Origin of the sequence: Pedobacter ginsengiterrae, assembly GCF_039537385.1 — a bacterium.
Lineage (GTDB): Bacteria > Bacteroidota > Bacteroidia > Sphingobacteriales > Sphingobacteriaceae > Pedobacter > Pedobacter ginsengiterrae.
The window spans coordinates 292,617-350,287 of the sequence record NZ_BAABAK010000004.1 but is presented as its reverse complement, the minus strand read 5'-3'; the positions used below and the strand labels follow the sequence as shown (position 1 = coordinate 350,287).

General features: G+C 36.3%; 57 protein-coding genes (2 of these 57 cut by a window edge). 28 read left to right on the top strand and 29 right to left on the bottom strand.

Annotation, left to right across the window (positions count from 1 at the left end; translation table 11 throughout):
* The 4 genes from ABD692_RS06335 to ABD692_RS06320 all read left to right on the top strand — a co-directional run.
* On the top strand, positions 1 to 384 hold the final stretch of the coding sequence (locus ABD692_RS06335; RefSeq protein ID WP_344765889.1) for a 2-isopropylmalate synthase. It extends 1,122 nt beyond the left edge of the window; 384 of the gene's 1,506 nt are visible here — the last part of the coding sequence; its start codon lies off the left edge, out of view; its stop codon occupies positions 382 to 384.
* Positions 385 to 575: 191 nt separating this feature from the next.
* Positions 576 to 746 (top strand): hypothetical protein, encoded by a 171-nt coding sequence (locus ABD692_RS06330; protein WP_344765888.1) that lies wholly within the window; start codon positions 576 to 578, stop codon positions 744 to 746.
* A 24-nt stretch (positions 747 to 770) separates the two neighbouring features.
* The gene (ilvA, locus tag ABD692_RS06325) at positions 771 to 2,021 is read left to right on the top strand and encodes a threonine ammonia-lyase IlvA (protein ID WP_344765887.1); all 1,251 of its coding nucleotides are present in this window, start codon (positions 771 to 773) and stop codon (positions 2,019 to 2,021) included.
* Positions 2,022 to 2,147: 126 nt separating this feature from the next.
* Positions 2,148 to 2,495 (top strand): cupin domain-containing protein, encoded by a 348-nt coding sequence (locus ABD692_RS06320; protein ID WP_344765886.1) that lies wholly within the window; start codon positions 2,148 to 2,150, stop codon positions 2,493 to 2,495.
* 57 nt (positions 2,496 to 2,552) lie between these two features.
* Here the strand turns inward: ABD692_RS06320 and ABD692_RS06315 are convergent, their stop codons facing one another.
* Positions 2,553 to 3,113, bottom strand: a complete 561-nt coding sequence (locus ABD692_RS06315; protein WP_344765885.1) for a DUF4230 domain-containing protein — start codon at positions 3,111 to 3,113, stop codon at positions 2,553 to 2,555.
* A gap of 138 nt (positions 3,114 to 3,251) precedes the next feature.
* Between ABD692_RS06315 and ABD692_RS06310 the strand changes: the two genes are divergently transcribed.
* Entirely contained in the window at positions 3,252 to 3,662 is a 411-nt protein-coding gene (locus ABD692_RS06310; protein WP_316763541.1) for a hypothetical protein, read from the top strand.
* Between the two features lie 10 nt (positions 3,663 to 3,672).
* Here ABD692_RS06310 and ABD692_RS06305 read toward each other — a convergent pair whose 3' ends face one another.
* From ABD692_RS06305 to hemC, 16 genes are all read right to left on the bottom strand, one after another.
* The gene (locus ABD692_RS06305; RefSeq protein WP_344765884.1) at positions 3,673 to 4,665 is read right to left on the bottom strand and encodes an ABC transporter ATP-binding protein; all 993 of its coding nucleotides are present in this window, start codon (positions 4,663 to 4,665) and stop codon (positions 3,673 to 3,675) included.
* Between the two features lie 120 nt (positions 4,666 to 4,785).
* On the bottom strand, positions 4,786 to 5,601 hold the full coding sequence (locus tag ABD692_RS06300; protein WP_344765883.1) for an outer membrane beta-barrel protein: 816 nt from the start codon (positions 5,599 to 5,601) through the stop codon (positions 4,786 to 4,788).
* A gap of 94 nt (positions 5,602 to 5,695) precedes the next feature.
* The gene (locus ABD692_RS06295; protein ID WP_344765882.1) at positions 5,696 to 6,451 is read right to left on the bottom strand and encodes a hypothetical protein; all 756 of its coding nucleotides are present in this window, start codon (positions 6,449 to 6,451) and stop codon (positions 5,696 to 5,698) included.
* The gene (locus tag ABD692_RS06290; protein ID WP_025146912.1) at positions 6,432 to 7,001 is read right to left on the bottom strand and encodes an RNA polymerase sigma factor; all 570 of its coding nucleotides are present in this window, start codon (positions 6,999 to 7,001) and stop codon (positions 6,432 to 6,434) included. The genes ABD692_RS06295 and ABD692_RS06290 overlap by 20 nt, the downstream gene beginning before the upstream one ends.
* A 683-nt stretch (positions 7,002 to 7,684) precedes the next feature.
* Positions 7,685 to 8,833, bottom strand: a complete 1,149-nt coding sequence (locus ABD692_RS06285) for a hypothetical protein (RefSeq protein WP_316763563.1) — start codon at positions 8,831 to 8,833, stop codon at positions 7,685 to 7,687.
* Positions 8,834 to 8,989: 156 nt separating this feature from the next.
* Complete coding sequence (locus tag ABD692_RS06280) at positions 8,990 to 9,559, bottom strand: hypothetical protein (protein ID WP_316763565.1); 570 nt, start codon at positions 9,557 to 9,559, stop codon at positions 8,990 to 8,992.
* A gap of 50 nt (positions 9,560 to 9,609) precedes the next feature.
* Entirely contained in the window at positions 9,610 to 10,170 is a 561-nt protein-coding gene (locus ABD692_RS06275) for a CopD family protein (protein ID WP_316763568.1), read from the bottom strand.
* 507 nt (positions 10,171 to 10,677) lie between these two features.
* Positions 10,678 to 10,905: a hypothetical protein gene (locus tag ABD692_RS06270; RefSeq protein WP_344765881.1), complete on the bottom strand. Its 228-nt coding sequence runs from the start codon at positions 10,903 to 10,905 to the stop codon at positions 10,678 to 10,680.
* 2 nt (positions 10,906 to 10,907) lie between these two features.
* On the bottom strand, positions 10,908 to 11,141 hold the full coding sequence (locus ABD692_RS06265) for a hypothetical protein (RefSeq protein WP_316763575.1): 234 nt from the start codon (positions 11,139 to 11,141) through the stop codon (positions 10,908 to 10,910).
* A gap of 44 nt (positions 11,142 to 11,185) precedes the next feature.
* The gene (gene hemE / locus ABD692_RS06260; RefSeq protein WP_344765880.1) at positions 11,186 to 12,211 is read right to left on the bottom strand and encodes a uroporphyrinogen decarboxylase; all 1,026 of its coding nucleotides are present in this window, start codon (positions 12,209 to 12,211) and stop codon (positions 11,186 to 11,188) included.
* Between the two features lie 150 nt (positions 12,212 to 12,361).
* The gene (locus tag ABD692_RS06255; protein WP_344765879.1) at positions 12,362 to 12,877 is read right to left on the bottom strand and encodes a hypothetical protein; all 516 of its coding nucleotides are present in this window, start codon (positions 12,875 to 12,877) and stop codon (positions 12,362 to 12,364) included.
* A complete protein-coding gene (locus tag ABD692_RS06250; RefSeq protein WP_109926856.1) occupies positions 12,877 to 13,581 on the bottom strand; it encodes a response regulator transcription factor in 705 nt (234 codons plus the stop codon). Before ABD692_RS06250 ends, ABD692_RS06255 begins: the two co-directional genes overlap by 1 nt.
* Before the next feature lie 8 nt (positions 13,582 to 13,589).
* Entirely contained in the window at positions 13,590 to 14,456 is an 867-nt protein-coding gene (locus tag ABD692_RS06245) for a sensor histidine kinase (protein WP_344765878.1), read from the bottom strand.
* A 791-nt stretch (positions 14,457 to 15,247) separates the two neighbouring features.
* Complete coding sequence (gene hemL, locus ABD692_RS06240) at positions 15,248 to 16,618, bottom strand: glutamate-1-semialdehyde 2,1-aminomutase (protein ID WP_344765877.1); 1,371 nt, start codon at positions 16,616 to 16,618, stop codon at positions 15,248 to 15,250.
* Between the two features lie 96 nt (positions 16,619 to 16,714).
* The gene (gene hemB / locus ABD692_RS06235) at positions 16,715 to 17,683 is read right to left on the bottom strand and encodes a porphobilinogen synthase (RefSeq protein ID WP_344765876.1); all 969 of its coding nucleotides are present in this window, start codon (positions 17,681 to 17,683) and stop codon (positions 16,715 to 16,717) included.
* 506 nt (positions 17,684 to 18,189) lie between these two features.
* Positions 18,190 to 19,770, bottom strand: a complete 1,581-nt coding sequence (hemC, locus tag ABD692_RS06230) for a hydroxymethylbilane synthase (protein WP_344765875.1) — start codon at positions 19,768 to 19,770, stop codon at positions 18,190 to 18,192.
* A gap of 599 nt (positions 19,771 to 20,369) precedes the next feature.
* Between hemC and ABD692_RS06225 the strand changes: the two genes are divergently transcribed.
* On the top strand, positions 20,370 to 20,555 hold the full coding sequence (locus tag ABD692_RS06225; RefSeq protein WP_344765874.1) for a hypothetical protein: 186 nt from the start codon (positions 20,370 to 20,372) through the stop codon (positions 20,553 to 20,555).
* A gap of 311 nt (positions 20,556 to 20,866) precedes the next feature.
* Here the strand turns inward: ABD692_RS06225 and hemA are convergent, their stop codons facing one another.
* Positions 20,867 to 22,093: a glutamyl-tRNA reductase gene (hemA, locus tag ABD692_RS06220; protein WP_344765873.1), complete on the bottom strand. Its 1,227-nt coding sequence runs from the start codon at positions 22,091 to 22,093 to the stop codon at positions 20,867 to 20,869.
* Positions 22,094 to 22,196: 103 nt separating this feature from the next.
* Between hemA and ABD692_RS06215 the strand changes: the two genes are divergently transcribed.
* Positions 22,197 to 22,610 (top strand): DoxX family protein, encoded by a 414-nt coding sequence (locus ABD692_RS06215; protein ID WP_344765872.1) that lies wholly within the window; start codon positions 22,197 to 22,199, stop codon positions 22,608 to 22,610.
* Between the two features lie 209 nt (positions 22,611 to 22,819).
* On the opposite strand, the gene ABD692_RS06210 is transcribed toward ABD692_RS06215, so the two are convergent.
* Positions 22,820 to 23,047, bottom strand: coding sequence for a YtxH domain-containing protein (locus ABD692_RS06210; RefSeq protein WP_344765871.1), 228 nt, complete (start codon positions 23,045 to 23,047; stop codon positions 22,820 to 22,822).
* Between the two features lie 143 nt (positions 23,048 to 23,190).
* Here ABD692_RS06210 and ABD692_RS06205 point away from each other — a divergent pair, with 143 nt between their 5' ends.
* The 3 genes from ABD692_RS06205 (at position 23,191) to pruA (ending at position 27,194) form a co-directional block, all read left to right on the top strand.
* On the top strand, positions 23,191 to 24,015 hold the full coding sequence (locus ABD692_RS06205; protein WP_344765870.1) for an alpha/beta hydrolase family protein: 825 nt from the start codon (positions 23,191 to 23,193) through the stop codon (positions 24,013 to 24,015).
* 250 nt (positions 24,016 to 24,265) lie between these two features.
* Complete coding sequence (locus ABD692_RS06200; RefSeq protein ID WP_316763617.1) at positions 24,266 to 25,405, top strand: sterol desaturase family protein; 1,140 nt, start codon at positions 24,266 to 24,268, stop codon at positions 25,403 to 25,405.
* Between the two features lie 154 nt (positions 25,406 to 25,559).
* A complete protein-coding gene (pruA, locus tag ABD692_RS06195; RefSeq protein WP_316763620.1) occupies positions 25,560 to 27,194 on the top strand; it encodes an L-glutamate gamma-semialdehyde dehydrogenase in 1,635 nt (544 codons plus the stop codon).
* Between the two features lie 268 nt (positions 27,195 to 27,462).
* Here pruA and ABD692_RS06190 read toward each other — a convergent pair whose 3' ends face one another.
* On the bottom strand, positions 27,463 to 28,224 hold the full coding sequence (locus tag ABD692_RS06190) for a response regulator transcription factor (RefSeq protein ID WP_344765869.1): 762 nt from the start codon (positions 28,222 to 28,224) through the stop codon (positions 27,463 to 27,465).
* Positions 28,225 to 28,357: 133 nt separating this feature from the next.
* Between ABD692_RS06190 and ABD692_RS06185 the strand changes: the two genes are divergently transcribed.
* The 3 genes from ABD692_RS06185 (at position 28,358) to ABD692_RS06175 (ending at position 29,889) form a co-directional block, all read left to right on the top strand.
* Positions 28,358 to 28,558 carry a hypothetical protein gene (locus ABD692_RS06185; RefSeq protein ID WP_344765868.1) on the top strand — a complete coding sequence of 67 codons (201 nt, stop codon included), beginning with the start codon at positions 28,358 to 28,360 and terminating at the stop codon, positions 28,556 to 28,558.
* 5 nt (positions 28,559 to 28,563) lie between these two features.
* A complete protein-coding gene (locus tag ABD692_RS06180) occupies positions 28,564 to 29,283 on the top strand; it encodes a DUF3667 domain-containing protein (RefSeq protein ID WP_344765867.1) in 720 nt (239 codons plus the stop codon).
* Positions 29,284 to 29,613: 330 nt separating this feature from the next.
* Positions 29,614 to 29,889 (top strand): hypothetical protein, encoded by a 276-nt coding sequence (locus ABD692_RS06175; protein ID WP_316764465.1) that lies wholly within the window; start codon positions 29,614 to 29,616, stop codon positions 29,887 to 29,889.
* 46 nt (positions 29,890 to 29,935) lie between these two features.
* On the opposite strand, the gene can is transcribed toward ABD692_RS06175, so the two are convergent.
* From can to ABD692_RS06160, 3 genes are all read right to left on the bottom strand, one after another.
* Positions 29,936 to 30,592, bottom strand: a complete 657-nt coding sequence (gene can, locus ABD692_RS06170; RefSeq protein WP_344765866.1) for a carbonate dehydratase — start codon at positions 30,590 to 30,592, stop codon at positions 29,936 to 29,938.
* Positions 30,593 to 30,596: 4 nt separating this feature from the next.
* A complete protein-coding gene (locus ABD692_RS06165; protein WP_316764470.1) occupies positions 30,597 to 32,201 on the bottom strand; it encodes a SulP family inorganic anion transporter in 1,605 nt (534 codons plus the stop codon).
* 157 nt (positions 32,202 to 32,358) lie between these two features.
* The gene (locus tag ABD692_RS06160; RefSeq protein ID WP_316764473.1) at positions 32,359 to 32,703 is read right to left on the bottom strand and encodes a hypothetical protein; all 345 of its coding nucleotides are present in this window, start codon (positions 32,701 to 32,703) and stop codon (positions 32,359 to 32,361) included.
* A 384-nt stretch (positions 32,704 to 33,087) separates the two neighbouring features.
* Here ABD692_RS06160 and ABD692_RS06155 point away from each other — a divergent pair, with 384 nt between their 5' ends.
* From ABD692_RS06155 to ABD692_RS06105, 11 genes are all read left to right on the top strand, one after another.
* Positions 33,088 to 34,629: an acyl-CoA carboxylase subunit beta gene (locus tag ABD692_RS06155; RefSeq protein WP_344765865.1), complete on the top strand. Its 1,542-nt coding sequence runs from the start codon at positions 33,088 to 33,090 to the stop codon at positions 34,627 to 34,629.
* A gap of 76 nt (positions 34,630 to 34,705) precedes the next feature.
* Entirely contained in the window at positions 34,706 to 35,863 is a 1,158-nt protein-coding gene (locus tag ABD692_RS06150) for an MFS transporter (protein WP_344765864.1), read from the top strand.
* Positions 35,864 to 35,865: 2 nt separating this feature from the next.
* Positions 35,866 to 36,282, top strand: coding sequence for a GNAT family N-acetyltransferase (locus tag ABD692_RS06145; RefSeq protein WP_316764481.1), 417 nt, complete (start codon positions 35,866 to 35,868; stop codon positions 36,280 to 36,282).
* A gap of 118 nt (positions 36,283 to 36,400) precedes the next feature.
* Positions 36,401 to 37,516, top strand: a complete 1,116-nt coding sequence (locus ABD692_RS06140; RefSeq protein ID WP_344765863.1) for a M42 family metallopeptidase — start codon at positions 36,401 to 36,403, stop codon at positions 37,514 to 37,516.
* Positions 37,517 to 37,597: 81 nt separating this feature from the next.
* Positions 37,598 to 38,014, top strand: a complete 417-nt coding sequence (locus ABD692_RS06135) for a DUF1801 domain-containing protein (RefSeq protein WP_344765862.1) — start codon at positions 37,598 to 37,600, stop codon at positions 38,012 to 38,014.
* A 239-nt stretch (positions 38,015 to 38,253) separates the two neighbouring features.
* On the top strand, positions 38,254 to 40,671 hold the full coding sequence (locus tag ABD692_RS06130; protein WP_344765860.1) for an alpha/beta hydrolase family protein: 2,418 nt from the start codon (positions 38,254 to 38,256) through the stop codon (positions 40,669 to 40,671).
* A 159-nt stretch (positions 40,672 to 40,830) separates the two neighbouring features.
* Complete coding sequence (locus ABD692_RS06125; protein WP_344765858.1) at positions 40,831 to 41,712, top strand: DnaJ C-terminal domain-containing protein; 882 nt, start codon at positions 40,831 to 40,833, stop codon at positions 41,710 to 41,712.
* A gap of 149 nt (positions 41,713 to 41,861) precedes the next feature.
* The gene (locus ABD692_RS06120) at positions 41,862 to 43,436 is read left to right on the top strand and encodes a helicase HerA-like domain-containing protein (RefSeq protein ID WP_344765856.1); all 1,575 of its coding nucleotides are present in this window, start codon (positions 41,862 to 41,864) and stop codon (positions 43,434 to 43,436) included.
* Between the two features lie 9 nt (positions 43,437 to 43,445).
* Positions 43,446 to 44,102 (top strand): hypothetical protein, encoded by a 657-nt coding sequence (locus ABD692_RS06115; RefSeq protein ID WP_344765854.1) that lies wholly within the window; start codon positions 43,446 to 43,448, stop codon positions 44,100 to 44,102.
* Positions 44,103 to 44,159: 57 nt separating this feature from the next.
* Entirely contained in the window at positions 44,160 to 45,059 is a 900-nt protein-coding gene (locus ABD692_RS06110; RefSeq protein WP_316764499.1) for a nucleotidyltransferase family protein, read from the top strand.
* Positions 45,050 to 46,126, top strand: a complete 1,077-nt coding sequence (locus ABD692_RS06105; RefSeq protein WP_344765853.1) for a phosphotransferase enzyme family protein — start codon at positions 45,050 to 45,052, stop codon at positions 46,124 to 46,126. The genes ABD692_RS06110 and ABD692_RS06105 overlap by 10 nt, the downstream gene beginning before the upstream one ends.
* 653 nt (positions 46,127 to 46,779) lie before the next feature.
* On the opposite strand, the gene dnaK is transcribed toward ABD692_RS06105, so the two are convergent.
* A complete protein-coding gene (gene dnaK / locus ABD692_RS06100; RefSeq protein WP_316764507.1) occupies positions 46,780 to 48,684 on the bottom strand; it encodes a molecular chaperone DnaK in 1,905 nt (634 codons plus the stop codon).
* A gap of 848 nt (positions 48,685 to 49,532) precedes the next feature.
* On the opposite strand from dnaK, the gene ABD692_RS06095 reads away from it, so the two are divergent.
* Complete coding sequence (locus ABD692_RS06095; RefSeq protein WP_344765851.1) at positions 49,533 to 49,895, top strand: DUF1304 domain-containing protein; 363 nt, start codon at positions 49,533 to 49,535, stop codon at positions 49,893 to 49,895.
* A gap of 9 nt (positions 49,896 to 49,904) precedes the next feature.
* Positions 49,905 to 50,480 (top strand): murein L,D-transpeptidase catalytic domain-containing protein, encoded by a 576-nt coding sequence (locus tag ABD692_RS06090; protein WP_344765850.1) that lies wholly within the window; start codon positions 49,905 to 49,907, stop codon positions 50,478 to 50,480.
* A gap of 144 nt (positions 50,481 to 50,624) precedes the next feature.
* Here the strand turns inward: ABD692_RS06090 and ABD692_RS06085 are convergent, their stop codons facing one another.
* Positions 50,625 to 51,827: a class I SAM-dependent methyltransferase gene (locus ABD692_RS06085; RefSeq protein WP_344765849.1), complete on the bottom strand. Its 1,203-nt coding sequence runs from the start codon at positions 51,825 to 51,827 to the stop codon at positions 50,625 to 50,627.
* A 283-nt stretch (positions 51,828 to 52,110) separates the two neighbouring features.
* On the opposite strand from ABD692_RS06085, the gene ABD692_RS06080 reads away from it, so the two are divergent.
* A complete protein-coding gene (locus ABD692_RS06080) occupies positions 52,111 to 53,847 on the top strand; it encodes a GMC family oxidoreductase (protein ID WP_316764518.1) in 1,737 nt (578 codons plus the stop codon).
* A 5-nt stretch (positions 53,848 to 53,852) separates the two neighbouring features.
* A complete protein-coding gene (locus ABD692_RS06075; protein ID WP_344765846.1) occupies positions 53,853 to 54,488 on the top strand; it encodes a gluconate 2-dehydrogenase subunit 3 family protein in 636 nt (211 codons plus the stop codon).
* Between the two features lie 49 nt (positions 54,489 to 54,537).
* Here the strand turns inward: ABD692_RS06075 and ABD692_RS06070 are convergent, their stop codons facing one another.
* The 4 genes from ABD692_RS06070 to rpsD all read right to left on the bottom strand — a co-directional run.
* Positions 54,538 to 55,383: a glycoside hydrolase domain-containing protein gene (locus ABD692_RS06070; RefSeq protein WP_344765844.1), complete on the bottom strand. Its 846-nt coding sequence runs from the start codon at positions 55,381 to 55,383 to the stop codon at positions 54,538 to 54,540.
* Between the two features lie 90 nt (positions 55,384 to 55,473).
* Positions 55,474 to 56,007, bottom strand: coding sequence for a 50S ribosomal protein L17 (gene rplQ, locus ABD692_RS06065; protein WP_344765842.1), 534 nt, complete (start codon positions 56,005 to 56,007; stop codon positions 55,474 to 55,476).
* A 133-nt stretch (positions 56,008 to 56,140) separates the two neighbouring features.
* Positions 56,141 to 57,133 carry a DNA-directed RNA polymerase subunit alpha gene (locus ABD692_RS06060; protein ID WP_056097531.1) on the bottom strand — a complete coding sequence of 331 codons (993 nt, stop codon included), beginning with the start codon at positions 57,131 to 57,133 and terminating at the stop codon, positions 56,141 to 56,143.
* Between the two features lie 85 nt (positions 57,134 to 57,218).
* Positions 57,219 to 57,671, bottom strand: partial view of a 30S ribosomal protein S4 gene (gene rpsD / locus ABD692_RS06055; RefSeq protein WP_109929312.1) — the 3' portion only. The gene runs 156 nt beyond the window's last position; only the last 453 of its 609 coding nucleotides appear in the window; its start codon lies off the right edge, out of view; the stop codon is at positions 57,219 to 57,221.

Here is a 57,671-nt window from a genome sequence, read left to right as displayed (position 1 = left end):
GATTTACTTTTCTTGATGAGTGATGGCGAAATTGAATCATACAAGAACGGCTATAAATTAAACTTACTTCAGGTAGTTTGCGGCGACCAGGCTAAACCTACGGCTAATATTAAATTACAATACGAAGGTGTAGAGAAAGAAGCTAAAGCTGAAGGAAATGGCCCAGTTGATGCAACGATTAATGCAATTGTAAGTATTATAGATAAAGATATCACACTTAAAGAATTTACTATCCAGGCTATGCATGGCGGTAGCGATGATGTGAGTAAGGTAAATATGAAAGTGGATTATGAGGGTAAATCTTTTGTGGGTTTTGGTTTCAGCACTGATATTGTGAAAGCATCGGCAAATGCATATTTAGATGCGATTAATAAGTTTTTGTAAGAAAGGTTAAAGCAGAAAGATCAAAGCTGAAAGTAAAAAGGGAATCGTCATTGCGAGGTACGAAGCAATCTTAAAGCGAAAGAAAATAATATTGAGTTGTAAGATTGCTTCGTCCCTCGCAATGACGGCCCAAACTCAAACCTGACAGTAGCGGAAATACTTTGTTTGACGCGACCTTAAAATATTCTGTCATGCTGAGGAACGAAGCATCTGCAACCGATGAAAAAGATGCTTCGTTCCTCAGCATGACAGAAGCTAAAAAAGATTGCAATCCCCAACAATGTTGGGGAGGACTGCAATACCGAAAAGCACTGAACATGCTTTTCAAAAAAAATAAGTATGAGTCAAATCTTGATACTTGATTCTTACAACTTTATACTGAACAAATGAATGATACAATAAAAAATACTTTCGATTTTGAAAGCGCATTTAAAACCTTACAAGGTGTAGTGAAACGTACTCCTCTTGAATTTAATGCTGGATTATCGTTAAAATACAATGCAAATATCTACCTAAAAAGGGAAGATTTACAAATTGTACGTTCCTATAAATTACGTGGTGCTTATAATAAAATAAGTGCTTTAAATGCAGATGCTTTAAAAAACGGAATTGTATGTGCCAGCGCTGGCAATCACGCTCAAGGCGTCGCTTATTCTTGCAAAAAGTTAGGCATTAAAGGTGTAATATTTATGCCCGAAATTACGCCTAAGCAAAAAATCAAACAGGTAAATATGTTTGGTGGCGACAATATCGAAATTGTTTTAGTGGGCGATACATTTGATGATTGTTTAAAGGAGGCTCTAGTTTATTGTGAAGAAAAATCTTCGACCTTTATCCCTCCTTTTGATGATGAAAAGGTAATTGAAGGACAAGCTACGGTTGCGATGGAAATTTTTCAGGATCTACCTGATTTAGATGCCATAATTGTACCTGTTGGGGGTGGTGGTTTAGCTTCTGGCGTAAGTGCTTATTTGCAAACCGTAAAACCTGAAGTTAAAATTTTCGGTGTAGAGCCAATGGGTGCGCCATCGTTAAGCGAAGCCCTTAAAAACGGTGGACCAATAACTGTTGAAAACATCGAACGTTTTGTGGATGGTGCGGCCGTAAAAAGAATGGGCTGGATCACTTACCAATATTGTAAGGAATTGCTCAGCTCGACTTATTTGATTCCTGAAGGCCAAATTTGTACTACTATTTTGAAGCTTTATAACGAAGATGCAATTGTTGTAGAACCTGCCGGAGCTTTGTCGGTAGCGGCACTAGAACAAGTAAAGGATCAAATTGTAGGAAAGAATATCGTTTGCGTGATCAGTGGTGGCAATAACGATATCGAACGCATGCAGGAAATCAAAGAGAAATCATTGCTTTTTGAAGGCTTGAAACATTATTTCATCGTTCGTTTCCCACAAAGACCAGGTGCTTTAAAATTATTTGTTAACGAGGTTTTAGGCCCGCATGATGATATTACCCGCTTCGAGTTTATCAAAAAAACGAATAAAGAAAATGGCCCAGCTTTGGTTGGTATTGAGTTAACTGATAAAGATGATTATGCCAGTTTATTGCAACGAATGAAGGATTTTAAATTCGAGATTATAGAACTGAATCAGGATCAAACTTTGTTTGAGTATTTGGTATAAGGTTTAACCGAAAAGAACCCTAAGTTTTTCGCAGAGAAAGCAAAGAACATTTTATAAAATTGTCATTCTGAGCCTGTCGAAGAACAACGTTTCGACAAGCTCAATTGGACAAAATCCAATAAGAAAATGAACTTCAAAGATCTAACAAACAAAACATTAATAACTGACAAAGACATCGATTGGGATGATTTGGGTGCAGGCGTGAAACGTAAAGTAATGCCTTTTGATGATAACCTGATGCTGGTTAAAGTTGCCTTTGAAAAAGATGCAATTGGCACAATTCATAATCATCCACATTTGCAGCTAAGTTATGTGGCGAAAGGGAGTTTTGAAGTTACCATGGGCGATGATAAGAAAATCCTAAATGAAGGAGATGTTTTCTTTGCTCCAACGATGATATTTCACGGTGTAGTTTGCCTGGAGGCTGGAATACTGGTTGATATTTTTAATCCACACCGTGAAGATTTTTTATAATATTGGTTACTGCTTAAACTTAGCTGTGCTAAGATTTAAAATGATAAAAGAAATAATCTAATCAAAAGTCAGCTTTACATTTTTATATCCTAAACCCTCAATTATTGGCTTAAGCACATTTAATGCATTGGTTTTTGTTTGCACTAAGATATCAGATTTTTTAACTTCGGCAGCAACATGTTTTTCTGCAGCCTTGTAAGCTTCATCAACTAATCCCGCTTCGCGGAAAAAAGCCATTTTGGTATCGTAAACTTTAGAGTTTTTGTGGTCAATTTTTACATAACAAATCTCTGGCTGTGGTAAATTTACTACAGCTGTATCCGCATCAATTTCAATATTATCTTTAGTTATTTTAGTAAGATCGATACAGCCAACAGCTTCTGCTTTTACAATGAGTAAAACGCTTGCTTCAGGCAAAAAATCCGTTTTGTTTTTATGTTCCAATACATCGCTAATTTGGTAGCGAACCAGCTCTAATTTACCAATAGCCTCGATTTTTTCTACCAAAAGCTGATGTTTACTTTCAACTGAAGTATTAATGCTAAACTTTTTCGAAATAAAAAAGTATCCCGCAACCAATAAAATTAACCAGGGTAAAACTCTAAAAATTACGCTCATTTTTAAAAGATATGAATTCAAATTTCAATGTCGTGTTCTATTTGATAAACAATTATTAATCCATAATGTGTGATTCAGAATTTTTGGCAGTTGTTTTGTAATACGCAAAGCAACACACACAAATAAACACTAATCAATATGAAAAAGCTAACTATTTTAATGCTTTGCATTGTCACACTAGGTTTGGCATCTTGCAAAAAGGACACGATTGTTCAAAACACACCGAACATTACACTGTATAAAACTATTCAGCCAAATCAGTGGACTTCGGGAAGTGATGCAAATGGCCTTTTTTACTATGTAGATATCACCGACAACAGAATCGAACAATATGAAGATGATGGTATAATCTTGTCATTTGCCCGTTTTAACGACGATGGTTATGATGCATTACCATTTACTTACGGAACCGACTCTTACAGCTACAGTTCTTTTCCAGGTAGAATAAGGGTATATCTTCAATTTAATAACAATAGAAACACTTTACCAGTTAGACCTACGGCTAGTATTGGTGCAAGAATTGTTTTGGTTGCCTCTTCTGCAGATTAAAAGACTTACATTAAAACTCTAAAAAACGACTAATGTTCAACTGAACGTGGTCGTTTTTTTTATGCTCGCCCCTATTCAATTGCAACGCCCGAACAGTAACACCGTTTCTTTCAAGCAACAGTTCATCATAAAAACCTTTGTAATAAACGTCTTTAACTTCAAAACGTCTGCTACTCCAATTGCTATTAATTTCTGCCCATTCCGGATAGAAAACAACTGATCCTGCAAAAGTTTTCAAACCCAGTTTTTCTGCGTCGCCGCGAGATAAAACCACTGCATTTCCTAAAATCTGGGCCGTATAAATATGTTTTGGTTGCTGATAAATTTCAGATGGTTTACCAGTTTGTAAAAGTTCACCATTCCGTAAAATAAGAAGCTGATCAGCAAGAAACAAACCATCAGCAGGATCGTGAGAAACCAAAATTACCGTAACTCCAGTTTCTGCAGCAACCCGCTTAATATCTGCACGTAATTGGTTCTTTAATAAAGCATCCACCTGACTAAAAGGTTCGTCAAGCAATAAAACTTTAGTATCGGCAACCATCGCTTTGGCAATTGCAACACGTTGTTGTTCTCCACCACTCAGTTCAATTATCTTTTTATTTTGTAATGGAAGTATCCGCAAATGTTCCATTATAGCCAGGGTTTTTTCGGCTTTGGTTTTTAAATCAGTATTAGATAGCTGTGAGGCAATATTATCGTAAACCTTAGCATAAATATTGAGCGAGAAATCCTGCGTAACCATTTTCATCTGCTTATGCCCAGGAATCAGCTGTTCATCTGGCCCCTTAATTCGCTCTTCCTCAAAAAATATTTCACCATTATCGGTTTTTAATAAACCATAAATAGATTTTAATAAAGTTGATTTACCGCTACCGCTTTCGCCAATAATCGCTACTACATCCCCCCGATTAATATCGAAAGTAATATTTTTAATTCCTCCAGCTTGCTCAGCCTGGTATTGTTTCGTTAAGTTTTTTACACTGATTATATTATCGCTCACGGAGTAAATATAAAGCTTAAAGCAGAAAGACTAAAGTCTAAATCGAAATTGTTGTTATACAAAAAAATCCTGTTCCGCCTAACCGAAACAGGATTTAACTTATTTGTGTGTTGTTATATTTTAATTTAAGCCAAAGGTTACCCCGAAACTCATATTTTTCAATCCAGCTTGTTGTGTAGTCGTAAACATATCGTTGAAATAATATTTAGTAAACAACCCTAAGCCTCCGTAACCAATTCTAACCGTACCACCATAACGTACCGATTGGAAATGGTAGCTATCGTACTGTTTTTCTTTGCCACGCTCATCGCTAACTTGTTTTATTTTACCGTTTAATAAGAAACCTACTTCAGGACCTAAAACCACGTAGAATCTTTTACCTTTAGAACTCTGATTGGTGCGGAATTCGAAGTTTAAAGGAATATGCACATAACTGCTCGAGAAACGATTTTTAGAGAACTGAACAGGCTGTTCGGTGTAAACAAACTCACTTGAATTTTTGGCAATAGTAATATCTTTTCTAAGGCGAATTAATGTCCAATCGAAACCACCCCCTACATAAACCTTAAAGTTAGAGTTAAAACGGTAACCGAATTGCAAAACATCGAAAGAGAATGTACTTGTTTTACCACCTTTGTAATCTAAAAATTCATTATTTGGAGATAAATTAAAACTTCCGTTATCAATTAATCTGGAGAAACCTAAATCAACTCGGGTAAAAGTAACTCCACCTACAAAGCGACCTTTTTTTGAATTATCTGTTGAATCGCCAATTTTAGTAATAAGATTGCCACCGCCAATGGTTAAGTTATATTTAGCTTTTTTCTTGGTAACTACTGAGTCTTTAACTACTGTATCTTGTTGTGCAAAAGCACTTGGAGCAAAAGCACTGGCAAGTCCACCTACCATAAGTGCTGTAAAAATTAGACGTTTCATATTTTGTGTGTGTTTATATTTTAAAGTGAATGAATTATTAAATGATAGATTTAAACATCCGATCTTAAAATCCTTAAATCTTAATCAATCCTGGTTATTTTTTCTTTTTGCCGAATTTAAACGGGCCAATATTTATTGATGAGAGAGAAGAATCATCATCATCCGTACGGAATTGGATAAACTTATCTTTCCTTTTATCAACTTTGTTAACAATTAAGTTTACAACATCTCCAACATTTCTAATTCCTTTACTTTCCGCTTGATTGTTTTCACTATCAACAACATCCGATTTAATAACTGAAGCTGTTGAAGCATAAACTGTTTCAGAATTAGCCTTGGAAACAGCAGCATCAATTTTTTCTTTAATATCCTGTTTTGGCTCTTCAACCTTCGCAATCATAATTTCCTGTTTTTGCATTTCAGGTGCGGTAACCACTTTCTGTTTTTCTACAGGCTTAACCTCTTTTTTTACCATGGTTTTAGCCAAAGTAGTAACTGGTTTAGCATTTACAATAGGCAAGATTTGTTCTACCTTTTCAACTGGCGTTACAATCGAAACCGCCGAATCCTGAGTTGGTTGTTTCGTTATAACTGGTGTTTCAACTTTCGGCGTAACATTATTAGCGTATTGCTTTGGCTTAACATCCTGTTGTTGGTAAATCAAAAAGCCAACTGTTGCAACAAGTAAAACCGCCGCTGCCGACAACCAGTAAATTGGAATAATCCTTTTTTTCTTTGGCTCAATTTCACTTTCAATACTGCTCCATAAATCTCTCGATGGCGTAATTTCGGCATCTTCAAAAGCATTTTTAAATAACTTATCAAAATCCTTATCCTGTATAGGTTGCATAACCAAATCCCTCCATTTTTATAATTTCTTCTTTTAATATTGCTCTCGCTCTTGATAATTGCGATTTGCTTGCTCCTTCCGAGATCCCCAAAGTTTCTCCTATCTCTTTGTGTGAGTAGCCTTCTATTACATACATATTGAAAACCATTCGGTAACCATCTGCCAATTTTTGTATCACTTTCATCAAATCCTGCATACCCAGTGTACCAAAATCAAACCCTGTCGAAGGTTGCTCATAAGCCTCATCAATTTCTACCACATTTAAGCTGCGTAAATTTTTACGGTAACTTTCAATTGCAGTATTTACCATTACTCTTCTAATCCAGCCCTCAAAAGATCCATCTCCACGGTATTCCTTAATCTTTTGGAAAATCTTGATGTATCCCATTTGCAATACATCCTCGGCCTCCATTCTGTCTTTTGCGTAGCGCATACAAACGGCCAACATTTTCGAGGCAGTTTGCTTATAAAGCAGCTCCTGCATCTTTCGGTCGCCAGCTTTGCAGCCTTCCATCAAATCGTTTATCGTATAGCTTCGCGTCAATTTCATTGTGTGTTTGTATATAGAAGATGGCAGATTACAAACATTGGTTGCATGAGGAGTAAGAAAAAGTTAAATAAAAGTTAAAATTCATTTTTACACACTGATTATCAGTAAGATAAATATTAAATAAATTTCAAGAAAGATATAGATTTTTGATTTGGAAAGCAATGGCAGGAGATTTTTTGAGGCGTTAGTCCCGCTATCCGTTCCAATCTTTTTTAACTTCTGCCATCCTGAGGCACGAAGCATCTGTTTCATCGGCTGCAGCTGCTTCGTGCCTCAGCATGACAGTATATTTAGGGTTGCTGCATCAAAAAGTATTTGCACTGCTATCGGGTTTAGAAACGCCAGGAGTGCTCAACACAAAGCAGCAAAGCGGAGAATTTGGCTAAAGCCGAAAAGTATATTTATAGTTCCGTTGGCTAAAGCCAACGGCAATGAATAGCTATTTTAAAACGATTTACATTTCCTTGCCGTCTGCTTCAGCAAACGGTATTCTAATGCAATTATTTTTTTCCATCCAGCAAAGCCCAGGCAGAAAATCTTCGTTAATCTTATATCCAGCCTAACAAATTTTTGGGGATGCATTAACCAAGCCAAATTACTAACTTCGATACAAAAATTTTCAGCTGGCAATTTTGTCTCTTTTGTTGTCAAAAGAAAAAAGCCCGTCTGGCTAAGACAAAAATTTATTTCTTTGCCTTAAACAATCTAAAATCCTGTTTATAAGTTAAAAAAAACGAATGATTAAACTGTAGCTGTTTATCCGTATTATCCAGATCAATATGCGGTTCAAAGCGAACATCAAGATACAAATGCGGAATTAATTCTTTTTGGTAAGCATAACGCAACGAAACAATATTTCTACCGCTTTGCTTTAAACCGTTGGTGTATAAATTACTCGAAACCGATTCGTACAAAGGCATTCCTTTAATCGAAATAAAGTTATTTCCTTTCCAGTAAGAAGCCACCAGACTTCCCCATTTACTTTCAACTCCTGCATTTAACCACATGCCAAAACCGCCTTGAAAAGCACGACGTTTATCAGGAGATAAATCTTTGTAAACAGCAATATAATTATCGGTATAAACCTGTTTTATATTAGTATTTATCTCCTTGTGTAATTTCAAACCAGCTGCGCCGTTAAAAACCGTACTAATCGGAATCTCTTTTAAAATATCAATTTGTCCACCTTGGTGGAAAGCTAAAAACTGTGCAGGGAAACTAAACTTCCAGCCGTTGTTTTCTGCAATCGTGGTTTCTGTAGATAAACCACCGACAATTTCTTCTTTTGCAGCCTCGCCCTTATCAATCATTTTCTGCCAGGCAATCCAGGCATCTAAATTAAATTTCTTACGCTCCACTAATAACTGCGTGCCATATTCAATAGGGTTCGTTATTGTTCTCTCAAAATCGTAAAGAGGCTCAATATATTTATGTTGAATCCCTCCCTCTAAACTCCCAAAAATCAAGGTTAAATTACGCTTGTGGTATTTTAAGTTAAACAAAGGCTTAGCATCAGTAATTCCGTTTCTACCGAAATCTTTGCGGATAAAAGCACCAGCCGTTATCGCCAAATTAGGATGCGCATAATACACAATTTGGGGTTGTAACTGCGTTCCGTACAAAGTATAACCGTCATGGAAATCATTTGTGTATTCGTAATTACGAACGTAATTAAGGTTATAGAAGCTAAAATGTACCTCGTTGGTTAAGCTACTATCTGGACGGATTCTGTTTTCTAAAGCCGATTGATTAAACTGTGCCGAAGCAATATAAGTTGTGAAAAGAAAAGATATAAAGAGTAAGGTTTTTTTCAAACCTGTGGTTGTAAACATGAGCTTGGATTTTATCGCCCAAATTTAGGATAGTTTTTTGGTAAAGTATAAAGTAGCAGGTATCAAGTATTAAGAACCAGGTGCAAGTTGACGAAAAGCAAACAAAATTTCTCCTTGAAAAGGAAATTGCCTAAATTTTGTTATTAACAAATAAGATCAACTTATCCAGCTATAAATTAATTTAAACTTTGCCCATTTTCCATTTTTTTTACGGTAGAGAAAAGTTTCTCCGCTAGCACATCCTAACCCACACGATATTTCAGTATAAAATAAGCAATATTGATAATTCTTTATAAATATAGGGCTTGAAAAAATGTGAATATCTTTACCGACATACCTATAAAAATAATCCCATCCATTATATAATCTCAAATATTCCTTTTTAAGAATGCGGTTAAGAGAATCCTTACTTATACAATTCATCTGCGTACTAATTAAATTTCGCCAAGATTTTAATTCCGGTTCTTGAATTTGTTTTTTTATATAAGACAATTCTTTTGTATCAAAAAAACTAGTATCTGAATCTTCTAAGCCATGGCGATAAAATTGTGGTTCATTGATTAGCACGGATCTTTTGGATTTCAGCTTTTCTGCATAAATGTCGTTGATGAAAATTTTTGCTTGTTGTTGATATATTGAATCAGGATCAACTGAAATGGTTTTCGCTTCTACCCTGTTAATTTTTAAAATTAGACTTAACAAGGCAAAAAAGTATAGTTTTAGCATCTTCTTTATTCTGAAGATGCTAAAACTAAGAACGTTCCACAAAATAAAATTTATTTCTTATTCTTTAACCGATAATTCTTATAAAGCTTCACCGCAATCATTATTGCCAATGCAATACCCATTATACCAATTAAGCCGTAAACCCAGTTAATGGCATTCTTTAAAATCACTACAAATACAATCGCAATCATAAAAATAGTAGCCAGCTCACGCCATAAACGCAATTGAAAACTTGTCATCTTGAATTGACCATTTTTAAGCTGTTTTACAATGTTTTGGCAAATGAAATGATAAATCAACAAACCTACTACAAAGCCAAGTTTAACATGCATCCAATCTGCCTGCAATAAACCTGGGCGCAAAGTAAGCATAGAAATGCCAGCCAAAACTGAAATAACCATTGCAGGTGTCGCAATAATTTTCCATAATGTAGCCTCCATTTTAGTAAACTGAGTTAGTAGGATACTTTTTTCGGGTTCTGGTTTTTCGTTGGCCTCCGTGTGGTAAATAAACAGACTTAAAATATAAAATAAACCCGCCATCCAACTAATTACAAATACGATGTGTACCGCAAGAAAGTAGTAATAATATGGCTGTAGGGTTTCTATCATGATTTGATTTTATTCAAAATATAGGTGCTTATCCAATTAGGTATATTCAAGATTTAAAATTCCATTCTTTATATTCCCAATATAATTATTTTTGGAACCAGAATTATCCCAAAGATAAGTTTCATCAACTTCTTTTAACATATCTATAAGTAAATCCATTGTAAGAAAATAGCATTTCTCAACCTTTTTACCATCAACCAAAATGACCACCTTTATTTACCCTATCCTTTACCCGTTCTAGATTCATCACAGGTGTTTCTGTTCCAACAAAATATAAATAAACCTTATAATTATTCTGACGAGCGAATTCGATGAGTGCTAACTTAGATGGATGAGAAAAAACTGTTTCAAAAGAAAATGATTTTCTAGACTCAATTAATTTGTGGCGAATAAAATCAGCAACTATTGCAAAATGATAAGAGTTATATTCGATGTCATCAAATTCTCCTTTTACGATAACATTTTCTTTTACAACGAGATTCCAACTTTCGAATTTGAAACCTGCTTTTAATATAATCCATTTGAAATGCTGAATTGCTCAAATTCGGTATGTGAACAGATAATATCAAACTCTGATAGATTTAAAAAATTGTTTTTCTTAAAATCTGATTCAAGATTATCTGCATTTACAAAAAGCTTGGTTGAAAAATAAATTGGCTTAATTGAATTATAAAGTGTTGTTTTACCAGAACCATTTGGCCCAGCGAAAACTCTCAATTTAGGCTTGATAGCCATTATTAAAACAGTTTAATTCTTTTTTTACCTACTCTTTTTTTAGTGAAGTTCCCAGAAGAAATCTTTACGATTTCGCCGTTATTGAAAGTTCTATAAACCCCATCAGCTTTCACTTCAGTTCTACCTAAATCCATAGCATCAACTACGCGAAGAACCTCATCCATCGTTTTATTTATGGCGTTAATTACCTGTTTAATTGGCAATCTATCTTCGTCACGTAATGATTTGACTGTCATGGCTCGTAAATTATTTACGCTAATATAAGCAAAATGAGTTGAAATTAATACCTAAACTCCTTCACCACATCAATTGCATATTTCACGTTATCAAAAGGAATATCAGGCATAATACCATGACCTAAATTGAAGATAAATCCCTCCCTTCCACGCATACGCTCAAACAGTTTATGAATTTGCGCTTTAATCACCGATTGATCCGCATATAAAATATGGGGATCTAAATTTCCCTGCACAGCAATACCTTTTGGCAAAGCATTTTTTATGTTTAACAAATCGGCATTCCAATCTACAGAAATTACATCAGGTTTAGCTTCTGCCATAATTGGCGCAAAAACCGAACTTCCTTTACAAAAAGAAATTACAGGAATATCTTTTCTATTTAAGTTCGAGATAATTTCCTGGATATAACGGTGTGAAAATTCCTGATAATCATTCCAAGATAATGCAAGCGCCCAGCTATCGAAAATTTGAACAGCATTAACACCAGCAGCAATTTGAAGATTCAAATAATCAGCCGTTACTCTAGCAATTTTAGCTAAAAGCTTATGCGCCAATTCTGGTTGGTTGTGTATAAAAAGCTTCGTTAATTTAAAATCCTTAGAAGAACCACCCTCAATTAAGTAACTCATTACCGTAAAAGGTGCACCAGCGAAGCCGATCAAAGGAATACGACCATTTAAACGCTGTTGAATCACTTTAATCGCATCAGCAACGTATTGTAGTTCATCCAAACAATCAACATTTAAGTTTTCAATATCTTGTGCATTACGCACAGGATTTGCAAACTTCGGTCCAACGCCTTGAGTAAAGCTCAAATCGCCACCCATAGCCTCACCTGTTACTAAAATATCGCAGAATAAAATCGCCGCATCAATATCCAACAAATCAACAGGAAGCATCGTTACATCTGCAGCAATTTCTGGAGTTTTACACATCTCTAAAAAAGAGTATTTGTTTTTAATCTCCCAATATTGTGGCATAAAACGACCAGCCTGACGCATCATCCAAACTGGAGGACGTTCTGTTTGTTTTGAAAATGCAGCGTCTAAAAATAAATTATTCTTCATGATTTGTATTTCAGGTATTAAGAACCAAAAAAAGGCTTAACAGCTTAATGCTTAAAAATTTTAATTGCGCAAAGGTATAAATAAAAAAAAAACGAAGTACCTTTTTATTCCTAAACTGGTGCTTCGTTATTCAAAATGACAATATTAGTATTATAATTTGCCTATTTCCTTTTCTATTTTCACAATAATATCTTTCGAACGTGATGATTCTGCAAGTTCCTTGGCCAACTTTGTGTATGCTTCTGCCTTTTCTTTATCTTTTTTTCGCAAAGCGAGATTAGCCAGGTGTATTAATACATAAGCTTTCTCATTCTTTCCGCCAACAGGAAAACGACTGGCTAACTGAAAGTGATATTCAGCCTTTTCGTAATCTTCCTCTTTTAAGGCCAGGTTGCCTTGCATAAATTCATAATAGCCTCTTCGGTTTTTCGATAGTCTTTCTGCATTCGGAACTTCCGCTAGCATCAACTTCGCCTTATCAAACTCATTATTTTTAAAATATTTTGAGGCCATTAAAACAGAACTATGCCTGAAATGACTCCAAATAATAAATAAAAATAAAAACCCCGTAACCGCCGCCAGCTGGTATTGATTGTAATAAACACAAACCAACGCAGCAAGCACAAAAACGGCCATCAACACATACCTACCGAGACTATTGTACATTAATGAATATCAGTAAATTTATAGCCTACACCACGAATCGAGTGGAAATAAACAGGATTTTTCTGATCTGGCTCGAAATACTTACGGAACGTTAAAATGAAGTTATCAATCGTTCTGGTCGATGGATAAACATCATAATTCCAAACCGTTTCTAAAATCTGCTCACGAGAAACCGCATCGTTTTTACGCTCAATTAAAAGCTTCAACAACATCGTTTCTTTTTTCGTTAATGGCGTAATCGTACCATCGTCGTGTTTCAATTCGAAAGAGTTAAAATAGATCGTTTTATCGCCAATTTTGTAAGAGTTTAGCTCTTTTAAATCATCCGATTTTAAACTGCGTTTTACCAAAATACCAACACGAAGAATTAATTCCTCTAAGTTGAAAGGTTTAACTAAATAATCATCAGCACCTTTTTTCAAACCCAAAACACGATCTTCTGACGTGTTTTTAGCAGTTAAAAACATAATCGGAACTTCTGCATTCTCTAAACGGATTGTTTCACAAACTTGGAAACCATCCATTTCAGGCAACATTACATCTAAAATAATTAGATTAAAGCGTTCTTCTTTAAATATTTTAAGAGCGGTTTTGCCATCTTTAACGGCGTGAACTTTATAACCCTCAAGTTCCAGGTTTAATTTGATAGCATCTAACAAGTGATCCTCGTCTTCTACCAATAGAATTCTTAATTTTTGTGACATAATTGAGATTAACTAAATGTTACTTCAAAAATACTTCCTTGAGGCAAATTGTCTTTTACTGTAATATCTGCATCATGGTATTGTAAAACCTCTTTCACAATAAACAAGCCTAAACCTGTTCCTTTCGCTTTCCTGACATTCTCGTTACCAACTCGGTAAAACTTATCAAATATCAACATTTTTTCGGCATCTGAAATACCTGGTCCTTTATCAATCACACTCAGTTGAATATGCCCGTCAACTTGGCCTAAAAGCACATTTATCTCATCACAAGGACTTGAATACTTAACCGCATTTTCAATCAAATTCGTCACAACTGACGATAAGGCAAACTTGTCACCCATTAACTGCAAATTTGGCTGAATTTGCGCATTGATCAGTTGCTCGTTTCCGCAAGAGTGAACCTGCAACCGATCCGTAATTTTATAAACCAGTTCCGAAAAATTAAATTCCTCTTTCGGAAAAGTGTAAGAACGATTTTCAATCTTGGTTGCTAACAACATATTTTCAACCAAATCATCCAAACGCTCAATATCTTTTAACGAATTATTTAAAAGCGAAACCTGTCGGGCCTTATCTAAATCTCTTTTAACAATGGTTTGGATAGAAAGTTTTATCGCAGCCAAAGGCGATTTCAACTCATGGGTAATCGACATCAAAAAATTCTGCTGTTGCTCTCTTAGTTTATCTTCGCGTTTTAATGATTGATGGAGAAAATAACCGCCAATACAAAGCAGAAACAAAAACACCGAGCCCTCCCCCATAATCATCGTCATGCGACTCGGCTGCAAACGCACCACCAAAGTACCCCAAGAAATGAGCTGAATCAATGCGTAAAGTAATAGTGCGTAAAATATGATAATGGATTTCTTCATCTGTCTTTACCAGGATTTTTATGATTTAAGGATTTTAAGATATTATTCCTTAGATGCTAAATTATATTATTTATCGTCATGGTTCGTGTCCTCACGAAACATTTTTTTTCATACTCAGCGTAGTCGAAGCATCTGTTTCATAGCTTGCAGATGCTTCGTACCTCAGCATGACAGCATATTCGAGGTTGCTGCATAAAAAAGGCATGTCCATTATTGCCATGGCTCGTGTCCTCACGAAACGTTTTTTTTCATACTCAGCGTTGAAGTATGGAAAGCAATTTTTGCTCATTTGGTTATTTCATTCGCCATGGTTCGTGTCCTCACGAAACAATTTTTTCATACTCAGCGTAGTCGAAGCATCTGTTTCATAGCTTGCAGATGCTTCGCACCTCAGCATGACAGCATATTCGAGGTTGCTGCATAAAAAAGTATTTCCACTTCAATCGGGTTTAGCGAACTTTCGTTTGTGCATCAAACTTAAATCCTCCCCTCGCCCCTCCAAAGGGAGATACCCCTCAAAGTATCTTCACACTCTCGTCATTGCGAGGTACGAAGCAATCCTAAAACTATCGCTACGAATTTAAATCCCTCGGTTTAAGATTGCTTCGTACCTCGCAATGACGACATATTGACCTTACATTTCCTTATATGGTTAAAAAAGTCTTCCCAATCTCCCGAATCGCCATGGTTCGTGTCCTCACGAACCAATTTTTTCGTTTACTTATATTCTTATATGGTTAAAAAAGTCTTTCCACTCTGTGAAAACCTCGGTCCCTTCTGTGGTCAAAAACCTATTTCTTAAACACCAAATCAAGCGCCTCAAAAATCGCTCTCTTCGCTTTCTCCAATTCTATCTTCGTATGTGCTGAAGATACGAAACCAACCTCATATCCCGATGGACCTAAATAAATCCCACGGTTCAATAATTCTCGGTGCATTACCTTGAATTTCTCCATGCTACCCGCATCAATATCATCAGCCGATTGAATTTTATCCTTATCCGTAAAAGCGAACCAGAAAATAGAACCGACCGTAAACACTTTAAATTTATAATTTCTAGCAGTTGCAAAACGCTGAATACTAGCTACGAAATCCTGAGTTTTATTATTTAAGTCCTTATAAAAGCTAGATTTATTTAGCTCTGTTAGGGTTGCGATTCCCGCAGCCATCGCCACTGGATTGCCAGACAAAGTACCTGCCTGATAAACGCCGCCATCAGGTGAAATATGTGCCATAATTTCGGCTCTCGCACCGTACATGCCCACAGGTAAACCACCACCGATAATTTTTCCGTAAGTAACGATATCAGGCGTGATGCCATAAAACGCAGCAGCGCCCTCAAAACCAACACGGAAACCAGTAATCACTTCATCAAAAATTAAAAGCGAATTATTCTCCTTACAAATTTTGCTTAAGAAGTGAATGTATTCTTCATCCTGCAAAATTAAGCCATTGTTAGCAGGAATACCCTCAATGATTACCGCGGCAATTTGGTCTTTAAATTGTGTAAAAGCTTGTTCAATTGCAGCCTTGTCGTTTAAAGGAATTACAATGGTTTCTTCAGCAAAAGATTTTGGAACACCAGCTGAAGAAGTTTCGCCAAAAGTAACCAGACCTGAGCCCGCCTTAACCAAAAGCGAATCACTGTGACCATGGTAACAACCCTCGAATTTCAAAATTTTATCTCTTCCCGTAAAACCTCTTGCCAAGCGAATCGCCGACATAACCGCTTCTGTACCAGAACTTGTGAATCGGATTTTCTCAACAAAACGATTGTTCTTGATAATTAATTCTGCCAGTTCATTTTCCAAAGCTGTTGGCGCACCGAAACTCATTCCGTTTTGCATCACCTCAGTCACTTTCTCGCGTATTTTCGGGTTATTATGCCCTAAAATCAGCGGACCCCAACTTGCGCAGAAATCAATAAACTGGTTTCCATCAGCATCCCAAATGTAACAGCCATCGCCTTTTTCGATAAAAAGTGGTGTACCATAAACAGATTTGAAAGCCCTAACAGGCGAGTTTACCCCACCAGGGAAATACGTTTTCGATTTCTCATATAACTCCGCAGATTTTACCCTCGAAATATCAGGTTTACTTCCTGTATTTACTGGAATATCGGCCTCGTTGCCTGAAAACATTTTCTTTAATGAATCTAACATTTTTATTAAGCTTAAAACTGAAAGACTAAAGCTGAAAGTGGATATAAAGCGTTTTAAAGTGGCTTTGATCTTTCGGCTTTAAGCTTTCAGCTCAAATTACATCCAATCGTTATTTAAAATATCTTTAATATGGTAAGTGGTAATAATGCTTGCTCCCGCTCTTGCAAAGGCATGCATAGTTTCCATAACTACTTTTTGTTCGTCAATCCAGCCCCGTTCTGCAGCAGCCTTAACCATCGAATATTCTCCAGAAACATTGTAAACCGCAATTGGTAAGTTGGTGTCTTGTTTCAAACGCTGGATAATATCCAGATAAGCCAAACCAGGTTTAACCATCAAAACATCTGCACCCTCTTGTTCATCCAACTGCGCTTCACGTAAAGCTTCCAAAGGATTTCTAAAATCCATTTGATATGCTTTTCTATCGCCTTTACTTGGCGCACAATCTGCTGCTTCTCTAAACGGACCGTAATAAGCCGATGCAAATTTTGTGGCATGACTCATAATGGCCGCATTTACAAAACCATTTTCATCTAAAAGATTACGCATCGCCTTAATTCTGCCATCCATCATATCCGATGGTGCAAACATATCAGCACCTGCTTGCGCATGTGTTAAAGCCATTTTCGCAATCACATCAACTGTTTTATCATTTTGAACATAATCGTTCTCCATAATTCCGCAGTGACCGTGACTCGTATAAGAACAAACGCAAACGTCAGTAATTACATATAAATCTTCGCCGAATTGTTTTTTCAATTCACGAACCGCCGTTGGCACTAACGAATGGTCGTGATAAGCAGATTTCGCATCAGCCGATTTTTCATCGCCAACACCAAAAAGCATGATTTTATTCAGGCCCTTTTTCATTCCAGCTTCCACATCCTTAACCAAAGTGTCAACCGAATAGTGGTTTACACCAGGCATGGCATCAATTGCATGTGTAACATTCGTTCCCGGCACCACAAAATAAGGGTACACAAACATATCTTTCGATAGTCGGGTTTCGGCTACCATCTCTCTAACCAACGGGTTTTTCCTTAATCTTCGCGGACGATGTAACATTTTATTTGTATCAAGTATTTATTATCAAGTATCAAGACTTGATCTTGTATTATTATTATTTCGAGCAGTTAATTTTTAACGGTCCTCATTGCGAGGTACGAAGTAATCCAACAACAATCGCTATTCAAAACCCATCGAATTAAGATTGCTTCGTACCTCGCAATGACGAAATGGCCAGGCTGCTCGCACTAAGCTTTAGTTTTTTCGCTTTAAAGCCTTTACCTAATCTCTATCCTTCTAACGTCATGGTTCGTGTCCTCACGAAACATTTTTATTTTTAAAGCCCTTCCAAACATGAAAAGCAATTTACTTCGATAATTACAGTTCCGCTTTTCTTTTCAATCTTTTTTAAAACCTGTCATGCTGAGGCACGAAGCATCTGCTTCATCGGTTGCAGATGCTTCGTACCTCGCAATGACGATGTGGTCTTGCTTTTCGCTTTATTCTTTTGTCTTTCAGCTTTCTGCTCCTAAACCCTCCACCTTAAACCTTTAAACCCTCAACCCCTACCTAATCTCTATCCCAAAAACTGCTTCCGATAATCCGATTTCATCAGGCGAATATGGCAAAACATATTTTACGCCCATTTCGTCAAATTTCTTCCCTGTAGAATTACCGATCGCAATCACTTGCTGACCAGGTTCTAATAAATTATCAGCGAAATAAGCATCAACATTCGATGGACTGGTAAAAATCAGTACATCGGCATAACTTTGGTCTATATTTTCTTCAATTACCGTTTCGTAAATTGGTAAGTCGATGATTTTCGCATCCGCTGGCAAAGATTTTTGAATCGACTGTAAAGAATCCTGTGCTCTTGGAAACAATACATTCTTGCCAGAAACCAATTTCGCAAAATCTTCTGCAACCTCGCTAATATCGCCGCTTGTACCAACAAAATCAGCGAAATGCCCAAACTTACGCAGAGCATCTTCAGAGCCTCTACCTACTACGCCAAATTGTGTTTTCTTGGGTAACTGGGGTTTTAAATTGAAGAAATACTCTACACTATTTCGGCTACTGAAGAAAATCCAGTCAATATTTTTTAATATAAACTGATCTAAAACAGTAACGATTGGAAAAGTACGAATTAACGAACGTCCTTCTATTTCTATATTATTACTCTCTAAAGCTTTACGGAAATAACTATGTTCACCAATTTCACGGGAGATGAAAACCTTGGCAGGTTTCTTTCTTTCCTTGTCAAATTTAGCTACAATTTTTTCGGCTAAACCCTCTGTCGTTTCCGAACGTAGAAACAAACGCTCAGGAAAATCATCGGCAGTTTCTGCTTTTGAAGTCCACACTTCGAATTGGCCGTCTTCTTTTTTGCAGTAACAACCTAAAGGCATGTGGCAACCGCCCTCAAAAATATTCAATACTTTACGTTCTACGCCAACTTCTTCAGCTGTTGCTGGGTCGTGGAGTTTTTGTAAAGCATCAAAAAGTTCATGGTCATTTTCTCTGATTTGAATGGCCAAAGCACCTTGTGCAGGCGCTGGAACAAATTCAGTTGGTTCTAATTCCTCTATATGAAATTCGCTTACATCTAAACCTAAACGCTTAATGCCTGCTTTCGCCAGCATGATAGCATCATAATTTTCATCGCGAAGTTTTTGAATGCGGGTTGGAACGTTTCCACGTAAATCTTCAATTTCTAAATCAGAGCGCAAACCTAAAAGCTGCGCTTTTCTTCTGTTTGAAGAAGTACCTACCATCGCCCCTTTTTTTAAAGAAAGCTTCTGCGAAACATCAACGCAATCTTTTAAAATCAAAAGATATTCTGTTGCTTCTTCACGTGTAGGAATTGCAGCGATAGTTAACCCAGCCGGATGATTAGTTGGTAAATCTTTCAGGCAATGAACCGCCAAATCGATTGTTCCAGCTAAAAGCTCTTCTTCCAATTCTTTGGTAAAAAAGCCTTTTCCCTCTAATTTATCTAAACATAAATTCAGGATTTTATCCCCCTGCGTTTTAATAATTTTAATTTCTGCTTCAATTCCGATAGCCGCCAATTCACTTTGAATGTGATTAGCCTGCCATAATGCAAGTTCGCTACCGCGTGTTCCGATGGTTAATTTCTTCACTATAAACTTTTAATGTGCCGCAAATTTAAGGTAAATAGTGCTTATACCATAAATTGTTTAAAAATGAGACAGTGAGGTTACATAATTGATTAAAGCGATCTGCTTTAATCAATTGATATTTAACTTTGAGGGGAATTCCCCTCCATTGGAGGGGTGCCCGCAGGGCGGGGTGGTTATTGAGCGAAAAGCACAGTATTTACGTCAATAACCTGAATCCAATGAAAACACATTTTGCTTGTAGCAACTCTAAATAGCCTGTCATGCTGAGCGTAGTCGAAGCATCTCCAACCGATGAAACAGATTCTTCCTACCTCAGAATTAATTATGCCATTAAGAAATTAAGAAAAATTAAGCCTGGAAAGTAATGACTCAAAACCTTAAGATTGCTTCTTACCTCGCAATGACGACAATAAAAAACAGTTATAGGCTTAGCGATCTGCTTTAATCCATTGATATTTAAACTTTGAGGGGAATTCCCCTCCTTTGGAGGGGTGTCCGCAGGGCGGGGTGGTTATTGAGCTAAAAGCACAGTATTTACGTCAATAAACCTGACTGCAATGAAAGCCCTTTTTGCTTGTAGCAACCCCAAATAGCCTGTCATGCTGAGCATAGTCGAAGCATCTCCAACTGATGAAACAGATCTTTCATACCTCAGAATTAATCTAACCATTAAGAAATTAAGAAAAATTAAGCCTGGAAAAGTAATGACTCAAAACCTTAAGATTGCTTCTTACCCCGCAATGACGATAATAAAAAACAGTTATAGGCTTAGCGATCTGCTTTAATCCATCGATATTTAAACTTTGAGGGGAATTCCCCTCCTTTGGAGGGGTGCCCGCAGGGCGGGGTGGTTATTGAACTAAAAGCACGGCGTTTAAGTCAATAAACCTAACTGCAGCGAAAATCTCTTTTGCATTTAGCAACCCTAAATAGCCTGTCATGCTGAGCGTAGTCGAAGCATCTGCAACCGATGGAACAGATTCTTTAAACTCAGAATTAATTTAACCATTAAGAAAAATTAAGCCTGGGAAAGTAATGGCTCAAAGCCTTAAGATTGCTTCGCATCTCGAAATGACGACAATAAAAAACGGTTGAATTAAGATTGATTAACTAAAATTTCTTTAGCCATAATCATTGGAACAGAAATACATTTTTTCTCCATGTAGTTCATTACACGCTCTAAAACTTCACGAGAAGCCTCGTCCATCTGACTAATTTCATCGGCAAACACACCATTAAGTGCTGTGTTTTTAATTTCTTTAATCTTACGGGGAACATCTTGCATAGCTAATTCGATGCGGCGCTGTTTTAAAACTGTAAAAAACTCGGTAATGTTATTGCTAATAATATCTTCGGCATGAACCAATTCATTGTAACGCTCCTGAATGTTTTTGCGGGCAACCTCTTTTAAAGATTCAACCTCAATGTAATGAACAGGATTGTTGTGAATAACCGCTGGGGCAACATCATTTGGAATCGCCAAATCTACAATTACCTTTTTACCCGTATCGCCGTTAAGCAATTTGGCATAAAGTTCTTCGTTAATAATAGCCTCGGTAGAACCAGTACAAGTAATAATTACATCAAAACCTTCAGTAAAAGTTTCTAATGCGCTTAAATGATAGGCATTACCATTTAACTCTTCAGCCAAAGTTTCGGCCTTAGAAAGCGTACGATTGAAAACTGAAAAATTAGAGTACTTATGCTTGTTCAGGTATTTTGCAATATTCTGGTTGGTTTCACCAGCGCCAATAATTAATACGCGTGAATTGCCACACATATTTAATTCTTTTAGCTTACGATAAGCCAACGAAACAACAGAAACTGGATTCTTTGAAATATTGGTGTGCGTGTAAACCTCTTTTGCCGTTTTCACTACCCGCTCCATAATCATACGCATATAATCGCCTGTAAAACCTGCATCACGGCAGTTTTCGTAAGCTTTACGTATTTGAGCAAGAATTTCTTTTTCGCCAACAACCAAACTTTCTAAAGAACAAGAAGTTCTAAGCAAGTGATTAAAAGCCTCTTCATTTTCGTAAACGGTAACATTTTCAAGGAAACGCTCCATAAACTCAGGAGGCAAGCCCATATCTAAAACCGTTAGAAATTTAGTGATGAATTCTTTATCGGTTTTTTCTTTGGTAAGGAAAACGAACTCTACACGGTTACAGGTACCAAGGTAGAAAATTTCGCTAACAGGAAGTTCCGTTTGAATATTCTTCAACCTGCTATCTAAACTCTGGTCACAAATAACTAATTTCCCTAAAGATTTCAGGTCGATGTGGTGATGCGTAAAAGCTATTACTTTTAAATATTCCAAGTGCTCCGTTGTTAACTATTATCGGGATACAAAAGTAACACGGTTAACGCATGTCACCGTCATTAATCTGTAATTTACATCAATTTAGAACGGTTTTAAATAAATGCAAAACACTGACAATCCTTCCCTAACTTTTAAAATCGTTCTGTGCATTTATGCCTTATTCTACATTTCAGCAGGCTTTAACCATTTTCTATCAACCCAAGGTTATTACGCAGTTATGCCCGAATGGTTGCCCGCCCACAAATTTTTAATTTACTTATCGGGCATTTCTGAAATTACTTTTGGCATTATGCTGCTTTTTAAGAGAACGCGAAAACTTGCCGCATGGCTAATTATCCTGATGCTTTTAGCCTTTATGCCCGCCCATATTTACATGATTCAGAAAGCACCATTTATGCTAAAATCAATTGAAATTACACCATTAATCGCCTGGATTCGGATCCCTTTTCAAGCATTTTTCATCTGGTGGGCCTGGATTTACACTACTAGTTATAAGAAGCCTGTCGAAATATGAAAAGCAAAGGCAGTGGTTTTGTTTAATGTTAGTCCCGCTTTTCGTTTCAATCTTTTTACCCCAAATCCCCTCTCGGAGGCTTGGTAAAAAGGATTTTCACTGCAATTGGATTTAGAACCCCGAAGTTTCTGTAAAAAACAATGCAAGAGCGCAAAAAAAACGGGTAAGATTTAAACCTTACCCGTTTCCAATTTATAAACCCCAAAAGTTTATTTTTTATCCCCATCATTTGATGTTAAATCTTCCCATTTTTCCTCAGCCTCTTCTTTCAAGTCCTCAGCTTTGTCTTTGGTATCTTCCCAAAGATCTTCAGCTTTGTCTTTTATTTCATCAAAGGCATCACCAGCTTTTTCTGTAAATTCATTCAATTTCCCTTTTAAATTATCGAAAAATCCATTTTCTGATTCCTGATTTGGGGTTTGGTTTTCTGTAGCCATATGCGTTTTTTAAGCAGAATAAATCAAACCACATACCAATAAAAAAAAAGAATAAATAAATTCACTTCAAAAACACAAGCAGATCAACCCGAACAACAAATTCTTGTTTTGTAGGTTTATATTTTATACCAATACCTTAAATTATGATTAAACAAAATGATTTTAGCCTAAGCGGCGCTGATGGAAAATTAATTATTGGCGATATTACATTTGATGATAAAAACCCAAATACGCCAATTGTACTTTTTGTTCATGGGTTTAAAGGCTTTAAAGATTGGGGCGCACATAATTTAGTTGCCCGCCACTTTGCAGCCAACGGTTATCGCTACATAAAATTCAATTTCACATACAGTGGTGTACCCGCAAGCAATCCAAAAGACGTGACCGACTTAGATGGTTTTGCAAATAATACCGTTTCGAAAGAGCTTTTTGATTTGAATGAAGTTTTGAATTACATAGAAAAAGCATACGGTAAAGAAACCCCAGTAAACCTAATTGGCCATAGTCGCGGTGGCGGCTTAAGCATTATAGAAGCGGCCAACGATTTAAGAATTAACAAATTGATTTCCTGGAGCGCCATTACCGATTTTAGCTCTTTATGGAAAAAGGACCAGGAAGCAGAATGGTTAAAAACAGGAAAAATCTATGTAACCAATGCCCGCACAAAAGAGCAAATGCCCTTAAATAAAACCTTGCTCGAAGATTTTCAAGAAAATGCTGATACACTTAACATCATTGATGCTGCAAAACGCATCAACATTCCCTGGTTAATTGTACAGGGCGATGATGATGTAAATGTTCCTTTCGAAAATGCACAAAAACTTGCAGATGCAAATCCATCCAGTAGATTAGTTAAAATCGAAGGCGCAAATCATGTGTATGGAGCCAGTCATCCCTACGAAAGTGAAACCTTACCGCCACTATTGTTTAAAGTTTGCGAGAAATGTCTGGTGTTTTTAAAAGAGTAGCAGAGAATGAATTAATAAAAAGAATTCCAAACGAGGCTGTGTTATATAGAAATATCAGTCTCGTTTTATTTTTTAGGCGCCTTGAAAGGCTTTAAATTTCAAAATAAAGAAAAGAAACCTTCCATATATTTTTGCAAATGAAGGAATTACAAATTGTTGAATGTGAGTGCTAAAAAATCATTTATTGTTTTTGATGTAAGACATCATTCCAAATTTTTGCTATACTTGTTCTCAAACAAAACATACATTAATGTCTCCAAATAAACGTTTAGTAATCGGCCAAGGACAAATTAGTGGCTACATCTCCATCTTTTTAGCGGCTTTAGCCCTGCTTGGAATTCTCTGCTTTCACTATCCAGAAAAATTAACCACCCCAGAATTTAGAGAAATTTACACCAAAGACAGTATGGAAGTGCTCATGCTTGGTGGCGTAATTGCTTCCTTCTTTTTTGCTGCTTTAAGTGTGGTACTAAGCAAAAAACTGAAATGGGGTTGGCCAGGTTTTTTACTTGCAGCCTTAGCTGTAATTTTAGGCGCACTAAGTGTCGAAGGCAGAGATGTTGTAAAATCGAACTGGCATTTTGGTCTAGACTGGATGATATTGGATTTACTTTTAATGGTTGCTATTTTTGTTCCGCTCGAATTGTTTTTTCCGAAAAATAACGAGCAAACCAAATTCCATGAAGAGTGGCGAACCGATTTAACTTACTTTGTAATTAGTCATTTGTTTATTCAGTTTTTTGGTATTGTAACGCAAAAACCTGCTGTATTGTTTTTCGGCTGGATGGGTCTAGATCAACTGCACATCTGGGTACAAGGCTTGCCTTTTATTGTTGCGTTATTCTTGGCTTTTTTCGCTACCGACTTATTTCAATATTGGGCGCACCGCTTTTTCCACACTAGAGTTTCTTTATGGCGTTTTCACTCTATACACCATTCTACACAAAATATGGACTGGCTGGCAGGAAGCCGAACGCATTTTATTGATATCTTCTTTACCCGAGCAATGACATTTATTCCATTGTATATTTTAGGTTTTTCATCTACAGTATTTAATGTTTATATCATTTTCATTGCCATTCATGCCGTATTAATTCATGCCAATACGAGGATAAATTTTGGCCCATTGAAATACATTTTTACCACCCCTCAATACCACCATTGGCACCATTGCGAAGACCCTAAATATTATGGGCATAACTTTGCATCGATATTCCCTTTTATTGATATGATATTTGGAACATATTACCTACCAGGCAAAGATTGGCCAGCTGGGACTGGCGTTCATGAAGCAGAATACCCAAAAGGCTTTGTGAAACAAACCATTTATCCTTTTACGAAAAGCCCTTTTGATACGGATTTGAATATGGAGGAACGCAGTGATCGGTAGATTAACTTATGGAGCATACTAACTGTCATCCCGATGAGATAAATAGACTCTGAAGATAAAAATCAATCAAACGTTTGCCCCATTTTCTTTACAGAATAATAGAATTGCCTTCGTGCAAAAGCCTTATCTTTGCGCAACTCATAAAAAATACACTATGCTTAAAGGATTTTTTAACGTACCAACTCCGGTAAACGAACCTATATTAAATTACGGTCCAGGCAGTAAAGAGCGTGCTCTTCTAAAAGAAGCCCTTGCTGAAGCTCGCTCGCACCAACAAGACATCCCGATGTATATTGGAGGCAAACAAGTACATACCACTAAAAAGGGTAAAGTTGTTCCACCACACGATCATCAACATATATTAGCGCAATATAGTATTGGCGACAAAACCCATGTTGCGCAAGCTATTGATGCCGCTTTAGCTGCGAAAGAAGATTGGGAAAACCTTTCTTGGGAGCATAGAGCAGCAATCTTTTTAAAGGCAGCTGATTTAATTGCAGGTAAATACCGTTATAAATTAAACGCGGCCACCATGCTTGGCCAAAGCAAAAATGCTTATCAGGCAGAAATAGATGCGGCTTGCGAATTAATTGATTTCTTGCGTTTTAACGTAAGTTACATGAGTGATATTTACAAACAACAACCTCCTGTTTCGCCTCGTGGAAACTGGAACCGTGTAGAGCAACGCCCCTTAGAAGGTTTCGTATTCGCACTTACCCCCTTCAACTTCACAGCTATTGCTGCTAACTTACCTGCTTCGGCAGCGATGATGGGTAATGTTGTAGTATGGAAAGCAGCAGATACACAAGTTTATGCAGCCAATCTGTTAATGGAAATTTTTCGCGAAGCGGGTTTACCTGATGGTGTAATCAACCTGGTTTATGCTGATGGACCAGAAACTGGCGAGGTAATTTTCAATCACCCTGATTTTGCTGGTATTCACTTTACAGGTTCTACAAAAGTATTTCAGGAAATCTGGAAAACAATAGGCACTAACATCCACAAGTATAAATCGTACCCTCGTATTGTGGGCGAAACTGGCGGTAAAGATTTTATTTTAGTACACCCTTCGGCCCAGGTTGATATTGCAAACACGGCAATTGTTCGTGGTGCTTTCGAATATCAGGGACAAAAATGTTCGGCTGCGAGTCGTGTTTACATTGCCGAAAGCTTATGGCCAGAAATTAAAAAACAAATGTTACGCGATTTAGCAACATTTAAAATGGGCGGGACGGAAGATTTCAGCAATTTTATTAATGCCGTGATCGATGAGCGCTCATTCGATAAATTAGCTAAATATATCGACCAGGCGAAGAAAGATAAAGGTGTAGAAATTATTGCTGGTGGTAACTACGATAAGAGCAAAGGTTATTTTGTTGAGCCAACTGTTTTAGTGGTTGATGACCCGAAATATACAACCATGTGCGAAGAATTATTCGGCCCTGTATTGACCGTTTATGTTTATGCTGATCAGGATTTTGATTCGATTTTAAAGGTTATTGATACCACTTCACCATATGCATTAACAGGCGCTTTAATTGCACAAGATCGTTATGCGATTGATAAAGCAAGTCATGCATTACGCAATTCAGCTGGTAACTTCTACATTAACGATAAATGTACAGGTGCAGTTGTTGGTCAGCAACCATTTGGCGGCGCCAGAGGTTCGGGTACGAACGATAAAGCGGGTTCGATGATTAACTTATTACGTTGGGTTTCTCCACGTACCATTAAAGAGGTTTTCGAATCGCCAACTGATTATCGTTATCCTTTCTTAGCTGAAGATTGATATTTCGATCTGTGAAGCCACAGACCACGAATAGTATAAAAACCTCTGAGCAATCAGGGGTTTTTCTTTTTTACAGAAATTTGGAAAGCAAAAACAGCATAAAGATTAAGGTTAGTCGGGCTTTACACTTTATCTTTTTAGCCTTATTCTTCGACTCCGCTCAGAATGACAGGCTAAAAAGTATATCGTTTTAATCTCGTTTAAATGGCAAAGTATGTGCAACTATTTGGGGTTGCAAAGCGTAAATTCGTATCACTAATGGTTCTTTCTAAATTATTTTGTTGTTAACAGCGTAAGAAAGTGCTTCTACAATATTACCTACATTAAAGCTATCGAAAATTCTTCTTCGATAGTATTTTACGGTATCTGGCGCAACAAATATCTTATCAGCAATCTGGTTGATTGTTAAACCCTGGGCGTATAAACGTAAAACCTCTAATTCTCTTTCGTTGAGTTTTGGCTTTAGCACCTTACCCCAAATTCCGTTCTCCAGATTAAGTTTCCAAACCTCATCCGATCCCTGCTTATCGATAATGGCATTACCCGCATTTTGATTATTCGAAATCGCAACTAAACACATGGCTTTCCAGATTCTTCCGTCGTCAGTAAGAAAAAGAGGCGTAAGTTTATGATTAATTAAAACAGGTTTTCCATCCTTTTTAATCAGGTTGAAATCATAAGTAATGCTATAATTCTTTCTTTGCGATTCAGGTAATTTTGCAAAGAAATCAAACCCCGTTTCATTAATTAAAGTCAGTAATTTTAAATCACTTTCGGGCACGTTATTAAAATAAAATTCGTAACCCAATTCCAAAACTTCCTGCGCAGTATAACCACTTAAAAATAATGGGTTAGGCGAAACATATTCGAATTTCATTTGCGCATAATCGATTACATACACACTTTGATAGGTTAAACGGGCAAAAGCTTTAACCACTTCCAGATAATCAGTTAACTGTAGATTATTATCTGGCGTTAACTGATTGATTTTATTTTTGGTAAGTAAACTTGTATTAACAGTTGTTTTCATTTAGCAAACTAAAATAGCAAAATTACACTAAAGTGTAGCGCCAATAAAATTTAGATCGGTTAAGTTCGCTGATCATTTACTAAACCAAAAAAACACTCTTAAGCTTAGTTTAAAGGCGTTAACCAAAAACAAAATGAAACTTAAAGGCCTTATCATTTCAGCAGGCATAATATGCACCATTCTGGTATGTGCAATTATGTACATCGTATTTATGAAAGGCAAATACGCTTTTGCCTTTTTACAAATTATAATTGCCCTGGTAATCATTTTTCTACCAACACTTAATAACTTTGAACAAGTTAGCATAGCGTTAAACTCATTTAATCTTAATTAACTTTGATGATACTTACTTGTACTAACTGTAGCAATGATTTTGCTGGTAAATATTGCAACAACTGTGCTCAGCCAGCACAATTAAAAAGAATCGACGGGCATTATATCCTTCACGAAATCGAACACATCCTGCATTTTGATAAGGGCATTTTATACACCATAAAAGCGTTACTGATCAGGCCAGGCAAAAGCATAAAAAGATTTATTTCCGATGATCGGAGCCGACTGGTAAAACCTGTTATCTTTATCATTATCACTTCCTTAATTTACACAACAATTAATCACTTTTTCCACATAGAGGATGGTTATATCAGTGTTCACGAAGTCAAAAGCAAGGCAATAACAAGCATTTTTGGCTGGATTCAAAGTCATTATGGCTATGCAAATATTATTATGGGGGTGTTTATTGCCGCCTGGCTAAAGTTGTTTTTCAGAAAGTATGACTATAATTTTTTCGAAATCTTAATTCTATTGTGCTTTGTTATCGGCGTAGCCATGTTAATTTTAGCACTTTTTGCACTAATTCAAGGTGTTACAAAAATTGGCCTAATGCAATATTCTGGCATGCTTTCATTTGGTTACATTAGCTGGGCAATTGGTCAGTTTTTCGATCAAAGAAAAATATCAAGCTATGTAAAAGCGCTTTTCGCATATGTATTAGGCATGCTTACCTCAATGATTACCGCATTACTAATAGGTTACCTTATTGATACGATATTTACGTAGTAATTTATTTTTTTAAGGCAAAAACCAGTACGAACATTAATCGGATTATAATAAATCTTTAGCCCTATTTTTCGACTGCACTCGAAAAGACAACTGAAAAAATGTTGTTTCAATCCCGTTTATGTAATAAAGTCTCTGCAACTATTTAGGGCTGCATGATGTAGAAAGCACATTCTTTAAACCTAAACCCGACAGCCGCGACAGCCCGAGTTTTTACCAGGGCTATACCAAATGACGGGACTTCAGCATCTTTAGTGCCTGAAGCATTTATTTCCAAATCCTTTAAAACTATAGTCATTTCCAACTGTTCTATAGCTAAATTATAATATCATGGAAAACGAGAAAAATAACAATGAGAACTTAAAAGATAAAAATGCAGACAATTCAGCCGACAAAACCAATATGCCCGATCAGTTGGTTCCTCGCCATCATAGCGATGAAAACCATGAAAAGAACAAAGTAAAATCGGATGCTGGAAACCTCGGAAGGAACTTTGGAAGAGGTGATTTTGGATCAGAGGAAGCTCGTGAAGATGCCGAAAAAGGTAACAAGGGCCACGCAGGCAATATGCCAAATTCGGAGCAAAAACAAAGCCCCGATCAATAAAGACCAGGGCTTAACAAACAACTAAAAACTACATCTAAAGAGATGTTTAGCCAACCTTAAACGCAGGTGCAACGTCATCTAGACAGGTACAGGTAACCTTCATATCTTTAATTATCCCTGTTTTTAAGCTATAAACCCAGGCATGTACGGCTAATTCCTGGCCATTGGCCCATGCAGCTTGTACAATTGAGGTATTCATAATATTTCCAGCGCCTTCTATGGCGTTTAATTCTACCAAACGATCAAATCTTTGGTCTGGATCTTTAATGGTGGCCATTTCACGTTCGTGGGTACGATATACATCGCGAATATTTCTTAACCAGTTATCAATAATACCAACTTGTTTATTGCCTAAAGCAGCTTTAACGCCACCGCAGCCATAATGGCCGCAAACAATTACATGTTTTACTTTTAATACGTTTACCGAATAATCTAAAACCGAAAGCATATTCATATCGGTATGCACAACAACATTTGCAATGTTTCTGTGTACAAATATATCTCCTGGCTTCGTATTGGTAATTTGATTTGCTGGCACACGGCTATCAGAACAACCAATCCATAATACTGGCGGACTTTGTCCATCGGAAAGTTTATCGAAAAAAGTAGGGTCCTGATCAATCACATCTTTCACCCAATCCTTATTTCCTTGTAATAAACTATCGTATGTTATATCTTTTGTTTCTATTGTCTTAGCGCACATAATTTTATTTATTAATGTCTTCTATTATTGTATTATTTAATTTTGGTACAGTATAATGTTTCTGTACACCTTCTAGAGTTACTATAATGCCTTTTGTATAGGCGTTATGTTTGTAGTTAAAAATGGTTTCCAATACATCAGGATCGATGTATCGGGCGTTAGAACCATCGATAATTACGTTTGTTTCACGGGGTATATTTGTTAAAACCACCTGTATTGCTGCTTTATTTAAGAAAGAAACTTCTTCAGCCAATTTAATTCGGATATTCTTTTTGTCGCCATCTTTGGTAATTCTGTAAAAGAAAGGATTACGCATATTTGTACGCAATAAGTAGAAAATCGATACGAGCATACCAACCGCTACACCTTTTAATAAATCGGTAAATAATACCGCTACTATCGTGATAACGAATGGTACAAACTGGCTCCAGCCTTTATGGTACATGTGTTTAAACAAAGCTATTCGGGTTAATTTATAACCTGTTACCAAGAGTATTGCCGCAAGACATGAAAGCGGAATCATATTAATAACCTGCGGAATAAATAACAGGGAAAGCAGTAACCAAACACCATGAAATATTGCCGACATTTTTGTTCGGCCTCCAGCATTTACATTGGCAGAACTTCGTACAATAACCGATGTCATTGGTAAACCACCTACCATACCGCTGGCTATATTACCTAAACCTTGGGCAACTAATTCTCTGTTGGTTGGCGATACCCGTTTAATCGGATCGATTTTATCTATCGCTTCTATACTAAGTAAAGTTTCTAAACTGGCTACTACTGCAATAGTTAAGGCAACAATGTACACATCCTTATTAGCCAATTGAGAAAAATCGGGCATTGTAAATAAGCTAAAGAATTCGCTTGCACCACTAACAACAGGAATTTTTACAATTTGATCTGCCCGTAGCTGATAATTTGTTCCTGCAAAAAGAAAGCTTGCTGTTACTCCAAGTATAACAACTAAAAGCGGTGCAGGCACTATAGCTAGTTTTTTAAATTTAGGCCAGAAAATTAAAATACCGATCGATAATAAGCTAATAACAACTGCAGCTAAACTAAAATGACTAAAGGCAGCAGAAATTGCAGAAAAGGTATTTTCGTGGTCTTTCTGGAAGAAACCCTCATCTCCACTAAAATCGCTATCTACCCCCAAAGCATGAGGCAACTGTTTAAGGATTAAAATTAAACCAATTGCGGCAAGCATTCCTTCGATAACACTCGAAGGAAAATAATTACCAATTGTGCCAGCTTTAACCATGCCCAAAATTACCTGAAACACACCAGCTAAAACCACAGCTAACAAAAAGGTTGGATAACTTCCTAACGAGGTTATTGCACCTAACACAATAACGGTTAAACCCGCAGCGGGACCGCTAACGCTTAATTGTGAGCCACTAAATGAAGCGACAACGATACCACCAATAATTCCGGTAATTAAACCAGCAAATAATGGTGCGCCCGAGGCAAGGGCAATACCTAAACACAGTGGCAATGCCACTAAAAAAACTACAATACTTGAAGGTAAATCTTTCTTTAAATTCTTTTTAAGAAAATATTTCTTCATGTCCGAGCCAGAAAAGGCTGGATTAAACTTTTGCATAATGATATAATTATCAGGTAAATTTTAACGAATAAATCGTGGGAAAATCCTTAATAATTTTTTCAAAAGAATAACATTATTAACGCGTGTAATAAACCCGAATTTTAATAATTAATTCTACGAAAGAAAAATAAAAGGTTGCCCCAATAAAAAAATACTAGATAAAGTTGGGAGGTGGTGTTGGAACGGTAGCATGATATGGATCTACATATCTTTTGAAATGCTCAATAAAACTGTTCTTCAGAATGATGTGGCTTGAAGAAAACTCGTAAGAGAATATTGGGTAGTTTAGTTCATTGAGTTTAAAATCGGTGAATTTTGCGGAGCTTTTAGAAGTATCTTTGCCCCCTTCATGCTCTAACTCGATTTGCATGATTACGGCATTCATAATTTCCTTATCAATACTTCCACAAAAAACAGGCGCACCAGAAATAGCCATCTTCGAACTGAAGATGAACATAAATGCTGCTACGATGATGTACCTGTATTTTCTTAAAAACATCGATCTAATTCTAATCTTATTCTAATGTTGTATTGCAAAAGTAATCGGATAATTGGTTTTTTTATGCATTATGTTGTAAAAAAAATGCAATAAAAGGTAACTAAATTATTTTTGTTTCTTTTTAAAATGTATAGCTAACCTTCTAAAACCCATAGTATTTTCAGATTAAGCAGGATTTTAGATAAAATACCTGGCAATTTGCAATCCATTAAAACGAAGCAACCAAAGAAGATAATAGCCCCGGTTGAAGCGGTACCCTGCAACGAGGAGGAATCGACGAAGTGAAGCGTACGAGCAAAAAACGGGAGCAATGTTATTTAGATGTACTGCCTTTGCGCTACATCTAAATTTAATTTTTAATTTTAAAATCTATTACGACCAAATATGGATAAGAAAATTGCCTTACTTAAAGATAAAATAAACCAGGCCAACCTTGGCGGCGGACAAGATCGTATTGATAGCCAGCACAAAAAGGGCAAACTTACTGCACGGGAACGCATTCACTTTTTAATGGATGAAGGTAGTTTTGAGGAAATTGGCATGCTGGTTACCCACCGAAGTACCGACTTTGGCATGGAACGCGAAAAATATCTGGGCGATGGGGTAATTACAGGTTACGGCACAATAAATGGCAAATTAACGTATGTTTTTTCTCAGGATTTTACTGTTTTTGGTGGGTCTCTGTCGGAAACACATGCCGAAAAAATATGCAAATTAATGGATATGGCCATGAAAAATGGTGCGCCTTTAATTGGCTTGAACGATAGCGGTGGTGCCCGTATTCAGGAAGGTGTGGTTTCTTTAGGTGGTTATGCTGATATTTTCTATAAAAATGTTCAGGCATCGGGGGTTATTCCACAACTTTCGGCCATTATGGGCCCTTGTGCGGGTGGCGCTGTTTATTCGCCTGCAATAACCGATTTTGTTTTGATGGTAGAAAATACCTCTTACATGTTTGTAACTGGTCCGAATGTGGTAAAAACGGTTACGCATGAAGAGGTAACATCAGAAGAGCTGGGTGGTGCGAATACACATGCTACAAAATCGGGTGTTACTCATTTTGCTTGTGCAAATGAAATTGAAGCCATAAATCATGTTAAAAAGCTTTTAAGTTATATGCCTCAAAATTGCGAGGAAATGGCTGAAGCCTTGCCTTATGAAGCGACGGATGAAAGCAGACTGGAACTGAATACTTTTATGCCTGAAAATGCTTCGCAACCGTATGATATTAGAGAAATCATTTCATCTGTTGCCGATGCTGATAGCTTTTTGGAAGTACACAAAGATTTCGCAGAAAATATTGTTGTGGGCTTCGCCCGATTAGCGGGTAGAAGTATTGGTATTGTAGCAAATCAACCGGCCTACCTGGCGGGAGTTTTAGATAGTAATTCATCAACTAAAGCAGCTCGTTTTGTTCGCTTCTGTGATTGTTTTAATATTCCGTTGCTGGTTTTTGAAGATGTACCTGGTTTCTTACCTGGCACCGATCAGGAATGGAATGGCATTATTACCAACGGCGCTAAATTGCTGTACGCTTTTAGCGAGGCAACTGTTCCGCGTATAACGGTTATTACCCGAAAAGCTTACGGTGGTGCTTACGATGTAATGAACAGTAAACATATTGGCGCCGATATGAACTACGCCTGGCCAAGTGCCGAAATTGCAGTTATGGGTGCAAAAGGTGCTGCTGAAATTATATTCAAAAAGGAAATTACAACGGCAGAAAACCCTCAAGAGAAATGGCTGGAGAAAGAAAAATTGTATTCGGATATTTTTGCAAATCCATATCGGGCTGCAGAACGTGGATTTGTTGATGAGGTGATCGAACCATCGCAAACCCGTATAAAGTTGATAAAAGCTTTTAAGATGTTAGAAAATAAAGTGGTAAACAGCCCTCGTAAAAAACACGGAAACATACCTTTGTAAGGATAGAAAATGGATGGGTAACTGGTATTCACCAATTACACGATCCATCTTATATATACATCCTATATAACGTTACATGTTAAAACGAGCCGATATTCTTTTAATGGCCTTTTGCACTGGCTTAATTGTTGCAAATATCTACTATTGCCAGCCGCTGGTTATTTTGATTGCTAAAGATTTTAAAATTTCGGAAAGCTACGCTGGTCATATAACTTACTTAACACAGATTGGCTATGCTGTAGGGCTGTTTCTTTTGGTTCCTCTAGGCGATATGCTGGAGCGTAAAAAACAAATTTTAACCACCACAGCCATTGCAATTGTATCGTTATTACTCGCTGCAATTTCTAAAAACTTTATTCTGCTTCAAATTGCTTCTGTTTTTATTGGCATTACCTCAATTGTTCCGCAGTTAATTTTACCATTAGCCGCCAACTTAAGTAATGATGAAGAACGCGGTAAAAATATTGGCATAATTATGAGCGGTTTGCTGGTCGGGATTTTAGGATCGAGAGCGATAAGTGGTACTGTAGGCGATTTATTAGGTTGGCGTGCGGTTTTCTTTATGGCAGCCATTTTGTGCAGTTTATTGATGTTTTTAATGGCTAAGCGCTTTCCGCAAAGCTTACCAACTTTTAAAGGAAACTATAAAGCCTTAATGCAATCGATGTTTGGCTACATTAAAACCCAACCTGTTTTAAGAGAAACATCAATTATAAATTTCTTTGCTTTTGCAATTATAATGGCATTTTGGACCACCATGGTTTTATTTTTAGCCAACGAGCCCTTTAAGTTTCAGGCTTATCAAATCGGTTTGTTTGGTATTGCTGGCGCAGCAGGTGCATTGGCAGCGCCTTTGGTTGGTAAAATTAGCGGCAAAGGCAATCCTCGGAAAAATTTAAAAATCGGTTTTGCTTTGCAACTGGCAAGTGCATTACTTTTCTATTTTACCGGCAGCAATTTATTTGTTTTTATTTTAGGCGTTATTCTAATTGATATTGCCCAACAAGCCATACACGTAACCAACCAAACACGTATATACACATTGGTACCCGAAGCAAGAAACCGACTAAATACAATTTTTATGTCGGTAAGTTTTATTGGTGCAAGTTGCGGTTCGGCTTTAGGCTTATGGCTTTGGGATAAAGGTGGCTGGGCTTTATTTTGTTATGGCATAACAGGCATCGTTTTTATTAATATGTTAATTTATAAATTTTACGGAAGTAAGAAATTTTAATTTTGGAAACACTTATTCAAATCGAGCAAATATTTCCGTCACTAACCTGGCGAATCCGTCATGAGGTTATGTATCCAGATATGCCTTTCGATTCGGTAAAACTGAAAGACGATTTTGATGGCGTACATTTCGGCTTATACCTTAACCATAAACTTACTGGTGTGGTTTCATTATTTCATCAGGGGGATGTTTATCAATTTAGAAAGCTGGCGATTTTAAATGAAGCGCAAAAGATGGGTTTAGGATCGAAACTGATGGAGTATATCTTAGATTTTTGTAAAATTCAGAAAGCAACCGAGCTTTGGTGCAATGCCCGTGTAAATGCTAAGGAATTTTATTTTAAATTTGGTTTCCACGAAACAAAGGATACATTTTTTAAAGATGGTTATGATTTTGTTATAATGGAATTGAAATTTTAAATTGTACATCTGAGAATTGCGATTTAAATCGGCACAAAATAGAAATATTAAAAGTTAGGTTATCGAATGGTTTATCTATTGCTAAACTAAAACCGAAAGTCTAAAATCTAAAACAAGTATGGCTAAGAAAAAAGAAGACGAAAAGAAAAAACACGTTGCTGTTGTAACAAAAAAATCGTTACAATTTTTAGAAGAATATATTAACAATCCTGCTCCTACTGGCTACGAATGGGAAGGACAAAAGCTTTGGTTAAATTATTTAAAACCTTATATCGACGAGCATTTTATTGATAATTACGGCACTGCGGTAGGCGTAATTAATCCAAAAGCTGCCTATAAAGTTGTAATCGAAGCCCATGCCGATGAAATTTCGTGGTATGTAAATTACATTACCAGTGATGGATTAATTTATGTTATCCGTAATGGTGGTTCCGATCATCAAATTGCGCCTTCTAAGCGGGTAAATATCCACACCGAAAAAGGTTTGATTAAAGCTGTTTTTGGTTGGCCAGCAATTCACACCCGTCATGGTGAAAAAGAACAAGCCCCTGAGTTAAAAAACATCTTTTTAGATTGTGGTTGCACTTCAAAAGAAGAAGTTGAAAAATTAGGGATTCATGTTGGTTGTGTAATTACTTACGAAGATGAATTTATGATTTTAAACGATCGTTATTACGTTGGTCGTGCATTGGATAATCGAGTTGGTGGTTTTATGATTGCCGAGGTTGCTCGTTTGTTAAAAGAGAACAAGAAAAAGCTTCCATTTGGATTGTACATTGTTAACTCGGTACAAGAAGAAATTGGTTTACGTGGTGCCGAAATGATTGCACAGCGCATTAAACCAAATGTTGCCATTGTAACGGATGTAACACACGATACAACAACACCAATGATTAACAAAAACATCCAGGGAGATTTATCTGCAGGAAAAGGTCCTGTAGTTTCTTATGCACCTGCGGTACAAACGAATTTGAATAAGTTGTTAATTAAAACTGCTGAGAAAAATGAGATTCCTTTTCAACGTCAGGCTTCTTCTCGCTCAACAGGCACAGATACAGATGCTTTTGCATATTCGAACGGTGGCGTTCCTTCGGCATTAATTTCTTTACCGTTGCGTTATATGCATACTACCGTAGAAATGGTGCACAAAGAAGATGTTGATAATGTAATTAGTTTAATTTACGAAAGCTTATTAAACATTAAAGACGGACAGGATTTTAGAGAGTTTAAATAGATTTAAACATCGATAATATTTTAGGCTTGAAGTTAACTCTTCAGGCCTTTTTTATTACTTTAGTTATTTAACCTTTTAAATATGGCTCAGAACAAAACCACAGAAAACGAGAATGATGTAGTTTCATTTCTAAATACTGTTGAGGATGAACAGAAGCGAAAAGATAGTTTTGAATTAATTAAAATATTTGAAGAAGCTTCTTCTTTTAAAGCAAAAATGTGGGGTACTGCAATTATTGGATTTGGCAGCTACCACTATAAATATGCAAGTGGTAGAGAAGGCGATGCTCCATTAGCTGGTTTTTCGCCGAGAAAAGACTCAATTTCTCTTTATCTCACATCGGAGTTAAATGAAAAAGAAAAGCTTTTGGCTGAATTTGGTAAACATAAAACAGCGAAGGCCTGCATTTACATTAAAAAACTGAGTGATATAGATGTTAAAATTCTGCAGAAACTGATTGTTAATTCGATAGCGCATATTAAAAGTTTATACGATTAGGTTTTTAGCAGCCGAATAGCAATCTATTGCAAAATAAACCTGATTGAACGGTTAGCCCGCAGCCCATTTTTTTTGGGCGAGGACTATTAGTGAAAGCAGGGCTGATAAACCAAAAGAACCACAGGTTTTGCTTTTCAGATCCTTTTTAAAACATGTAAATAAGCGGTTACGCGAAGCTTTAGCTCGATTTAATTTACAATATTTGATTGTTCTTTAAGATCAAATAACCAAACTGGATTATGTTAAAAAAACTACACCTCTATTTTTTAATAGCTGGCACCTGTGTTTCGTTAAATGCCGCTGCACAAGATGCTGTTAGCTACCAAACGCCACCAAAAGAAATTGCCGATTTATTGCTTGCCAAACCAACTCCTGGTGTAAGTATTGATGATAAAGCGGAATGGATTTTATTCAGCGAAAGAAATTCTTATCCATCGGTAGAAGAATTAGCAATGCCCGAATACCGCATTGCAGGGTTACGTTTAAACCCGAATAATTATTCTCCAAGCCGTATTACTTACATTAATAATTTTAGCTTAAAAAACATTAAAACGGATAAGACATTTCCTGTTACGGGCTTACCGACTCCATTATATGCAAGTAATATTAGCTGGAACCCGGCACAAAATAAAATTGCATTTACCCATACCACACAAAAAGGTGTTGACCTTTATATAATTGATTTGGCAACCAAGAAAGCAACTAAAACCAACAAAGCTTTTTTAAATGTTGTTTTAGGTAGTGGATTAACATGGTTAAATGATAATACCATTATGTATAGAGCGGTTACAAAACCTGCAAGTGCTGCGCCAGTAAAACCTTTAATGCCAAAAGGACCAACAGTTCAGCAGAATTTGGGTAAGGCGGCTCCAAGTCCAACTTATCAGGATTTAATAAAATCGCCTTTTGATGAGCAGCTTTTCGAATTCTTTGCAACTTCGCAATTGGTGAAAAATACAGCTGGTGTTGAAACACCAATTGGTAAACCTGCAATTTATTCTTCGGTAAGTTTATCGCCAGATAAAAGCTATATGCTTATTGAAACCATCCGCAAACCGTTCTCTTACTTGGTTACGGCACGCGGATTTCCATCTACAGTTACCATTACCGATTTAGCTGGAAAAGCAGTTAAAGTGTTAGCAGAATTGCCATCGGCAGAAGGAACACCTTCGGGTTATGATAATACACAAAATGTGGTTCGTGGTTTTGATTGGCGTGATGACCAACCTGCAACTATTGTGTGGTCTAAACCTTTAGATAGTGGTTTAATTAAGAAAAACGTACCATTCCATGATGCTGTTTATGCATTAAGTGCTCCGTTTACTGGTACAGAAAAAGAGCTATTCAAAACTAAAACCCGTTATCGCGGCATACAATGGGGCGATGCTAATTTGGCATTGGTAATGGAAGGTTTGCGAAGTAAACAAACCAATACAGTAAATACTTACAACCCAACAACCGGGGCATTGGAAGAACTTTATACCCGTAATCAAACCGATGCCTATGGTAACCCAGGAACACCAGTTACTACAAAAAACAAATATGGTCGTTCGGTTATTCGTACCGTAGATAACGGCACTAAACTTTTAATGAATAATACTGTTGGATCATCAGATAAAGGAGATTTACCTTTCCTTGCAAAGTTTGATTTAGCAACGAAGAAAAATGATATTATTTGGCGCAGTGCCGAAGGTACATTTGAATATGTTAGTGATGTAATTGATGCTGATAAACTGGTTTTACTTACCCGTAAAGAGAGCCAGAAATTAGTGCCTAATTATTACATTAAAAATTTAGTACTTCGCATTGCTGACAGACCTGTAACAGCTTTTGCTAATCCTTATCCATCGTTAGATGGCATAACAAAAGAAAAAATTTCTTATAAACGTGCTGATGGTGTTGATTTAACAGGAGACCTGTACTTACCAAAAGGATACAATAAAGAGAAAGATGGTGCTTTGCCTGCAATTATATGGGCATATCCACGCGAATTTAACTCGGCTGCAGATGCCGCACAGATTCGTGGATCGAAAGACAAGTTTACAGCAATTGCATGGGGTTCGCCAATTTATTGGGTAACTCGTGGTTACGCTGTTTTAGATAATGCAGAAATGCCTATTGTTGCTAAAGACGGTAAAAAACCAAACGATACTTTTGTGGATCAGTTAAGTTTAAATGCAGAAGCAGCTATTAATAAATTATCAGATTTAGGTGTTGGAGATCGAAAACGTATGGCAGTTGGTGGCCACAGCTACGGTGCATTTATGACGGCAAACCTTTTAGCGCACACTAATTTATTTGCAGCAGGTATTGCTCGTAGTGGCGCCTACAATCGTACGCTTACTCCTTTTGGTTTCCAAAATGAAGACCGTACGTATTGGGAAGTTCCTCAATTATATTATGAAATGAGCCCTTTCAGCTATGCTGATAAAATTAAAACACCATTACTATTAATACACGGTGACTCTGATGACAATACCGGTACTTATCCGATTAATAGTGAGCGTTTATTTGCAGCCATTAAAGGTTTAGGTGGTACTGTTAGATTTGTATTTATGCCATTTGAGGCTCACGGTTATCGTGGTAAAGAAAACATATTACATGTACTTTGGGAGCAAGACCAATGGTTAGAGAAATATGTAAAAAACAAGAAGTAAAATTCCCTTTTCTGTCTATAAAAAGCCCCGATCGGGGCTTTTTTTTTAAGATTAAGATTATAAAACCTAGGTTTAAAACTTAGCATTGTTTGGTTATAATGTCTAATTTTGCATTTCAATCAAAACCCGAACGTTTAAAACAGTTTTTGTTTATTTATTATGGATTACATCGATTACTACAAAGTTCTTGAAATTAAGAAAGATGCCTCGGCAGATGAGATTAAAAAAGCATACCGAAAGCTTGCCCGAAAATATCATCCCGATTTAAATCCAAATAATGAAGAAGCCAATAAAAAATTTCAGCAGATAAATGAAGCTAATGAAGTTTTAAGTGATACTGAAAAACGCAAAAAATATGATCAATACGGTCAGAATTGGCAAAATGCAGATCAGTTTAACTCACAACGCCAAAGATCGCAAGGTGGTGGTTTCGGCGGAGGGTTTTCTGGAGGTGGATTTGGTGGCAGTGATTTTTCTGATTTCTTTTCATCGATGTTCGGTGGTGGCGGAAGCAGAAGTAACAGCCGTTCGCCATTTAAAGGCCAGGATTTTACTACGGAATTGAATTTAAATTTATTAGACGCCTACACTACACACAAACAAACGCTTAATGTAAACGGAAAGCAAGTTCGCATAAACATTCCTGCAGGTGTAGAAAACGGACAAAAAATAAAACTTCCAGGTTATGGCGCTCCAGGACCAAACAATGGCCCTGCAGGCGATTTATTTATTACTTTTAATATTGCCGAACATCCTAAATTTAAAAGAAAAGGTAATGATATTTACCTGCAAGAAAATGTTGATTTATACAAAGCCATTTTAGGTGGTGAGAAAATTGTAGAAACATTAAATGGCAAGGTAAAACTTAATATTCCAGCCGGAACACAACCCGATACAACGTTAAGGTTAAAAGGGAAAGGCTTCCCTGTTTACAAAAAAGAAAGTCATTTTGGAGATTTATACATTAAGTGGCATATAAAATTGCCCACAAATCTTAACGCTGAGCAAAAAGAACTGTTCGAACAGCTTTCTAAACTTTAATCAATTTTGAAAGATTTATTAACAGAACTTATCTGAATCCATCATTACAAAGAATTACATTGTTTTAAAATGATAGCCTTTTAAGGCCATAATAATAAAATCCTTTTTTTAATATTAGTTTATTAAATTGGGGCTTTAAAATTAAAACAATGAGTGATTCTTCTTTAAAATTTATTGAAAAAATAAAAGCTTCTTACGCCCCTACAGGCTCATATATTTACCTCGGATCTGGTATTTTAGATGGACAGGTTTATGGCGATGCCGAAGTAAATTTATCATTAAAGATGATGAACAGGCATGGCTTAATTGCTGGTGCCACTGGTACTGGAAAAACCCGTACACTTCAATTGCTAGCTGAGCAACTTTCTGATGCAGGTGTTCCTGTTTTCATGCTCGATGTTAAAGGCGATTTATCAGGATTAAATCAACCAGGGAGCGTTAACCCTAAAATAGAAGAGCGTGCAGCTCAGTTAAAAAAACCATTTACACCTTCAGGCTTTCCTGTAGAGATTTATTCGCTTTCAGGAAAATTAGGTGCGCAAATGCGTGCAACCGTTTTAGAATTTGGGCCAACACTTTTATCTAAAGTGTTAGATTTAAATGATACACAATCTGGCGTTATGGCTGTTATTTTCAAATATGCTGATGATAACAAAATGCCAATTATCGATCTTAATGATTTAAAAAAGTTAGTTTCTTATTTATCAGAAGGTGCGGGAGCGGCAGAAATAAAAGAAAGTTATGGTACCATTTCTACCGCAACATCTGGCACTATTTTAAGAAAAATTGTTGCCATCGAACAACAAGGCTTATCGGGTATGTTTGGCGAAAAATCTTTTGATTCAGAGGATTTATTCGAACGTGTAGATGGTAAAGGCGTAATCAGTCTTTTAAATATTGCTGATGTTCAAAATCAACCCGTTTTATACTCTACTTTTTTATTGAGTTTGCTTGCAGAGCTTTTTAATACTTTACCCGAAGTTGGCGATTTAGATAAACCGAAATTGGTTTTCTTTTTTGATGAAGCCCACTTACTTTTCAACAATTCTTCGAAAACATTTTTAGAGCAAATTGAAACCATCATCCGGTTAATCCGATCGAAAGGTGTGGGCGTTTTCTTTTGTACGCAATCTCCAACCGATGTACCTGAGAGTGTATTGGGCCAATTAGGAAACCGTGTGCAGCATGCTTTAAGAGCTTTTACGCCAAACGATGTAGATGCACTTAAAAAAACAGTAAATACATACCCTAAATCAGCTTTTTATCAAATTGATCAGGTTTTAACTTCTTTAGGTACGGGACAGGCATTGGTTACTGTGTTAAACGAAAAAGGAATTCCAACGGAAGTTTCGGCCACCATGCTTACTCCGCCCAGGGCTGTGATGGGGCCATTAACCTCTGCCGATTTCGATAAAGTAGTAACAGGTAGTGCGATGTATACAAAATACAAAGACCCAATCGACCCTGAAAGTGCTTATGATATTTTAACAAAAAGAATAAATGAGCGTGTTGCAGCCGAAGCGGAACAAAAACAAGAAGCTGCCGAACAAAAGCAAGCTGAAATAGATAGTAAACCTAAACCAGGCGAAAAAAGTTTAGTTGAGCGGGTTATGGGTGCTACAATAACCCGTCAAATTGGAAAAGAAATAGTTCGTGGACTTTTTGGAATGTTAACAGGAAAAAAAACACGCAGTAAAAGTGGCGGCGGTTTATTTGGGTTTTAAATAGAAATTATGAAAAACTTTCTGTTCTTATTATTTTTCTTTTCTGTTGCAGCAAATGCACAATCAGAAATTCAACCTTTTGGCGACGCTAAAAGGACTCCATTGACCGTAATAAAATATACGGATGTAGAAGGAAACCCATATTTATATAATTTTTGGGTTAAAGGAAAAGTAACCTTAAAGAATGGAAAGATTTATTCAAATGATTCGCTAAAGTACGATCTAATTGATGATAAATTAATCTTCAAAAATGATGACGGAACTTTAATGCATTTTGCAGAGCCTGTTAGAGCATTCGATTTGTTAAGTAAAGATTTAAAGGTTTTACATTTCAGAAATGGTTTACCAGCATCAAATGGATTGAATTCAGAATCGTATTTTCAAATCATCTATGATGGAAAGATTCCTCTTTTTAAACGCACAGGAAAATTCGTTACCGAAAGCAAACAATATAATTCGGCCAGTACAATCAAGTCGTTTAATACAACCTACAACTATTACTTATTACAAAATGAGGCTTTGGTAAAAGTTTCTTTAAATAGGAAAACAATTATTACTTTATTCGGTATTAAAGAAGACCAGCTTAATGATTATTTGAAGCTGGAAAAAATTGACTTTAAAAAAGATGAAGATTTAAATAAATTATTCACATATTTTAATAAATAACTAAAATTAAACGCCACTCTAATCAGAAATTTGATTAGGGATTACTATTTTCGCAATATGAAACCTACCTTATTAATCCTGGCTGCTGGTATGGCAAGCCGTTATGGAAGTATGAAACAAATTGATGGATTCGGACCTAATGGTGAAACCATCATAGATTATTCAATTTACGATGCAATTAACGCTGGATTTGGCAAAGTTGTATTTATTATAAAAGAAGAGTTTGTAGAAAACTTTAAATCAATCTTCGAACCTAAATTAAATGGAAAAATTGAAACGGATTACGTTTTTCAAAATTTCGATTTAAAACAATTTGGTATCGAAGAGGAGATATACAGAGAAAAACCTTGGGGAACTGCCCATGCAATTTTATCTGGCAGAAAAGTAGTTAAAGAACCGTTTTGCGTAATTAATGCTGATGACTATTATGGTTATGATGCATTTAAAAAGATGGTTGATTTCTTAAATGAAGAGGCTACTGACAGCAATTTCTCTATCATAGGTTATGAAATTGGCAAAACGCTTTCAGAATTTGGAGCTGTTTCTCGTGGGGTTTGTAAAGTAGATGCTTCTGGTAACTTAGAAGAAATTATCGAGCGTACAAAGGTTTATCCTAAGGATGGAAAAATCTTTTACGAAGAAGATGGTGAAGAATTTCCATTAGCATTTGAAACACCAGTTTCGATGAATTTCTGGGGCTTCACTCCTGCTGTTTTCAACATTACCGAAAAGCTATTTGTAGAATTTGCAATGGCTAATAAAGATAAACCTAAAGCAGAATTCTTTATCCCGTTAATTGGCGAAAACTTAGTTAAAAGTGGTGAAGCAACTTTTAAAGTTGTTCCTACATCAAACAAATGGTTTGGGGTTACTTACAAAGAAGACAAGCCTTATGTTCAGGATAGTATTGACCAATTGGTTAAGAACGGAACATACCCAGAAAAACTATGGAAATAAATTTAGATCCAGAAGTTTTAAAAGCATACGGGTACACTAAAGAAAATATAAAAATAAATCAAATAGGTACGGGCTTAATTAACCGTACTTATTTGCTTTCGCCCCTATCGGAAGATAAAAAATATATTCTTCAAAATATTAATACTTCTGTTTTTAAAAACCCACAGGCAATTGCAAACAACCTCAAAGCAATCGCCGATTATATTGCTTCTACCTATCCCGATTATCTTTTTATTAAACCTGTTTCTACCGTTGACGGGGATGAACTGGCTTATGTAAATAATGAATATTGGAGAATGTTGCCTTTTGTTGCCAATACCACTTCTTTAGATGTGCTGGATAACGAAAAGCAAGCTTACGAAGCGGCTAAACAATTTGGTAAGCTTAGTCGGCTTTTAAATAAGTTTGATGCTTCAAAACTAGAACCATCAATTCCAGGCTTTCACAATTTGGCTTTACGTTTCGAACAGTTTACGCTGGCTTTAAGCACTGCACCGAAAGAACTTAAAGGTTTGTCGAAGCCTCAAATAGACGATGCATTAGAGCGCAAATATATCCTTGATTTTTTCAAATCCTATTCGCACAGAGTCGATTTTCCCGACCGTGTGATGCACCACGATACCAAAATCAGCAACGTTTTATTAGATAATGAAACTTTTGAAGGTGTTTGCGTGATCGATTTAGATACAATAATGCCTGGTAAATTTATTTCTGATTTAGGCGACATGATGCGTACGTATCTATGTGCCTTTTCTGAAAATGAAACCGATTTGGATAAGGTTAAAATCCGATTATCCTTTTTTGAGGCAACAGTTAAAGGTTATCTTTCTGAAATGAAAAGTATTTTAACAGAAACTGAAAAAGAGCTGGTATTATTTTCTGGAAAGTATATGATTTATATGCAAGCTTTGCGTTTCTTAACTGATTTTTTAAACGGAAACATTTACTACCCTATAAATTATCAAACACAAAATTTAGATAGAGCAAAAAATCAATTTAAATTACTGAGCGAGTTATCTGCAAATGAGAAAGAATTGCAAGACATAATTGAAGAGAATTTAGTTTAGTTTTTTTATCTTCATTTAATGATTAGCAATTTTTTATCCTTTGGTTTGAACAACGGCAATGATGCAATTAGCAGATTCAATTTGCCAGAGTACAGTCTTCGTTTTTAAACCCGACATCAGCGAAAATATTCTTTGTTTCTCGCGGCATGAAAATACTGTCGTGCTGAGGAGGTTAATTTATTTCATAAAAATCGATATTAATGACGTTAAGTTTGGTCATCATTGCGAGATAGGAAGCAATCCTACAGCTTTAAGTGAAATAACCAACGCATTAAGATTGCTTCGTACCTCGCAATGACGGCATAAAAAAAGACGTATTTACTTATTGAACAGCAAAATGGGCGTTCGCTATTAAACTCAAACGAACAGCACAACCTTAATTTATAAACACGATTGTAGCGGCATACTTTTGGTTTTTTCTACCAAAAGATACAGGGAGCGGGGCTGCAATTTCCGAAACGAACCAAACCATTAATTTCCAAAAAAAAATCGTCATTGGGAGATACGAAGCAATCCTACAACTTTAGGTTGAATAACAAGCGCATTAGGGTTATCTTCGTACCTGGTAACCGCAACTCATAAAAAAAGCGCTCCTGAAATTAATCAGGAACGCTTTTATATTGTTATAAATCTTTCGATCTACAATTGAAGATTTATTTTTCTTCTTTCACTTCTTCGAAATCAACATCAGTAACGTTATCACCGCCACCTTGAGGCTGACCATCAGCTTGTGGTTGCTCACCACCTTGAGGCTGACCGCCATCTTTGTACATTTCTTCAGATGCTACGTTCCATGCCGCTTGCAATTCAGCAGAAGCTGCATCGATATCGGCAAAGTTACGAGATAAATGAGCTGCTTTCAATTTCTCTAAACCAGCTTCGATTGGTGCTTTTTTATCAGCAGATAATTTATCACCAAACTCTTTTAATTGTTTCTCGGTAGAGAAGATTAAAGCATCAGCACCATTGATTTTATCAGCTTCTTCTTTTTGCTTAGCATCATCTGCAGCATTAGCTTCCGCTTCTTCTTTCATTTTTTTGATCTCAGCATCAGTTAAACCTGAAGAGGCTTCGATACGGATTTTTTGCTCTTTACCAGTAGCTTTATCTTTTGCACTTACGTGTAGGATACCGTTAGCATCAATATCAAAAGATACTTCTACTTGAGGCACACCACGAGGTGCTGGTGGAATACCATCTAAAATGAAACGACCAATTGTACGGTTTTGACCAGCCATTGGGCGCTCACCTTGTAAGATGTGAATTTCTACTGAAGGCTGGTTATCAGCTGCAGTTGAGAAAGTCTCTGATTTTTTAGTTGGGATAGTTGTGTTAGACTCAATTAATTTAGTCATTACACCACCCATAGTTTCGATACCTAATGATAAAGGCGTAACGTCTAATAACAATACATCTTTTACATCACCAGTTAACACACCACCTTGAATAGCAGCACCAATTGCTACAACTTCATCAGGGTTAACACCTTTACTTGGCTCTTTACCGAAGAAAGCTTTAACAGCATCCTGAATTGCAGGAATACGAGTTGAACCACCAACTAAGATAATCTCATCGATATCGCTTGTGCTTAAACCAGCATTTTTCAAAGCAGATTTACAAGGCTCGATAGTACGTTTAATTAAGCTATCAGCTAATTGCTCAAATTTAGCACGAGATAATGTACGTACTAAGTGTTTAGGGCCGCTAGCATCAGCAGTAATATATGGCAAGTTAATTTCAGTAGAAGTTGTGCTTGATAACTCAATCTTAGCTTTCTCAGCAGCTTCTTTTAAACGTTGTAATGCCATCGGATCTTTTGCAAGGTCCATGCTGTTTTCTGATTTAAACTCGTCAGTTAACCAATCAATAATAATGTGGTCAAAGTCATCACCACCTAAGTGAGTATCACCATCAGTAGATTTTACTTCGAAAACGCCATCACCTAATTCTAACACAGAAACGTCATGTGTACCACCACCACAGTCAAACACAACAATTTTCATGTCTTTGTGTGCTTTATCTAAACCATAAGCTAAAGCAGCTGCAGTTGGCTCGTTAATGATACGTTTTACAGTTAAACCTGCAATTTCGCCTGCTTCTTTAGTAGCCTGACGTTGTGCATCATTAAAGTAAGCTGGTACAGTAATAACCGCTTCAGTAACTTCCTGACCCAAGAAATCTTCAGCAGTTTTTTTCATTTTTTGCAGAATCATTGCAGAAATCTCTTGTGGAGTATATTTTCTGTCGTCGATTTCTACACGAGGTGTATTGTTATCACCTTTAACCACTTTATAAGGCACACGTCCAGCTTCTTTCGAACTTTCGTCGTAGCTGTTACCCATAAAGCGTTTAATCGAATATATCGTTTTTGTTGGGTTGGTTATAGCCTGACGTTTAGCAGGCTCGCCAACTTTACGCTCACCGTTTTCTGCAAAAGCAACAATAGACGGTGTAGTACGTTTACCCTCACTGTTCGCGATAACTACAGGCTCATTGCCCTCCATTACGCTCACGCAAGAGTTTGTTGTTCCTAAGTCTATTCCAATAATTTTTCCCATTGTATTTTTATTTTCTCTTTTTAAAGTATTATAATTTCTACACCTATTAAACAATGCTTGTGCCAATTGGTTTTTGGCAGAAAATATTGCTAAAAGACTGATAAAATGTAAAAAATAGTGCCTTTGTTTACTGACAGCATGACAGAAATAAGGTTAAAGATTAAAGCTGAAAGACTAAAACAAAAGCGAAATTCATTAAAATTATTTTGAAAATGATAATTAGAAGTTCTTAGGGAACACCCGTCCCGCTTCGCTTTACTTCGTTACACTCCGTGCTCGCTTCCGTCGTTTTATTAACTATGTTTATTGCTCTTGGGGAATGAAAGAACTCCCATCTTGGTAATAAACAACCCCGCCCCCTCAATGTCATTAATTTAAGCACAAATGTTGTCAGCCTGAGCGCGGTCGAAGACCAGTTCGATGGTCGAAAACAAAAAAAAATCCGTCCTTCGAGTACTCTCAGGATGACCATTCTTTTTTGTTTACCCTTAAGTTAATGACATTACCCCGCCCCTTCCTTAAAAACAAAGAAGGGAACTTGGCCAGTACATGGTAAAAAATGGTCTATTTCAATTTAAAACAATAAATATCCAATAGAAATTATTTTCAAAAACGGTTTGACGTTTTTTTTACCTAATTAGGCGCAAGCTTTGATAATTCATTAGTATTTATTGTTTTTAACTGTATTCATGAGTTCGCAGAAATGCTCGGTTTTGTTGCTTTTTATCAAGAAAAAGTGAAAAGCCTATCTGGCCTATACAAAGAAAAACCCAAAAAGCCGTTAGTTGAAACCAACGGCAATGATTAACCCAAATTTATTGTATCTTCATTTACCAAATCAAATTAACATGCAATTAGCAGCAGAAATCGTTATCGGCATCGTAGCCGCCATACACATTTACATCATGTGGTTAGAAATGTTTGCATGGACAACCAGAGCACCAAAAGTTTTCAAAACCATTCCTAAAGATTTATTCGTACCTACAAAAACATTAGCGGCAAATCAAGGCTTGTATAACGGCTTTCTGGCTGCTGGCTTAATCTGGTCGCTTTGCATAGATGATCATCACTGGAGATTTTATGTGGCTATATTCTTTTTAACTTGTGTAATTGTAGCGGGCCTATATGGCGCAGCAACTGCTAGTAAAAAGATTCTTTATGTACAATCCATTCCAGCTTTGGTAGCACTGATTTTATTGCATTTGAGGTAAGCAACAAGCATGAAAAACCTCACAATCGTCATCATCCTTTTTACCCTATTCAGTTTTAAACCATCTTATAACCATAAAATAAGTGACCCAAAAATTGCTGAGGCTTTAGCATTTTGCAGGAAAAAGGATATGGATACCACCATTTGTATTATGGTAGATATGAGTATCCATTCGGGTAAAAACAGAATTTTCGTTTACGATTTCAAGAAAAAACAAATCACCGTCGAGGGACTTTGTGCTCACGGCGTAGGCGGCGGAAGTACGGCAACTAAACCTTTTTTTAGTAATGCTATTGGCGGTAACTGCACTTCTTTGGGAAAGTATAAAGTTAAAGGTCGTTCGTACAGCAATTGGGGAATTAATATTCACTATAAAATGCATGGCCTTGAAAAAACAAATAGCAATGCATTCAAGCGGATTGTAGTTTTGCATTCATACACTCCAGTTCCCAATCAAGAAATTTATCCTCAAACCTTATTTGGTCAAAGTGCTGGTTGCCCAGTTTTGGCTGACGAAGTCATGCGTAAAATAGATGCATTTCTAAAAACAAAGAAAAAGCCAGTGTTACTTTGGATTTACGTTTAAAAGCGAATTGCTTTGACATCATAATTCATAAACGATTTTAAACATTAAAAACATATCAGCCCTCTTACATATATTTTCATACATTTCTCATATGTATTTTTTCTAAGCAAGCTCTTGAATAAAATGTTCGTCATTCCAATAACCTTATAGATTTAAAAGTCGCACCAAATGATGATAACCAATACCGAAATACGATTTACTTGCTTTAATCTTCTCTAAAATCTCTGCCTGCCTTTCACTTTCTGCTTTGGTCTTTAAGCTTTCAGCTTTTTTAATCCCCACAACCAATACATTCTTCGGTGTATGAGCATCAGAAATAAATTCAAAAACCTTTGTTTTGTAACCAAAGTATTCTAAAATTAAAGCACGAATTCCGTCGGTAACCATTTCAGCTTGGCGCTCTAAAAAGATGCCATATTTAGTTAAAAACGAAACATCATTCTTCACTTTGTTTTGCTCAATCTCCCTACGAATTTGTTTATGGCAACAAGGCGCAACCACAATTAATTCAGCATTAGCTTTAATCCCTTTAAAAATTGCGTCATCAGTCGCGGTATCGCAGGCATGAAGTGCAATTAACAAATTCACATCTTCGGCATTATAATCTTCAATAGTTCCCTGAACAAAGTTCAATTTATCAAAAGCAGACTTTTCTGCCACAGCATTGCACAAATCAACCATATCCTGGCGGTATTCAACACCAACAACTTCAGAATTTAACTTTAAAACTGAATGCAAGTAATCGTATAAAGCAAAAGTTAAATAACCTTTGCCTGAGCCCATATCGGCAACTTTTTTTATCGTGCCCTCAGGCAGTTCTTTTATTAGGGAACTCAGAATTTCAATATAATGGTTAATCTGCCTAAACTTATCTTGAGCGTTTTTGAAAACTTTTCCATCCGCATCGGTAATCTTTAGTTCAGTTAAATAGGGTTTTGAATCTGGTTTAATCAACCTTATTTTTTCTTGATCATGATTAACCGCAGGGATTTCCTTTGTACTCGCTTTTGTTTCCCTCAAAACAATTTTACCATTATTCAATTCTTCAAAAATCAAATCTCTTTGGGTAGTAAATAATGTTCCAATTTTAAAGCCTGTTCGTAAATATTCAGAAATTAAGTTTACGCCCTCAACAACTGCAAAGTTTTTTACAACATCACGTGTTTTGTAGCGAAAGGTAAAGGCCAATTTATCCTCGCGTTTAATCAAAACTTTACGAACTAAAATTTGCTTTAATAATTCTTCTTCACCTTTGTAATTTCCTAATGAAATTTTAACGAAATCTTTTAAGCTTAAGCTTTCCTCTAAGGCAGAAATAAATTGTTCTATATGTTCTGAAAATACCATTGATAAATTTTAAAGAACAAAGATAAACCAATTTATCTGGAGATAATATTAAGACTTAGAATGTAACAATTGAGCGACTTTTTCATTTATCAAAAACTAAAATTTTCAATAGAAATAAGATCAAATATTCTCTAAACATCAATTAAGAAAACATTGAGGTAATACGATTTAGGAATATCTTAAACTAATATTATCTATAATCATTCCAAAAGATGGCCAACCCTTTTATTTCAAAAAAAAATGCTTTAGATTAGAATATCGTTTTATTTTCTAACCATTACACATGAGTGACTTTCAAATAAAAAAATCGCCTACTGTTTACGATGCCATTGTTGTTGGCTCGGGAGCTGGTGGCGGAATGGCAGCATACGTATTAGCAAATGCTGGCCAAAAAGTTTTAATGCTAGAAGCTGGCCAATACTTTGATCCAAGAATGGATTCTCATCAGCTTAAATGGCCATGGGAATCTCCCCGTCGAGGAGCATCTACAACCAGACCTTTCGGTGATTTTGATGCTTCTTATGGAGGTTGGGAATTAGAAGGCGAACCTTATACTCAAAAGAATAAATCAGAATTTGAGTGGTTTAGATCGCGTATGCTTGGTGGCAGAACGAACCATTGGGGCAGAATTTCTTTGCGAATGGGTCCAGAAGATTTTAAACCTACCGATGGTTTAACCGATGATTGGCCAATAACTTATGCAGACGTTAAACCCTTTTACGATAAGGTTGATCGAATGATTGGTATTTACGGGACCGTTGAAGGCATTGAAAGTGAGCCTGACGGAATTTTCATGAAACCGCCCAAACCAAGATTAAATGAATTATTTATAAAAAAAGGTGCCGAAAAGGCTGGCGTTAAAGTAATTACAGGCCGTGGAGCGGTAATGACTGAATCTATTAAAGGAAACAACGATCGTGCACCTTGTTTCTATTGCGGTCAATGTGGTAGAAGCTGTAAAGTGTATGGCGATTTTTCAGCCTCCTCATGTTTGGTTATTCCTGCTGTAAAAACAGGAAACCTAACCGTAATTACCGATGCAATGGTGCGTGAAGTAATCACAGATAAAGATGGAAATGCAAAGGGCGTTTCATACGTTAACAGAAAAGATTTACAAGAATATCAGGTTAGCGGTAAGTTGGTTATTTTAGGGGCGAGCGCTTGCGAATCAGCTCGTATTCTTTTAAATTCTAAATCTTCGGCACACCCAGGCGGTTTGGCAAATAGCAGCGGTGTTGTTGGAAAATATTTACACGATTCTACAGGTGCGGGTGTTTCTGGCTTTTTACCGCAATTAATGGATCGAAAACGTTATAACGAGGACGGTTTAGGAAGTGTGCATATTTATTCGCCTTGGTGGCTTGATAATAAAAAATTAAACTTTCCAAGAGGCTATCATATTGAATATGGTGGCGGTATGGGCATGCCTTCTTATGGATTCGGAGGTGGCGTTTCTAAAATAAATGGTATGGTACCAGATCGAAACGGAAAAATGAAAGATGCAGGAGGTTACGGCAAATCATTAAAAGATGATTATCGCCGTTTCTATGGAACTGGAGTTGGTATGGCAGGCCGCGGCACTGCAATCGCCAGAGCAGATAATTATTGCGAAATAGATCCGAATATGGTTGATAAGTACGGCATTCCAGTATTAAGGTTCAATTATAAATGGGCAAAAGAAGAAATTTTGCAAGCTAAGCATATGCAAGAAACTTTCCTTTCGATAATGAAAGAAATGGGTGCCGTTGTAACTTCAGAAATTCATGGAGCGGATACAAACTACGGTTTGTTAAATCCAGGAAAAATTATTCACGAAGTAGGTACAATTCGCATGGGCGATGATCCTAAAAAATCTGCATTAAACAAATATTGCCAGGCACACGACTGCAAAAACCTTTTTGTAGTAGATGCTGGTCCGTTTGTTCAACAAGGTGATAAAAATGCAACCTGGACAATTTTAGCCTTATCAATGAGAACGGCCGAATATATTTTGGCACAAAAGAAAAAACAAAACATTTAAGAATTATGAACAGACGTGATTCCATAAAAGCATTAGGCTTAACCGCTTTAAGCACAACTGTGCTGATAGAAGCCTGTAAACAACCCGAAACTAAAACCGAAGTAGCTGCTACCGCAGAAGAGCCCGCTAAAGAAGCTGGTAGAGAGCAATGGGAAATTGATAGGGATAAGAAATTAAAATCTGAAACATTTTTCACAAAGCACGAAATGGCTACAATAACTGTTTTGGCAGATATTATTATTCCAAAGGATGATGTTTCAGGTAGTGCATCAGATGCTAAAGTACCCGAGTTTATAGAATTTATTGTAAAAGACATACCCGAACATAAAGTACCAATGCGTGGTGGCCTAAAATGGTTAGATATTTACTGCTTTAATAAATTCCAGAAATCATTTGTAGAAGCTTCTGATAAGGAACAAATTTCTATAGTCGATGAAATTGCTTATCCGAAAAAAGCGAGGCCAGAAATGCAAGCTGGTGTAGCTTTCTTTAATAAAATGCGTGATTTAACCGCTTCAGGTTTTTACACTACCGAAATTGGTGTGAAAGATATTGGGTATGCGGGTAACACACCTAATCAATGGGCTGGCGTGCCCGATGATGTTTTAAAGCAATACGGCATGCAGAATGTGAAGATTTAACCAGTAATTATTTAAAGAGCGAAGCGCGGACTTTCGCTCTTTAAATATTCTATTTTGTGCTTTTTTCGAGCTTACGATATCCTTTAAATTTTTTACCAGGATTAAATACTTTCTTTGAATTTTCTTCCTGTGATAGAATCAAATTACAATCAAAGCTTAATTCTTCACCTTCTTTTAAGTCGATGTTTTCAGTATTAAAATCAAAAAGCATTGAACTGCCTTTAATATTTATTTGGAGTTTACCTTTCCCCTCATTTATCCAACCATTTTTGGTATTAGCATTCTCAAAATCCTTTTTGTTAATTAAACTCACATAAAGTCCCTGTTTTTCATCGCCAATCCAAACTACAGGAGCAGTCTTATCATGATTATTCCACTTCACGGTATCGGGGCGTAAACCTGCTCGTTGATTTAATCCTGCCAAATACTTAGCAGTAGGTTTTTCAAATGGGATGTGAAAGTTAATGCTAGCAAGCCTAACATCTTTTAATGCTGTAACTCTAATTTTATATTTAACTAAGCCATTGGCTAAAATTTCTCCATAAATTTCTTGCTTTAGATCCTCAGAACTACTTACAGCATTCCAAGTAATCGAATCCTTTACTGATGATGTTAAATTAAAATTTAATGGATTTAATTTAATTTGGCTTTTCGGTGTAGTGTAATAATGAAAATGAATGGGTTCATAAAATAACGGTTGGCCTTCATCTGTATGATCCTGACTATGAAATGTGTGAATTTGTTTTAAGAAGCCATCGGAATTAATTTCCACATCAAGACCATTAAGCGTAACTGTATGGTCTTTAATACTTAATTGATTTACAGCTGTTATGTTCTGACCATATCCTAATGCAGTAATAAATAGTGTAAAAAGTGTTAAAATTAGCTTATTCATAATTCGAATGTATAATATTATTCCGTTTGAATATAAACAAAAAAAGTCCTGATCTTTCGAACAGGACTTTTTATCTTAAGGGAAATAAAATTATTCTCCTTTTGGTTCTTCAGTAGCAGGAGCTTCTTCAGTAGTAGCTTCTGGTGCAACTTCTTCAGCAGTTTCAGCTTTCGCTTCTTTAGCTTTTGGAGCAGCAGCAGTTTTGCTTTTACCACGACGAGTAGTTTTCTTCTCTTCTTTAACTTCTACATCTTTACCGTAAACAGTATTGTAATCTACCAATTCAATTAAAGCCATTTCAGCGTTATCACCTGCACGGTTGTTTAATTTAATGATACGAGTGTAACCACCTGGACGGGTTGCAACTTTCTCAGCAATTTCGCGGAATAAAATAGTTACTACTTCTTTATCTTGTAAGTAAGCGAATACAGTACGACGTGAGTGAGTAGTATCACTTTTAGATTTAGTGATAATTGGCTCAACATAAGTACGTAAAGCTTTTGCTTTAGCTAAAGTTGTTGTAATTCTTTTGTGCAAAATAAGTGATGAAGCCATATTAGCTAACATCGCTTTTCTGTGGCTTGCAGTTCTACCTAAGTGGTTTACTTTTTTACCGTGTCTCATTGTTTTTTAATTGAGTGTATACCGTCTCGTTGCAATTAAGCTGAGGGAATTATACACTGTGAAATAATAATTTATTATTAAAGAAATAAGTTATAAGTTTTACGTAATACGTATCAATTATAACCCACAACTCTTACTCTTCGTCTAACTTAAATTTAGACAGGTTCATACCAAATGATAAACCTTTTGATTTTACAAGTTCTTGAATCTCTGTTAGAGATTTTTTACCAAAGTTTCTGAATTTTAACATATCAGCAACATCGTAAGATACTAAATCAGCTAAAGTGCGAATATCAGCCGCTTTTAAGCAGTTTAATGCTCTAACTGAAAGATCCATATCAACTAATTCAGTTTTAAGGATTTTACGCATATGTAAAATTTCCTCATCAACTTCTTTAGTTTCCTCTTTAGCTTGAGATTCTAATACTAAGTTCTCATCAGAGAATAACATAAAGTGTTGGATAAGAATCTTAGCCGCTTCTTTTAATGCTTCTTCTGGATGAATTGAACCATCAGTAGAAATATCTAATACCAATTTCTCGTAATCCGTTTTTTGTTCAACACGGAAGTTTTCAATTGTGTATTTTACGTTTTTCATTGGAGTGTAAATCGAATCGATAGCGATAACACCTACAACAGCATCAGCAACTTTATTCTCTTCAGCAGGTACATAACCACGTCCTTTATTGATGGTTAACTCTACTTCTAAAGTAACAGATTTATCCATGTTGCAAATTACATGCTCAGGATTTAAAACTGTAAAGTTATTAGAGAATTTAGTGATATCACCAGCCTTGAATTGATCTTGACCGTTAACAATGATGAAAACTTTTTCAGCATCACCAGAATCACCTGTTTTCTTAAAACGTACTTGTTTTAAGTTTAAGATAATATCAGTTAAATCTTCTACAACACCTTTCATGGTAGAAAACTCATGCGAAACGCCTGAAAAACGAATAGTAGTAATAGCATAACCTTCTAATGAAGAAAGTAATATTCTTCTTAAGGCATTACCAATTGTTACACCGAAACCGGGCTCTAAAGGACGAAATTCAAATATGCCATCGAAATCAGTTGATTTCTGCATGATCACTTTGTCTGGTTTCTGAAATGCTAAAATTGCCATTTATATTTTTTTAAATTCGTTATTGAATATATAGTAACATGAAAAAAGTTAATTACCCTTTTGAGGTAATTAACTAGATCACTTATTACTTTGAGTATAACTCGATGATTAAGTTTTCCTTAATGTTTTCAGGAATCTCGTCGCGTTGAGGATAAGTTAAGAACTTACCTGTTAACTCACTAGCATTCCACTCTAACCAAGCAAATTTATTAATTGTTCTGCCTGCAACTGAGTTACTAATTGATTCTAAAGATTTAGATTTTTCACGAACCGCAACTACATCACCAGCTTTTAACTGATATGAAGGGATATTTACAACTTCACCATTCACGGTTACGTGTTTATGGCTAACTAACTGGCGTGCACCAGAACGGGTTGTTGCAATACCTAAACGGTATACTGTGTTATCTAAACGTGCTTCTAATAACTGAAGTAAGTTATCACCGGTAATACCAGCACGAGAAGATGCTTTTTTAAACAAGTTACTGAATTGTTTTTCTAATACACCATAAGTATATTTTACTTTTTGTTTCTCCAT

Coding starts and splice junctions, on each gene's coding strand:
- ABD692_RS06330 (WP_344765888.1), top strand. CDS start 576: ATGCTGAGGAACGAAGCATCTGCAACCGATGAAAAAGATGCTTCGTTC.
- ilvA (WP_344765887.1), top strand. CDS start 771: ATGAATGATACAATAAAAAATACTTTCGATTTTGAAAGCGCATTTAAA.
- ABD692_RS06320 (WP_344765886.1), top strand. CDS start 2,148: ATGAACTTCAAAGATCTAACAAACAAAACATTAATAACTGACAAAGAC.
- ABD692_RS06315 (WP_344765885.1), bottom strand. CDS start 3,113: ATGAGCGTAATTTTTAGAGTTTTACCCTGGTTAATTTTATTGGTTGCG.
- ABD692_RS06310 (WP_316763541.1), top strand. CDS start 3,252: ATGAAAAAGCTAACTATTTTAATGCTTTGCATTGTCACACTAGGTTTG.
- ABD692_RS06300 (WP_344765883.1), bottom strand. CDS start 5,601: ATGAAACGTCTAATTTTTACAGCACTTATGGTAGGTGGACTTGCCAGT.
- ABD692_RS06295 (WP_344765882.1), bottom strand. CDS start 6,451: ATGCAACCTATACAGGATAAGGATTTTGATAAGTTATTTAAAAATGCT.
- ABD692_RS06290 (WP_025146912.1), bottom strand. CDS start 7,001: ATGAAATTGACGCGAAGCTATACGATAAACGATTTGATGGAAGGCTGC.
- ABD692_RS06285 (WP_316763563.1), bottom strand. CDS start 8,833: ATGTTTACAACCACAGGTTTGAAAAAAACCTTACTCTTTATATCTTTT.
- ABD692_RS06280 (WP_316763565.1), bottom strand. CDS start 9,559: ATGCTAAAACTATACTTTTTTGCCTTGTTAAGTCTAATTTTAAAAATT.
- ABD692_RS06275 (WP_316763568.1), bottom strand. CDS start 10,170: ATGATAGAAACCCTACAGCCATATTATTACTACTTTCTTGCGGTACAC.
- ABD692_RS06270 (WP_344765881.1), bottom strand. CDS start 10,905: ATGGCTATCAAGCCTAAATTGAGAGTTTTCGCTGGGCCAAATGGTTCT.
- ABD692_RS06265 (WP_316763575.1), bottom strand. CDS start 11,141: ATGACAGTCAAATCATTACGTGACGAAGATAGATTGCCAATTAAACAG.
- hemE (WP_344765880.1), bottom strand. CDS start 12,211: ATGAAGAATAATTTATTTTTAGACGCTGCATTTTCAAAACAAACAGAA.
- ABD692_RS06255 (WP_344765879.1), bottom strand. CDS start 12,877: ATGTACAATAGTCTCGGTAGGTATGTGTTGATGGCCGTTTTTGTGCTT.
- ABD692_RS06250 (WP_109926856.1), bottom strand. CDS start 13,581: ATGTCACAAAAATTAAGAATTCTATTGGTAGAAGACGAGGATCACTTG.
- ABD692_RS06245 (WP_344765878.1), bottom strand. CDS start 14,456: ATGAAGAAATCCATTATCATATTTTACGCACTATTACTTTACGCATTG.
- hemL (WP_344765877.1), bottom strand. CDS start 16,618: ATGTTAGATTCATTAAAGAAAATGTTTTCAGGCAACGAGGCCGATATT.
- hemB (WP_344765876.1), bottom strand. CDS start 17,683: ATGTTACATCGTCCGCGAAGATTAAGGAAAAACCCGTTGGTTAGAGAG.
- ABD692_RS06225 (WP_344765874.1), top strand. CDS start 20,370: ATGCTGAGCATAGTCGAAGCATCTCCAACTGATGAAACAGATCTTTCA.
- ABD692_RS06215 (WP_344765872.1), top strand. CDS start 22,197: ATGCAAAACACTGACAATCCTTCCCTAACTTTTAAAATCGTTCTGTGC.
- ABD692_RS06210 (WP_344765871.1), bottom strand. CDS start 23,047: ATGGCTACAGAAAACCAAACCCCAAATCAGGAATCAGAAAATGGATTT.
- ABD692_RS06205 (WP_344765870.1), top strand. CDS start 23,191: ATGATTAAACAAAATGATTTTAGCCTAAGCGGCGCTGATGGAAAATTA.
- ABD692_RS06200 (WP_316763617.1), top strand. CDS start 24,266: ATGTCTCCAAATAAACGTTTAGTAATCGGCCAAGGACAAATTAGTGGC.
- pruA (WP_316763620.1), top strand. CDS start 25,560: ATGCTTAAAGGATTTTTTAACGTACCAACTCCGGTAAACGAACCTATA.
- ABD692_RS06190 (WP_344765869.1), bottom strand. CDS start 28,224: ATGAAAACAACTGTTAATACAAGTTTACTTACCAAAAATAAAATCAAT.
- ABD692_RS06185 (WP_344765868.1), top strand. CDS start 28,358: ATGAAACTTAAAGGCCTTATCATTTCAGCAGGCATAATATGCACCATT.
- ABD692_RS06180 (WP_344765867.1), top strand. CDS start 28,564: ATGATACTTACTTGTACTAACTGTAGCAATGATTTTGCTGGTAAATAT.
- ABD692_RS06175 (WP_316764465.1), top strand. CDS start 29,614: ATGGAAAACGAGAAAAATAACAATGAGAACTTAAAAGATAAAAATGCA.
- can (WP_344765866.1), bottom strand. CDS start 30,592: ATGTGCGCTAAGACAATAGAAACAAAAGATATAACATACGATAGTTTA.
- ABD692_RS06165 (WP_316764470.1), bottom strand. CDS start 32,201: ATGCAAAAGTTTAATCCAGCCTTTTCTGGCTCGGACATGAAGAAATAT.
- ABD692_RS06160 (WP_316764473.1), bottom strand. CDS start 32,703: ATGTTTTTAAGAAAATACAGGTACATCATCGTAGCAGCATTTATGTTC.
- ABD692_RS06155 (WP_344765865.1), top strand. CDS start 33,088: ATGGATAAGAAAATTGCCTTACTTAAAGATAAAATAAACCAGGCCAAC.
- ABD692_RS06150 (WP_344765864.1), top strand. CDS start 34,706: ATGTTAAAACGAGCCGATATTCTTTTAATGGCCTTTTGCACTGGCTTA.
- ABD692_RS06140 (WP_344765863.1), top strand. CDS start 36,401: ATGGCTAAGAAAAAAGAAGACGAAAAGAAAAAACACGTTGCTGTTGTA.
- ABD692_RS06135 (WP_344765862.1), top strand. CDS start 37,598: ATGGCTCAGAACAAAACCACAGAAAACGAGAATGATGTAGTTTCATTT.
- ABD692_RS06130 (WP_344765860.1), top strand. CDS start 38,254: ATGTTAAAAAAACTACACCTCTATTTTTTAATAGCTGGCACCTGTGTT.
- ABD692_RS06125 (WP_344765858.1), top strand. CDS start 40,831: ATGGATTACATCGATTACTACAAAGTTCTTGAAATTAAGAAAGATGCC.
- ABD692_RS06120 (WP_344765856.1), top strand. CDS start 41,862: ATGAGTGATTCTTCTTTAAAATTTATTGAAAAAATAAAAGCTTCTTAC.
- ABD692_RS06115 (WP_344765854.1), top strand. CDS start 43,446: ATGAAAAACTTTCTGTTCTTATTATTTTTCTTTTCTGTTGCAGCAAAT.
- ABD692_RS06110 (WP_316764499.1), top strand. CDS start 44,160: ATGAAACCTACCTTATTAATCCTGGCTGCTGGTATGGCAAGCCGTTAT.
- ABD692_RS06105 (WP_344765853.1), top strand. CDS start 45,050: ATGGAAATAAATTTAGATCCAGAAGTTTTAAAAGCATACGGGTACACT.
- dnaK (WP_316764507.1), bottom strand. CDS start 48,684: ATGGGAAAAATTATTGGAATAGACTTAGGAACAACAAACTCTTGCGTG.
- ABD692_RS06095 (WP_344765851.1), top strand. CDS start 49,533: ATGCAATTAGCAGCAGAAATCGTTATCGGCATCGTAGCCGCCATACAC.
- ABD692_RS06090 (WP_344765850.1), top strand. CDS start 49,905: ATGAAAAACCTCACAATCGTCATCATCCTTTTTACCCTATTCAGTTTT.
- ABD692_RS06085 (WP_344765849.1), bottom strand. CDS start 51,827: ATGGTATTTTCAGAACATATAGAACAATTTATTTCTGCCTTAGAGGAA.
- ABD692_RS06080 (WP_316764518.1), top strand. CDS start 52,111: ATGAGTGACTTTCAAATAAAAAAATCGCCTACTGTTTACGATGCCATT.
- ABD692_RS06075 (WP_344765846.1), top strand. CDS start 53,853: ATGAACAGACGTGATTCCATAAAAGCATTAGGCTTAACCGCTTTAAGC.
- ABD692_RS06070 (WP_344765844.1), bottom strand. CDS start 55,383: ATGAATAAGCTAATTTTAACACTTTTTACACTATTTATTACTGCATTA.
- rplQ (WP_344765842.1), bottom strand. CDS start 56,007: ATGAGACACGGTAAAAAAGTAAACCACTTAGGTAGAACTGCAAGCCAC.
- ABD692_RS06060 (WP_056097531.1), bottom strand. CDS start 57,133: ATGGCAATTTTAGCATTTCAGAAACCAGACAAAGTGATCATGCAGAAA.